This window comes from Marinomonas balearica, from assembly GCF_004362145.1.
GTDB classification, from domain to species: Bacteria; Pseudomonadota; Gammaproteobacteria; order Pseudomonadales; family Marinomonadaceae; genus Marinomonas; species Marinomonas balearica.
Map to the genome: position 1 here is coordinate 346,030 of NZ_SNXC01000009.1, position 57,204 is coordinate 403,233.

Here is a 57,204-nt window from a genome sequence, read left to right on the forward strand (position 1 = left end):
GTCAGAGCGATAGAGTCCTTTGTCGTTCTCAGTGTCTTTTGTGTTATGTTTTTGAGTGTATGTCTTCTTGTCTTGCGTTAACGAAGAAGTGCTTTTTGGTAATGTGGCGTTGCTTTGATACGCTTTAATCATATTTTTTTTTAGCATTGTTATTCCTCAATTTCAATTTCCGTTACTAAAAAGTGATCGTTTTTTGCTAGCCACTTCACATTGGAGTTCCACAATTTTACCCCATGTTGTCGATCTGTTGTGTTCGATAAATAGGACGGGCGTGGATCCTGTTCTATAACCTGCTCTATTAAAGGTAGCAGGTTTCTTTCAAATTTATTTTTGTAGGTAATTGCTTGTTGCTTAGCTTCTTCAGTAAATTTTACTGGGAAGGCTGGGGATTTTTCTGGAGCAAATCCACCACAAGCATCGGCTTGAATGTCCGCATAGGGTAAGTAAGGTTTGATGTCTATTACAGGGGTACCGTCTAATAAGTCGGCGCCATGCAGATCAATGAAAATTCTTTTGTTGTGCTTGTGTATCTTGCCTATTTTTATGACAGATAGACCGATTGGGTTGGGTCTATGGGTCGCTCTCGTTGCGAATACGCCCATTTTCGCTTTTCCGCCGAGTCGAGGGGGGCGGACTTTGGCTTTCCATTTTTCTTGGATGCATTGGTGAAAAATAAAATGGACCCAAATATGAGAGAAACCTTCTAAGCCATCTAGAGTATCTTCCCTATTGAAGGGAGGAAGAAGTTCTAATGTTGCGGTAGTCTCTTTGACGAGCCCTGGTTGCCGAGGTATTCCAAATTTTTCTGTATAGCAGGAGTGGATAATACCAATTTGATTGAATTCAAATGTAGTGGGAGAGGTCAACTTACGCTCCGGTCGTTTAATTTTGAGTTGCTTGGCAAGTTGAAAGTGGTCAAATTCTTTCCAGTGGCATTGATTCTGCTTTCGCTGTATTCACGGCGTTTTTCGATAACCAATAGAAAACTTTGTGTTAATATATTGGTTCTGGCGAGTACTCTGAATGCCGATTGCCAGTTTTAATTATGGCGCAAGCTATGTGGCAAAAGTGACCACATGTATAACGTATTTTAGGTGATTAAAAAGTTATGTCTATAGATGCTTACATGAAAGAGGTTGGGCAACACGCTCGATCTGCATCTCGCAAACTAGCGAGCGTATCAACGGAAGAAAAAAATCAAGCCTTGTTTGCTATGGCTGATGCGCTAGAGACATCACGACCCTTGCTGAAAGTTGAAAATGCAAAAGATGTTGAGAGTGGTAAAGAAAAAGGTTTAGATGCTGCATTATTGGATCGGCTGGAGCTGACGGATGCTCGTATAGACTCTATGATTGAAGGGCTAAAGCAAGTTGCCTCTCTTCCTGATCCTGTAGGCGAAATTACAGATATGGTGTATCGCCCTTCCGGTATTCATTTGGGTAAAATGCGTGTCCCGCTAGGTGTTGTGGGAATTATTTATGAGTCGCGCCCAAATGTAACAATAGACGCAGCAAGCTTGTGCCTAAAGTCGGGCAATGCCGCTATCCTTAGGGGTGGAAGTGAAGCTTATTATTCAAACCAGGCAATTGCGCATGCTGTTAAGCAAGGGCTAAAAGCTGTCGGCTTGCCTGAATATGCTGTTCAAGTGCTCAATACGACGGATCGAGATGCAGTGGGTAAATTAATCACTATGCCTGAGTTTGTTGACGTTATTGTGCCTCGTGGCGGTAAGGGGTTAATTGAACGTATCAGTAGCAGTGCCAAGGTTCCGGTTATTAAGCATTTAGATGGTAATTGTCATGTATATGTTGATGATCAGGCAGATCTAGAGAAGGCTTATGCGATTGCTTTAAATGCCAAGACTCGACGTTATGGTGTTTGTAATGCGATGGAGTCGTTATTGCTTCACAAAGACATTGCTGATGGTTTTTTGCCTAAGTTAGCGGCAGCATATGCTGAAAAAGGCGTTGAACTGGTTGGGTGTGCCGAGACTCAAAAAATTCTAACTTACATTGATTCTGCTACGGAAGAGGATTGGTATACAGAGTATCTAGCTCCGAAGCTTTCTATAAAAGTAGTGAGTGGTATTGATGAGGCAATTGATCATATTAATCAATATGGCTCTCATCATACTGACGCAATCGTGTCTCAGGATTATTCTAAAACTCGTTTGTTCATGACGGCTGTTGATTCTTCTTCGGTGATGATTAACGCTTCTACTGCATTTGCTGATGGATTTGAGTATGGTCTCGGCGCTGAAATAGGCATCTCTACGGATAAAATCCATGCTCGGGGGCCTGTGGGGCTGGTCGGGTTGACGAGTCAAAAATATGTTGTGATGGGTGACGGCCACATTCGTGATAATTGATTCTACGATGGAGTCTAATTCAAAAGGCTTAAGCAAAGGGGTCGTCATTATGGGCGGCACCTTTGATCCAATACATCATGGGCATTTGCGTAGCGCAATAGACCTTCTTGATAAACATTGTTTTAAAGAGTTAAGGTTGGTGCCATGTTATCAACCAGTACATAAAGACCGCCCCAATGTCAGTGCTTCTCAACGGCTGGATATGGTGCGCTTGTCTATAGAAAATGATCGGCGTTTATGTGTCGATGATAGAGAGATCGCCAGAGAAGGGCCGAGTTATACCATTGACACGCTCAAGGCGATACGCAAAGAAATAGGGCGCGAAGAGCCGTTGATCATGGTTCTAGGTATGGACAGTTTTCTTTCACTTCCTACGTGGGCGAATTGGAAGCAATTAACTGAAAATTGCCACATAGTTGTGGTTGCTCGTCCTGGCTGGGATTCAGAGTATATATCTGAATTAAATGCGTTTTACGAAAATCATCGAGCATTGTCTGCAATTGAGTTACAATCCGCGCCCGCAGGTAAAATTTGGCTGGAAACACTAACGCCACTGGGGATCTCGTCAAGTATGATACGAAACCTTTGTCGGCAATCATTGTCTATTGCCTATCTGTTGCCGAAAGCGGTACAAGAATACATTGAAAACAACCAACTATATAAATAGGTAATTTTGTTCTATGAGTCAAAACCAAATGCAAGCTGACGAAATTCTGTCTCATGCTGTTGAAGCACTAGAAGATGTGAAAGGTGATAAAATCACCGTTCTTGAAGTCGGCGAATTAACAGACATGATGGATTTTATGGTGATCTGTACCGGTACTTCGAAACGCCATGTTCAATCGCTGGGCCAAAATGTTGTTGAGCATTTGAAGTCAAAAGGACTTCAGCCACTAGGTAGTGAAGGTCGTGAAATGGGCAGTGAGTGGGTGTTGGTTGATTTACATGATGTTGTTGTTCATGTGATGACTGAAGAAGCTCGTTCTTTCTATGACCTTGAAAAGCTTTGGGACATAAAAACCAAAGAGCAATAGGCAAATAGATATGCGTATACGCTTGATCGCAGTGGGCACAAAAATGCCTAAATGGGTGACGCAAGGCTATGATGATTATGCTAAGCGCCTACCCAAAGACTTTGCGTTAGAACTCATAGAAATTCCGATGGCGCCACGAGGTAAGAATACGGACATTGCCAAAGCGAGAAAAAAGGAAGGGGATGCCATGCTCGATGCGATCCCCGCTGGCGATAAAGTGATTGCTCTGGAAGTGCTAGGAAAGAACTGGTCAACTGAAAACCTTGCAGAGCAAGCGCAGCAGTGGCGTATGGATGGCCATAATATTTCGCTCCTAGTCGGCGGTCCAGATGGTTTAGATCCGCGCTGTACTGCAATGGCGAATCAAGCGTGGTCTTTATCCGCGCTTACACTTCCTCACCCTATGGTTAGAGTTATTCTCGCTGAGCAGGTTTACAGGGCTTGGACGCTTATGAATAATCATCCTTATCATCGCTGAGGATGACCATTGGCTAATAAACACCATATTTTTCGAAATTATCGACAAGAGCAATCTCTTACACAGCGTAGGGTGATTTTTGCAGCCGTATTTGTGTTGCTTTTGTCATTAGTTTTGATGTCACGATTGTTTTTTTTACAAGTAGTTGAGCACGAACGGTATGTGACCAAAGCTGATGATAACCGAGTGATGTTGGTGACTGAGCCCCCACCACGGGGCCTCATCTATGATACAAATGGCGTTGTTTTGGCTGACAATCGTCCTATACACAGCTTAACGATCACCCCTGAGCGTGTTGCCGATTTTTCAAAACTCAAAAAAGAGCTGTCTGACATTCTAAATATCTCTGAAGATGAGTGGAGTGCTTACGATCAGCGCCGTAAAGAATATCGCCGTCCCTATCAATCCATTACGTTAAAATCTCAGTTAACGGATCAAGAGTGGGCACGCGTGTCCGTAGATCTCTATAAACTCGATGGTGTTCAGGTTGAAGCACAGCTGACTCGTTTTTATCCCTATGGTGAAGCATTCGCTCACGCGATAGGTTATGTTGGCCGCATTACACAAAAAGATTTACAACGAGTAGACAGTCAATCGTATCAGGGTGCGCAGTTTATTGGTAAAACTGGCATTGAAGGATTTTATGAAAGCAAGCTGTTTGGGCGCCCGGGAATATCGAAAGTTGAGGTCAATGCGCGTGGTAGGATAATGGAGGAGTTGGAGCGTCAGAATCCAGTCCCTGGGGAAAATCTGCACCTTTACCTTGATGCGCGTTTACAGCAATATGCCTACGATTTACTGGGTGACTACAAAGGCTCGGTTGTTGCATTAGATCCAAAAAATGGTGGGATACTTGCATTAGTATCAAAGCCTGGTTTTGATCCCAATTTATTTGTGCGCGGTATTTCTTCTAAGAACTATGCAGCATTAAGGGATTCGAAACGTTTACCTTTATTTAACCGTGCTCTTCGTGGAGGGTATCCTCCCGCTTCTACTATAAAACCCTTTATGGCTCTTGCCGGCCTTGAATATGGTTTTTCTTCTTGGAATGAGCGCTATTATGCAAAAGGGTACTATCAGATTAACCCAAATGGTCGGCGCTATCGTGATTGGAAGAGAGAAGGTCATGGATGGATCAACTTGGAGCGTTCCATCATCGAATCGGTTGATACGTATTATTATCAGCTAGCGCATAAAATGGGCATTACCCCTATTCATAATTTTCTCTCACAGTTTGGCTTTGGTGAACGAACCGTATTGGATCTTAATGGTGCAGGCAAAGGCCTTCTGCCGTCAAATGAGTGGAAAAAAGCCCGGTATAAAGAGTCTTGGTATCCTGGAGATTCGGTGAATGTGGGAATCGGTCAAGGGTTTATGGTGGCAACGCCGATTCAAATCGCGACAGCCGTCACTGCAATAGCTAACCGTGGGGATTATTACTCGCCCCGAATGGTTTCAACCATTGACAAGGATACGCCGGATTTTGGTCTCAAGGGTGAAGACCACAAAATTAAGATAAAGGACAGTCGGAACTGGGAGCATATGGTAAAGGCAATGCGCAGAGTGGTTACTGACTCCAAAGGAACGGCTCGCCGTTTGCAGGGAGCCTCATACTCTATTGCAGGAAAGACCGGAACCGGACAAGTCTTTAGCCTACAAGAAGACGAAGAATACGATGCGAAAAACCTAGAGAAGCGTCTCCATGATCATGCTCTTTTTATCGGTTTTGCTCCGTCTGAAAAGCCTGAGATTGTTGTTTTTGCAATCTTCGAAAATGGCGGGAGCAGTTCCAAGCCTGCGGATCTGACTAAGCAGCTGTTCGACGCCTATTTAAAGGACGATTATCCAAAGAAATATAATTATCTGAAAGGAGATCGCTCGTGAATTTGACTTGGTACGAGCGGCTCCTAAGCTTCACCAATGCGCGCCTTTGGCGCTTGACCCATGTTGATGTATTGCTTGCAGCATCTTTAGTGCTGCTTATGTCTGGTGGCTTAATTGTTCTGTATTCTGCATCCGGGCAAAATGTAGATATGGTCGAGCGGCAGATGGTGCGTTTGGCACTAGGTTTTGCAACTTGTTTGGTACTGGCTCAATTGCCGCCTAAATACATGTTAAGAGCATCCCCGCTTCTATTTGTCGGGATTGCTGGTTTGCTCATTGGTGTGCTGTTGTTTGGTGTCGGTGCGAAAGGGGCGCAGCGTTGGCTAGAAATTCCCGGCGGCCCAAGGTTTCAGCCGTCAGAAATCATGAAGATTGTCATGCCAATGATGATTGCTTGGTATTTTTCAGATCGGCCGTTGCCGCCATCATTTAAGCAGATATTTACGGTGTTGATCATCATCATCGTGCCAGTGCTTATGATAGCGAAGCAGCCTGACCTCGGCACTTCATTGCTGGTGGCAGTATCGGGGCTGTTTGTTCTATTTTTGGCCGGGTTACCATGGATGTACATACTTTCGGCAGGTGCGCTTGCTCCTGTTGCAGGCTATCTTTTGTGGCATGTGATGCATGATTACCAGCGCCAACGAGTTTTAACATTTTTGAATCCTGAAAGTGATCCGCTGGGTTCGGGTTGGAATATCATTCAATCTAAGACAGCGATCGGGTCTGGGGGAATATATGGGAAGGGGTGGCTCGAAGGTACGCAAGCTCAACTCAACTTTCTTCCAGAGAGCCATACCGATTTTATTATTGCTGTATTGGGTGAAGAGTTTGGAATGCTTGGCTGTGGCGTGTTGATATTAGCGTATCTGTTGGTTATTGCTCGTGGGTTATATATTTCAGCGACAGCTGAAGATAATTACGCTAGGCTGTTAGCGGGGAGTTTAACGCTTACCTTTTTTGTATATATGTTTGTTAATATTGGAATGGTGTCAGGGATCTTACCGGTTGTTGGAGTGCCTTTGCCTCTTGTGAGCTATGGTGGAACATCGATTATTACGATTATGGCAACGTTTGGTATATTAATGTCCATTCAAACTCACAAACGAGCTCGATAATGCAAAAAGCGGCATTTTGGATATTTTTTGTTTTTGTGATTGCGTCATGTTCGAGTGCACCGACAGATGCTTTGCAACAAAATGAGAACGAATCGAAAGAGCCTCGCTCTGAAAAAATCGTTAGTTTAGAAAAAACTAATTCCAATATTACCCATCATTACTACCTAAAAAGCGATGTTCAACGATTTGTTGAATATATGAGTGACAAGCACTCCTATGACCGAACCTTGCTTGTAAAGGCTTTCTCGTCGATTCAACAGCGCCCCCAAGTAATTAAAAAGTCGAACAATCAGCCAGAGGCAATTACGCCTTATTTTGAATACCGAAAGCGCTTTGTAAATCAAACGCGTGTTGACGGTGGTATTGCGTTTGCAAACAAATACAAACCATGGTTAATAGCAGCTCAACGAGAGTACGGTGTCGATTGGAGTATAATCGTCGCTCTTATTGGAGTGGAAACCGCATATGGTCGAATTACCGGCTCCCGTGATGTCTTTACGTCTTTGACGACGTTAGCGTTTGATTACCCAAGAAGAAGCAAGTATTTCAAAAGCGAGTTGGAAGCGTATCTCTTGCTCGCGCGTAAAGAAGGATGGGGGATTGGCAATACAAATGGCTCGTACAGTGGCGCCTTAGGCATGGTGCAATTCATGCCCAGTAATTATATGAAGTTGGCGGTAGACTTCGATAAAAACGGACATGTTGATTTATGGGGATCGCCTGCTGATGCAATTGGAAGTGCGGCAAATTACTTACGGTTTCATGGTTGGCGTCCGAATAAAGAGTGGGTGGTTGATGCAGATGTTATGAGTGTGAAAAGTGTTGCGTCGCTCGCGAATAAGGGTAGAAAGCCTGTTTACGCTCTCGAAAAATGGGAAACCTTAGGCGTGTATTCTAAGTCAATAAGTCCTGATAAAGCGGGGTTGATTAAATTGCGTTCGGGGCCGGATCAGGTTAGTTATTGGTTGGCGTTTGAGAACTTTTTTACAGTGATGGATTACAACCCAAGTAGGCGCTATGCCATGTCTGTAATTGAACTAGCGAATAGGTTAAAGGTAAATGGGCTGTAACAGATTACTTATCGTTGTAATTGCACTGCTGATGCTCAGTGGTTGTATGAGCAGTAAACACATTAACGGCAACAGTGCTTCGACAGTTGATCTTGATAAAGCATCGGGAGGTGGTAGGTATTCGATCCTTCAAGACCACGGTCCGTCATCGGATGTAAAAGTGGATCATCTTCCGGATTTGGTGCCGAAATGGGAACCCAAGAGTCGTGGTGGGAATAAAAGCCCCTATGTTGTTTGGGGGGAAAAGTATTATGTCATGAAAAGCGCTGAGGGTTATAAGGCGCAAGGTACCGCTTCATGGTATGGCAAAAAATTTCATGGTCATAAAACATCTAATGGCGAAACGTACGATATGTATGCGTTTTCCGCAGCCCATAAAAACTTACCATTACCGACGTATTTAAAGGTCACAAATATCGACAATGGCCGCTCAGTGATTGTTCGTGTAAACGACCGCGGCCCTTTCCATGGTGATCGTTTAATTGATTTGTCGTATGCCGCCGCAGTGCGTTTGGATTATCATAAGAAAGGGCTGGCTAGAGTAAAAGTTGAAGCGATTACTCCCAAGCAAGGTCAGTCTAGCAGTGTGAAATCAACCAAGAACGCAGCCGTTACTCAGCCTATTGTTAAGACAAATTTCTCTCATTTACAGTTGGGTGCGTTTAGCGCACAAGATTCTGCCGAATCTCTTAAAAATTCCCTTATTGAGCATTTTGATACACAGATTAGTGTTCAAGTTAGAGCAGACAGTTCTGGACTTTATAAAGTACTAGTAGGCCCTTATAATTCCTCGGATGCGCTCACAAAATGGCAAGCTAAATTAGAAAATGCGGGTTTTGCAAAAAGTGTAAAAGTTGCGTTATCTCCCTGAAGTACTAGAGCATGTTTAGTTGTTCAAGTATTATTTTCTTCACATATTAATTGTTAGGTAATGTTCTAGAATATGAAACGACTTATTGGAATTTTATTAGCGTTTGCCGGTCTTTTCTCCTTTGAGGCGAACGCTGCGCCTTCTTTGATCCCAGCGCCTCCACAATTGTCAGCCAGCAGCTATATTTTAATGGATGCGTATACGGGTGAAATTCTTGTGGAGCACAATGCACAAAAAGAGTTGCCCCCCGCGAGTTTGACTAAACTTATGACGGCCTATATTGCAGATTATGAAATGGCCCGAGGCAATATTTCAAATGACGATCAGGTTCGAGTGAGTGAAGCGGCTTGGCGTATGAAAGGTTCTCGTATGTTTATCCGTGAGGGAACGCGAGTACGCTTGGAAGATTTGATGCGCGGTATCATTATTCAATCAGGTAATGATGCGAGTGTAGCGGTTGCCGAACATATTGCAGGAGCGGAAGGTGCTTTTGTTGATTTGATGAATCAACATGCGCAATTGTTGGGAATGAAAAACACGCACTACCAAAACTCTACGGGTTTCCCTGCAGAAGGTCACTATTCAAGTGCGTATGACATCGCCTTGCTATCGCGTGCGAAGATTCTCCAGTTTCCAGAAAGCTATAAAATGTATTCTGAAAAGTACTTTACCTACAATGATATCCGCCAACCAAATCGAAATAAGCTACTTTGGCGTGATAAAACGGTAGATGGCCTAAAAACAGGGCACACTCAAGCTGCGGGTTATTGCCTTGCTGCATCCGCTATCCGTAATGGTACGCGTTTGATCAGTGTTGTTATGGGCACATCGTCTGATGAAGCACGAGCAACAGAATCACAAAAATTAATGAATTACGGTTTTCGCTACTATGAAACCCGCAAACTGTACAGTGCTGGGCAAGTCATCAATAAAGCGAGAGTATGGGGCGGTGCAACGGATTCTGTAAACGTTGGCTTTACGGAAGATGTACTGGTAACCATGCCGCGCCAGCAAGCGGACTCTATTCCTGCTACGCTAGATTTAGCGCCAGTTATTGAAGCGCCGATCAAAGCAGGCGACGTATTAGGTAAGGTGATAGTCGGTCAAGAAGGCAATGTTTTATTGGAACGAGATGTTGTTGCCCTTGAGTCTGTGGAAGAAGGTGGCTTCTTTAAGCGCTTATTTGATAAAATTAAGCTGTTCTTTATGAATCTGTTTTAATTGTTGCTACAAAGTGAAAAAGGAAACCGGTTTAGTGTTTCCGTTTCATCTTACCAATAGAGAAATATAAATGGCTTTGATTACAAAAAATGGGACGCCAGCTAGCTCAACGGAGGCGCCTAAAATTGAGTTTCCGTGTGCAAACTACTTAATAAAAGTAGTTGCTCTTGATATTGACGGAGGCTTTGAGCAATTGGTTAATTGCTTGAACGAACTGGTTCCAGACTTAGATTGCTCAACAATAACGAATAATCGTTCTAGTAAAGGACGTTTTATTAGCTATAGCTTTAGAATTAATGCCCAAAGTGAAGCGCATCTTGCTGAGCTGAACGTTGCTCTCAAGGCAATTGAATCGATCAAGATGGTTATGTAATGTCGAAAGAGCTGATTGTTCGAGATATTGGTCTAGTAGAGTATGAATCGACGTGGGAGGAAATGAAAAATTTCACCCAAACACGTACAAAAGACGATCCTGATCAGATCTGGTTGCTTGAGCATCCACCTTTATTTACGCAAGGCCAAGCAGGAAAAGAAGAACATCTTATTGAGACAGGTGATATACCGGTAGTTCAGGCTGATCGCGGTGGACAGGTTACCTATCATGGTCCTGGGCAACTTATAGCCTATGTTATGATCGATTTAAAACGTCTCGGGATTGGTGTCAGAGATTTGGTTTCAACACTTGAGAACTCTGTTGTTGCTGTCTTGAAAAAATACGGTATTGATGCCTACCCAAAACCGGATGCTCCGGGTGTTTATGTTAATGAAATGAAGGTGTCCTCGTTAGGGTTACGCGTTCGTAGAGGTTGTTCATTCCATGGGTTAGCACTTAATGTTGACATGGATTTGACACCTTTTTTGCGTATTAATCCTTGCGGTTATCAAGGGCTCCAAATGATTGATATGAAACGTCTCAATTCAACAGTCTCTATGGCGAATGTTAAAGAAGACATGGCGTCAGAGTTGGCTATACATCTCGGATACAGTACTCCGACGATACTGAAAGGGTAAATGAATAAATGAATACAGAACGCAAACGAGTTGTCCAAGGCGAGAAGCTTCGCGGCGCTGATAAAATGGCTCGTATCCCGGTCAAAGTTATTCCTACAGAAGAGATTCCGCGTAAGCCAGATTGGCTGCGCGTCAGAATTCCTGCTTCACCTGAGATTGCGCGAATAAAAAGTACATTACGTGAGCATAAACTGGCATCTGTATGTGAAGAGGCGAACTGCCCTAATTTAGGTGAATGTTTTAGTAACGGTACGGCGACTTTCATGATTATGGGCGACATTTGTACACGTCGTTGTCCTTTCTGTGACGTTGCTCATGGTAGACCAAATGCGTTGAACGAAGACGAGCCTAAAGAGCTTGCGGCTGCAATTCGGGATATGCGATTAAAGTACGTTGTGATTACGTCGGTAGATCGCGATGATCTTAGAGATGGTGGTGCACAACATTTTGTTAATTGTATTGATGAGACGCGCGCATTGTCGCCAAATATCGAAATAGAAACGCTCGTACCGGATTTTCGTGGTCGTATGGACGTTGCTATCGATGTTTTGACTCAGTCTCCTCCTGATGTGTTCAACCACAATTTAGAGTCTATTCCTCGTTTGTACCGTCAGGTACGTCCAGGATCAGATTATCAGTGGTCGTTGGATCTTTTGAAGAACTTCAAGGAACGTTGCCCAGATGTTCCCACTAAGTCAGGATTGATGGTGGGTATGGGTGAAACTTTTGAAGAGATTGTTGAGGTTATGAAGGATCTTCGTGCGCACAACGTCGAAATGTTGACCATCGGTCAATACTTGCAACCTTCTAAGCATCATTTCCCAATGGATCGCTTTGTTCCACCGGAAGAATTTGAGCGTTATGAAGAAGTCGCTAAAGAGCTTGGGTTTACCCACGCGGCTTGTGGTCCCTTGGTTCGATCGTCTTACCATGCGGATAAACAAGCTCACGGCGAGCGAGTTTCGTAGTTCAAATATACGACAAAAAAAGGAACGGGGTGATGGAAATAGAGCTTCCATCATGCCGTTTTTTTATGGAACAAAGATAAAAAAATACTTACTTTTTTAATTATGTGTTCAGCTGTGAAAAATAGTAAACAGTTGAATATACTTCCTAGGGGGAATGAATAATGGATAAGCGTACGCTTCGCGAGACACTGCACAAAGGTTATGGTCAAAGCTTCGATGTGGATCAAGTCTTCTTTGAGCTTGATACGGATCATCAACATTTGATTATTTTCGAGAATGAAACGTTTGGCCGAATCATGGCTCTTGATGGTGTTATTCAAACAACAGAGCGAGATGAGTTTGTATACCACGAAATGATGGCGCATGTGCCAATGTTTGCGCATGGAAATGCAAAACGAGTGTTGATCATTGGTGGAGGTGATGGCGGTATGCTTCGTGAGGTGTTACGTCACCCAGAAGTGGAGCATGTTACTCAAGTAGAAATTGACCAAGCAGTCATTGATATGTGTACTGAATATCTTCCAAACCACTCGGCCGGCGCTTATGATAATCCGAAAGCAAATGTCGTGATTGCTGATGGTGTGGATTTCGTAAACGAGACGACAGAAAAATACGATGTAATCATCTCTGATTGTACTGACCCTATCGGTCCGGGCGAAGTGCTGTTTAGCTCAAAATTCTACGAGGGCTGTAAGCGCTGCCTAAATGAAGGCGGTGTGTTCGTTGCTCAAAACGGCGTGAGCTTTATGCAAATTGATGAAGTATCAACAACAGCGAAAAGGCTGTCTCCGTACTTCACTGATGTTTCCTTCTATTCAGCGTCCGTTCCAACCTACGTTGGCGGTATCATGACCTTTGCATGGGGTACAGATCAAGAGTCGCTAAGGCAGTTAAATTCGGCTGTAATCAGAGAGCGTTTTGAGAATGCTGGATTCAAAACACGTTTTTATACCCCAGAATTGCATGCTGCTGCGTTTGCGTTACCACAATACGTAATGGACGCCATTTAAATCGTTATATTCTAAAAAGCCTCAATGTACTCGTAGCTGAACTAAAAAGTTTATATGCGTTGTTAGGCTTGGGAGCGGAATGTTGAGGCTTTTCATTCCGCTTTAATTATTTTATTCAGCTCAATGATTAAAGAGCGGAATCTGTGTGAGTTTATCTATGAATCAATGGTCTGTTAAAGATTCAATTGAGCTGTACAATGTTGATCATTGGAGCGGCGGTTTTTTTTCTATTAATGACAAGGGTCGTGTATCTGCTTTGCCTGATAGGCAGCAACAGGTGGATTTAACGGAGCTGGCTAAAGCTTTAAAAGACCAAAATATTTCTTATCCTTGTTTGGTTCGTTTTCCAGATATTCTTCACTCTCGAGTCGAGAGGATTTCGCAATCGTTTTGTGAGGCCATCGACCATTATAAGTACAACGCTGATTACGCAATTGTTTACCCGATAAAAGTAAACCAACAGCGTCGTGTGGTCGAGGAGATTACAAGTTGCCGCCCCGATAATTCCTCAAAAGTGGGCTTAGAGGCAGGAAGTAAGCCTGAATTGATGGCTGTGTTGGCGATGCATCAAAGTGCTGATGGCATTATTGTATGTAATGGCTACAAAGACAGACAGTTTATTCACCTTGCCCTAATGGCCGAAAAAATGGGACACCAAGTGTTCCTAGTAGTAGAAAAATTCCACGAACTGGAATGGATTATAGAAGAAGCTAAGCGGCTAGATGTGGTTCCAAGAATTGGTATCCGAATTCGTTTGGCATCTACGTGTTCAACACATTGGGGAAACAGTGGCGGCGAAAAGTCCAAATTTGGCTTAACAACCTCACAATTGTTGCGTTCTGTTCAATTGCTTAAAGAAGAGAACATGATCCAATGTCTTGAGTTAATCCATTTCCACTTAGGATCTCAGATAACCCGAATTAGGGACATTCAAAATAGTCTTAAGGAATGTGCTCGCTATTACTCCGAACTGCATCTAATGGGTGTGAATATCCAGTGGGTTGATGTAGGAGGTGGGCTCGGTGTTGATTACGAGGGAACTCGCAGTCAAAGTGCTTACAGTGCAAATTACAGTATCAGTGAATATGCGAACAACGTCGTTTTTGCGTTTCACAATATTTGTGAACAGTACGACCTGCCGCACCCTAATATCATTTCTGAATCGGGCAGAGCAGTGACGGCTCATCACGCGATGATTATTGCGGATGTGTTTTCTCACGGTGTGGAGCAGCTTCCTATTTCAACGCCTTCACCAAACAGCGAATTAGAAATTCAGCGTCTTTGGCAGTCTTATGAAGCATTAAAAGGGGAGTATTCAGATAAACGCTCGTTGGTTGAGATTTATCATGATCTAGTCGATGACTTCAATGATAGTCTTACTTTATATAACCATGGTCAACTAACACTAGAGCAGCGCGGACTTGCAGAAAACCTTTTCTTATCTGCATGTCGGTTATTATTGCCGAAGTTAAGCAGTCGAAATCGTGGTCATAGGCCGGTCATTGATGACCTAAATGAAAGGCTCGCAGAAAAGCTATTTGTAAATGTCTCGGTGTTTCAATCGATGCCTGATGCGTGGGGAATTGATCAAGTTTTCCCAGTGTTGCCTTTACAAGGTCTTGATCAAGCGCCGAGTTATAGAGGAAAAATACAAGACGTTACTTGTGATTCGGATGGTTGCTTATATCGCTATGTCGATGGTGAAGGGCTTGAGTCATCTCTTCCATTGCCACCGCCGCCTAAAGATGAAGATTACTTAATGGGCTTCTTTATGGTGGGCGCGTATCAGGAAACATTGGGAGATCTTCACAATTTATTTGGGGACACCTGTTCTGTTGATGTCTACTTAACAGAAAACTCTTTTAAAGTTGAGCATGTCCTTCATGGCGACAGTGTTCAGGATGTTCTAAAGTATGTAAGTTACAATGATCAAGAATTGTTAAAACGTTACGAAGATAAAGTAGCGCATAGCCTTTTGAACAATAATGAGAAGTTGGCGTTGCTTGATACATATAAAAAAGTACTGAAAGGATCAACGTATTTGACGTAAGGTTTTTCTATCGTATAAACAAGTGAGCATATATGGTCGAAATAGAAACAACGGTACGACTCCCAGCGGATTGGGAGTCTCATACTCGAAGCTGGATTATTTGGCCCTACCAAGAAGAATTTTCGGGCGAACAAATTTGTAAAATAAAGGCATGTCTAAAACAGCTAGTACAGACAATATTAAAGTACGAGCCTGTAACCGTTATTGTTCGACCAGAAGACGCAGATGAAATTCAAAATGTGTTTGATTTTTCATCTGAGATTGCTCCGGATATAGAGATACATTCTACCGAGCTCACATGGGCTAGAGATTTTATGCCTTTGTTTGTGGAAGATGGAAAAGGTGGGGTGACAGCAATCGGCTGGCACTTTAATGCGTGGAGTAAGAAATCTAAGTCTAACCATGAGCCTTATACCATGAGTGACTGGTTTTCTGAAGTGACTTGTGAAACGGTAAATACCTCTTCGATTAATGATATCGACAAACTTCATAGTCTAGGTTGTATTCAATCCGACGGTGAGGGAACGTTGCTTGTCACAAAGCAAAATATGCTCGAAGAGTATCAGGATGATGCTTTAACCGAAGCAGACATTGAATCGATTCTTAAGCGGGAATTGGGAGCGGAAAAGGTCATTTGGCTCGAAAATGGAATTTGGGGCGATAATCTAGCTCAGGGCCATGTAAGTGGCCTCGCTTCTTTTGCTTCGCCAGGCGTTGTGGTAACGATGTTTAGTGAGGATTCGGATCATCCAAATACAGATGCGTTCTCGCAGAACAAACAAATCCTTACTTCTTCTACTGATGCCAAAGGTCGATTGATCGAGGTGATCGAAATCCCTCAGCCTATGACCGTATTATGGGAAGATAAACCGCTACCATTATCATACGTTAATTTTTACCCTGTGAAGGGCGCGATCTTGGTTCCTGTTTTTGATGATCCGCATGATGAGAAGGCATTAGAAGTGTATAGAACTCTTTTTCCAAATTTGGACGTTGTGGCAATAGAGGCACTACCATTTTTCCGCAACGGAGGAGGTCTTCACTCGCTGCTAGCCCCTCAGCCCTCAATACAGTGAATTGCATTTTTCAGATTCGCAAGCTGAGTAGATTTGGGGGGTAAGCGTTACGGAGTGAGTGCAAAATTACGAGATGTACGTTCATTTTTAGCTGAAAAATGCAAAAAAAAGCCCACTTAATTAGTGGGCTGAAATTGCTGTCCTTTACGTCAAAGCCAAAGGGGAAGCGATGACGATTTAGCATAATTGGCACGACGATCTAAAAAAATGTACGATCAATGAAGACTGGAAGGCAAAGGTACTGCTCTTTCCAAAGGTTGGTTGACCAAACGCTTCCTTAACCAACTTGAATTAATTATAGCTTGTTTTGTGTTGTCTTGCGGGGCAATTTTGAACAGTTTCATTATCTTTGACGATTTAGCGAACAATTATGTCTAATTTTGCGTTACCCACACCGCCTTACTTTATGGTTATTTTATCTACATCCGAGTTATATGATGACTTGATGTTTAAGGTAATGTCAGAGAAAGTGTTAGAGCTTGCTGAGAAAATGGATGGTTTTTTGGGGCATCAATGGACTTGTCAAGAGGAGAGTGTTTCCATTACTTACTGGGACTCTGTTCTTGCTGCTCGCGATTGGATGCAACATCCAATGCACACAAAAACTATCAATATCGGTAATCAATTCTGGTTCTCCTCTTATTCTTTAAAATTAGCTGAGGTAAAGGAAGAAAGTAGGGTGGTAGGCAATTCAATTGAAGGGAATTCTAGCCGTTTTCCTCATATAGAAACGTCTAGAGGTATCTTAAAAGTGCTCTCACTAGAAAATGTTCACTTGTTATACGATTTTGTGAACAGGGAGCGTGAGCATTTGGCGAGGTGGGAGCCCACCCGAAATGAAGAATATTACACGTTAAAGACCTGTGAGCTTCGAATAAAGGAAATGCGTCGAGATTTTCTCGAAGATAAAGGCGTTGTATTGTGCTTACTGGACAAAACGGAATCAGAAATGATTGCTTACACAAATTTTTCTGCAATTTCTCGCGGTGTTTTTCAATCGTGTTGTTTAGGGTATAGCCTGTCTAAATCTTACGAAGGTCAAGGGTATATGACAGAGGCGCTAAGAGCGGGGATTGAGTTCATGAAATCGATCAGTATTGATCGTATTCAGGCGAGCCATATGCCAGTTAACAAGCGCAGCGCTGCGGTGTTAAATAGACTGGGGTTTGAAAAAGAGGGCGTCGCTAAAAATTACCTGAAAATAAACGGGGAGTGGGAAGATCACATAGTTACAGCGTTGTTAATGAGAGATTAATCGCTCTTCTTGAGTACGAATACTCGCCCGCTTTTTGGAGGAGGAGTGAATACGCGTAGAACGGGAATGGATGCATGTTTTACGTTAACAAAAGACAAGGATTCTTTTGTGTTTAAGAACAAGCCAAAATCTGGAATGTTCATTGGTTCGCTTTGACCGCCTATTAGTTCAATAGATTGTCTTCCTTGCCCTAAATTAAATAGATATTGAGCCGAGTTTTTAAAGTAATGGCGCGCAGATTTGTAATTTGGGGGAAAAAACAAAACCTCAAATCGGCTGAAGTCACTTTCAGACAGTGTCCAATGCAACAAACCGTCTTTATCTTTATGCTTCTGTGCTTGCCCATTAGCTACCTTAGTCATTTGTTTTTGAGAGTCTGTGAACTGTTTCTTTAGTTCAAATACTAAATACTTAGCGTTTTCGGAAAGCATGACTATTTGACAGGCGTTTTGATAGTAAAGCCAGCTTCCTTGATGAGCTTTTAGCGAATTTTCTTCGTCAGTCGTGCGCAGAAAGAGTTGGCCTTCTACAACAAAAATGAAGGCATCAGAAGGGTATATTGAAAACTGGCTTGGCGCGTCTTCCTGAAGGGTGTCTACCAAGCTAATTTTGATATTGCTTGTATTATGAAGAACGGTCTTGGTACTTTGGCTACCAATCAAATGCGTAACGTGAGTTGACGCGCTGACGACGCTCGACATGAGTTAGATCCTTTTGTTACCTGAAAGACAAAAAATGACTGTTTTATAATCTACTTTATACCTGATTATAGCCTCAATTGCGTATTCTTTTTATAGAAGGTTGCAGGAATAGAGGCGCATTAATTATAGTAGACCCCAAATATACCTATGTAATGAAACGCTTTTGCGAATCTAGCTACCTAGTGAAGGATACGACGTTTGAGTAATTTGTCGAACTTTGAGTCTAATGAGACTCTTTCTTTAAAAGAATATACAGAAAAAGCATACCTTAATTATTCCATGTATGTCATTTTGGACAGAGCGTTGCCACACATCGGCGACGGATTAAAACCTGTTCAAAGACGCATTGTGTATGCAATGAGTGAGTTGGGTCTAAAAGCCACTGCGAAATATAAAAAGTCTGCGAGAACGGTCGGTGACGTGCTGGGTAAATTCCACCCTCATGGTGACAGTGCGTGCTATGAAGCGATGGTTTTGATGGCTCAGCCTTTTTCATACCGATATCCATTAGTGGATGGACAAGGAAACTGGGGTGCGCCAGATGATCCGAAGTCCTTTGCCGCGATGCGCTACACGGAGTCTCGATTATCTAAGTATTCTGACGTGTTGTTGAGAGAAGTAAGTCAAGGAACAGTGGAGTGGGTTCCAAACTTTGATGGTACGTTGAAAGAGCCGTCTGTTCTGCCTGCTCGATTGCCTAATTTATTGCTAAACGGTACAACCGGTATCGCTGTTGGTATGGCGACCGATATTCCACCGCATAATCTTCGTGAAGTGGGCAATGCATGCATACACCTTTTGAATAATCCAAAAGCTGAGCTTGATGAATTGCTCGACTATGTGCAAGGACCTGATTTCCCAACAGGCGGTGAAATTATTACGTCGCGTGCAGATATTCGTAAGATGTATGAGCTTGGTAAAGGGCAGGTTAAGGCGCGAGCACGATACCGTATAGAAGAGGGAGAAATCGTTGTTTATGAATTACCTCATCAAGTATCGGGCAGTAAGGTGCTTGAACAGGTAGCTGCACAAATGCAGGCGAAAAAGCTACCTATGGTGGTTGATTTGAGAGACGAATCGGATCATGAAAATCCGACCCGATTTGTGATTGTTCCCAAATCAAATCGAGTAGACACCGAATCTGTTATGACGCATCTCTTCGCGACGACAGATTTGGAAAAATCCTATCGTGTGAATATGAATGTGATAGGGTTGAATGGTTTACCGCAAGTGAAAGGCTTGAAAGCCTTTATTACGGAATGGTTGAAATTTCGCATTGATGTCGTCCGTAAGCGTCTTCAGTTTAGGCTAGACAAAGTTCTAAATAGGCTGCATATACTGGAAGGTTTGCTGATCGCATACCTTAATATTGATGAAGTGATCGAAATTATTCGTCACGAAGACAAGCCGAAAGAAGAGTTGATCAAGCGGTTTGGGTTATCAGATATTCAAGCAGAAGCGATTTTAGAATTAAAACTTCGTCACTTAGCAAAGCTTGAAGAAATGCGAATCAAGTCCGAGCAAGACGAATTAAATAAAGAGCGTGAGCAGCTTGAAGCATTGCTAGCGTCAGATAGAAAGCTTAAAAAGTTAATTACTGAAGAGCTTAAAGAATCTATAGAAGACTTTGGTGACGAGCGAAGAACCCCGCTTATTGAACGCAAAGAGTCTCAGGCTTTCAGTGAAGAAGACTTGCTGTCTAATGATCCAGTGACCGTTATTTTGTCGAAACAAGGCTGGATTCGTGCTGCAAAAGGGCACGACATTGATGTATCAGGCTTAAGCTACAAGTCAGGCGATGAATATCTGTTAAGTGCAAAAGGGCGAACGAACCAAACGTTGGTGCTCATTGCCTCAAATGGTCGAACTTATTCCCTAAAAGCACACACCTTGCCGTCTGCTAGAGGACAAGGCGAGCCAATAACGGGGCGAATTTCTTTAGACAAAGGTGCTTCTATTGTTGCCGCTGTGCTTGACAGCGAAGACGCGCATTATTTGTTGGCAAGTGATGCAGGCTATGGTTTTGTCGCACAACTCAAAGACTTGTATGCGAAAAATAAGGCCGGCAAAGCAACGCTTACCTTGCCTTCAAACGCTGAAGTGATTTCGCCAGTCAAGGTTGAAAGTCCAGAAGATGATAAAGTGATCGTGGTCTCCAATGAAGGTCGAATGCTGGTATTCGGTGTTAAATCACTTCCCCAGATGGCGAAAGGTAAGGGCAATAAAATGCTGAGTATTCCATCTGCGCGTGCTACTGAGCGTGAAGAGCTCGTTATTGCAATGGCGACGATTCAATCCAATGACTTGCTTGTTGCTCATTCTGGTAAGCGTTTTCTATCGCTTATTGAGAAAGATCTTCAGGAATACTATGGTGAGCGTGGCCGAAGAGGCTTGAAACTCCCACGAGGTTTTCAGCGTATAGACAAGCTAGAAATTAAACGGGGTGAGGGTAAAGCGTCGAACAGCTAGCTCCAAATGTAAATGTTGAAAAATTACTCGCTTTGATAGTGACTTTTTAAATAGAGTGACTACAATCCGAGCGCTTATACGATAAGTTTTAAGTGTATAAGCGTTTTATTCAGTTAGGAGAACAATGTATGAAAGGCAGTAACAAAGTCATTGAGGCATTGAATGGCCTTCTTGCAAATGAATTGGCGGCAATTGATCAGTACTTTATTCATTCCAGAATGTATGACGATTGGGGATTACAAAAGCTTTATGAGCGTTTGAACCATGAAATGGAAGAAGAAAAAGACCATGCAGATTGGTTGATTAAGCGAGTTCTTTTTTTGGAAGGTATTCCATGTATGACAAAACGTCGTGATCTGCTTATCGGGTCTGATGTTAAATCTATGATGCAAAACGATCTTACTCTAGAGCTTGAAGTGGTTGACTGCGCTCGTAATGCCATTGCTGTGTGTGAGCAGGAAAACGATTATCAGACTCGCGAAGTGCTTGAAAAACTTTTGTTTGATACTGAAGAAGATCATGTATATTGGTTGGAAAAACAGCTCGGTTTGATGGATAAGATTGGGGCTCAAAACTACCACCAATCTCAGATGTAACAAGAGAGGATACAGGGTATGAAAGGTGATAGAGACGTGGTTTCTCATCTTAATAAAGTCTTGGCAAACGAGCTTGTAGGTATTAATCAGTACTTTTTACACGCGCGAATGTTTAAAGATTTTGGTTTTGAAAAGCTGGATAAAGCAGATTACAAAACATCCATTCACAAAATGAAGAACGCTGACCGTTTAATCGAGCGAGTGTTGTTTCTGGAAGGTCTGCCTAACTTACAAGATTTAGGTCGCTTACGTATTGGCGAAAACACAGAGGAAATGCTTCAAGCAAATATGGCGTTTGAAACAGAGTCTCTTAAAGCGCTTGTGGATGCGATTGCTGTTTGTGAACAAAAACAGGACTTTATAAGTCGCTCTGTATTAGAAGCGATTCAAGAAGAACAAGAAGAACAGATTGATTGGCTAGAAACACAGAAAGAGCTGATTAAGAATACTGGACTAGAAAACTATTTACAGTCTCAAGTTGAGAAATAGCTCATAGAGACGTAGTTTTTTTAAAAAGCCCGAATAAACCCTTAGATATAGGTAGTTTGTTCGGGCTTTTATGCAACTTTGACAGCAGATTCTGCTAGCTGGAGAAGTTCTTCGTTAAGAATGGATTTGACATACTTGCAACACTTCCCACACTGAGATCCTGCTTCGGTTTCTTGATAAAGCTCGCGCATGGTCGTAGCGCCATCCTGAACGGCAGATTGGATCTGCTTATCCGTCACCCCTTTACAAAGACAAACATACATGAATGTAAATCACTCTCAATAAAATTATCATGTAAAGATTGTAGTTTTAATGATAACTATTATCAATAATGAATTTTCAATTTATTTCGTGATATTAATAGATTTTATTGTTTGGACTGCGTGACGAAAGGGAAGTGGGTCAGATTTTTTGAGAGGTGGGGAAAACGAGCTGCGATTTAAACGATTTATCGCAGCTCATATGCATTATTCTAATTCTTCATTTTCGATAATGTCGTGCAGCGTTTTAAATAACGAGTCTGCAGTGTGTGCACCTTGGATCATAAACTTGTCATTTATCACATAGGTGGGGACAGAGTGTATATCTATTGTGCTTAAATGTTTCAATTTTTTCTCTGTAAGTACTTGGTCTTCAAGGCAGAACAAATTTTCTATTTCAGACTTCTCCATACCTGCATCTTCAGCAATTTTTATAAGGACAGATTTGTCACCAAGGTTTTTTCCATGGGTAAAATAGGCCTCGAATAATGCGAGAGCAATTGGCGTTCCGAGAACACTTGATTTGGCTCTTGTCATAAGCTGATGAGCTAGAAATGTATTGGGGACAATGTCTTCTTCAGAGAAATTGAATTCCAAGCCTTCTTGTATACCAATTTGTTGCAGTGCATGGCTTACTTCATTAAGTTTTTCTTGGCTGCCAAATTTTCTACTTAGATAGGCGTCACGCTCGACCCCTTCGGCAGGTATTTCAGGGTGCAGCTCAAATGGTTGCCACCGCAGATCGAACTTATAGTCATCACCTAGTTGCTCGATGGCCTGACTTAATCGTGTGTATCCTAAATAGCACCATGGGCATACATAGTCCGCAATGATATCGATGCGTATATCCGCCATCTTCTCTCCAATAAATGTATTATGTCGATTGATTGTTTTAGTTTGTTTAATAAAGTCTCAGGTTGACTCTTAACCTTATGAGGATCGGTTAACGCCAAAAGCGATGCACTGGCTTATTTGGCTGTAGGGTAAATTTGATTCCTCATGCCAGAAGTTAAATGCATCTTGTGCGGCAGCTAAAGCGGATTTCGTTTCTCTTCCCGTCTCTATAATACCATTAAGACGCAGATAGCCTTCTACATCTTTAGTGAGTAAAAAGGAGTCTTTCCCTAGGCTTCTGAGGGTGTAAGGTCCTGTATTTCCGCCGAGTCGGCTGCCGCTTTTTTTTAGTATCTGCCAGAGATCCGTTATCTTGTGGCTAGGCCAATCACTAACAAAGTTAGAAAAACTCCCATGTTCTTCAGCAATATCATGAATCATCGCTGCATTTTCCCTAATGGTAAGAACTTTTCCTAGGTGCCTGATTATTCGTTTATCCTTTGCTTTTTCTTCCCACATTTCATCGTGAATTAGTAGCATTTTCTCGATATTAAAGTGGAAAAAGACTTCTTCAAAGTTTGGCCATTTGTTGTGCACCACTTTCCAACTGATGCCGGATTGAAACACTTTTTGTGAGAAAGCCGATAACCATCGGTCGTCGGAAATTCGCTTGAGTTCCTCTGCGTTAAGTGGGTGAAATAGATGTTGCTTTAACTCTGCTTCGCTAGAAAATCTCGCTACGGCGCGTTCGTAGATGTCGCTAAACGATTCGTAATTCATTCTGGCTCCTGAAGGGTTAATGTCATGTTTGGCATATATTAACATTTTCGAAGGAGAGGCCGCGAATAAGTTCTGTTTGCTCTTGCGATTAGATCTCGTCGCTTATGAGTGTATTTTGGGTGTGCCTACCTCCGCCTTTAACATATAATTGGTTCTCATACCTGTTAGTGCGGAACGAGAGAATATATGACTCATTTGAGTGTGAATCTGAATAAAATTGGCCTATTACGCAACTCTCGCGGTAGGGATTACCCAAATATGGTCAGTATAGCGCGTAAAACTTTGGATCTAGGGGCATTTGGGATTACGATTCATCCACGCCCAGATCAGCGTCATGCAACCTACAAAGACGCACACGACCTAAAAAACCTATTAAAAGCTTATCCTGATAAGGAATTAAACATTGAAGGCTTTCCGGATAAAGCGTTTTTAGACGTTGTATTAGAAACGGTTCCTCATCAGTGCACACTTGTCCCAGATGATCCTAATCAGTTGACGTCGGACCATGGTTGGAATGTAGCCCGTGATCAAGATGCTCTTCGTCCTGTCATAGGTCAACTTAAAGCGAAAGGTATTCGCGTTGTACTGTTTATGGATCCTATTGCAGAGAACATGAAACTCGCTAAAGAAATTGGGGCGGATCGAGTTGAGCTTTATACCGAAGAATACGCGAGCGGTTATCATTCCGATGCAAAAGATGAAATTCTACAGAGCTATCAAGAAGCGGCACAAGCAGCGTTGGATGTAGGGTTAGGTGTAAATGCAGGGCACGACTTAGATTTAACAAACATCGCCGAGTTATGTGATGGTGGACGCATCACTGAAGTGTCTATTGGACATGCTTTAACTGTTGAGTCGTTGGACTTTGGCTGGGATAACGTAGTCAAAATGTACTTAGAAAAATTAAACTAACGGGTCAGCAATGCAGCGATCACAATGCGGTCAATGTGGCTTTGTTGAGCGTCAGTGCGTATGTCGGTTTATACAGCAAGCGCGAGTGCCTCAACGAGTGGTTATTATTCAGGACATTAAAGAGTCGAAGCATGCTAAGAATACCGTCGGTTTATTGCAACTGGCGGTTCCTCAAACTGAGGTGGTTGGTATTCATGTAGACGATGATGTGTCGCAATGCTTCGATGGTTTAACCGCGCAAAATACCGCATTGATTTATCCCTCAGCGTGCGCTGAAATGATAGAGCCTCTTGAAAATTCAGATAAATTCCAGATTGATAATTTGGTGTTGATCGATGCAACTTGGCGTCGAGCAAAGCGAATTTGGCTTTCGAACCCTAGCTTGCAACGGTTACCTGCTTTTACGTTTCGTGAGGCGCCCAAAAGCGTGTATGGCGTTCGTAAAGCGCCATCAATTGAAAGCTTGTCAACGTTTGAGGCGAGCATCTATGCTTTAGAGCAGCTTAATGGTATCAACTTGAGACATATTGTTGGTTTTATGGAGGCTTCATTGGCGTGGCAATGGCGAGATCAGCCCGCGGAGCATAAACGTGGCTAATTTTTGATGAATTTCGTTGTCAAAGTTGGGTTCTGAGGTTACGTTAAAAAAACGTGTAACAAAGGTATTAGTTAGATGGTAGATAAAACTGAAATTGAAGCCGCTGCATTTCGACGTCTTTTAGAACATCTTGACAGCCGTAAAGACGTTCAAAATATTGAGTTAATGAATTTGGCAGGGTTCTGCCGAAACTGTTTAAGCAAATGGTATTCATCCGCTGCGGCGGATTTAGGTGTGGAAATTGACTATGAAAGCGCTCGTGAACGAATATATGGTGAGCCGTATTCACAGTGGAAAGAAAAGTATCAAGCGAAAGCTACTCAAGAGCAGCTTGACGCGTTCAATAAAAAGTAGAGCAAAAAGATGGGCCATTTAAAACAGCCTATTTATTTTAACGATGGGAAGAGATTTATGAAATCTTTCCGCTTCGTTCTGTTTGTATGTTTTCTACTTGCGCCTAGTTACTTGCTCTACGCGCAAATATCAGATACCTATCGCGCTCTCGCCGCCAAAATTGGGGCTGAATATGGAGGACGCGCTGAAAAGCGAATTTTGGCTTGGCGTCAGGTTATAGACGAAAACCGTAACGCCAAAATTGTCGACAAACTCAATGCCATTAACAATTTCTTTAATCTTATGGATTTTGTGGATGACATTAATCACTGGGGAAAAAAGGATTATTGGGCTACGCCAGTCGAGTTCCTTGCTACCCGTGGTGGCGATTGTGAGGATTTCACAATTGCCAAATACTTTGCACTACGAGAGCTGGGCGTGCCAGATGAAAAGCTGCGCCTAGTGTATGTAAAAGCACTTAAATTAAATCAGCATCATATGGTGTTGGCCTATTATCATAAACCCACCTCTGTCCCCGTCATTCTGGATAACCTAGACAAAGTGTTAAAGCCTGCATCGAAGCGACGAGACTTGTTACCGATATATTCGTTTAACGCAGAAAATCTTTGGTTATCAAAAGAAAAGGGGAGAGGTGTGTTGGTAGGTGGTTCTTCAAGACTTAGCTTGTGGACTGATTTAAATAACCGACTTACGGAATTTGAAAAGTAGGAGACCCCGATGACACTTTTTCGGCAACTTATGTTGACCATATTTATACTCTTGTCGTTTGTCTTAATGGTGGTTATGGCCATCAATTTTAAGACAACAAAAGACTATTTGGTTGAACAGTTACGATCGACGACACAAGATACTGCTACATCATTAAGTATGCAGGTGTCTGACTTTATGGCGCTAGAAGATTATACGTCTGTTGAGAGTTCTCTGAATGCGGTATTCGATAGCGGCTATTTTGCTCAGGTTCGAGTGCATGTATACGATACGGATTCTGACATTCTCCGTGCTAATCAAACCGTTATTCAAGGTGTTCCAAGTTGGTTTATTGAAGCCATTGATTTCGAGGTTCCGACAGCTAAAGCCGTTGTATCTAATGGCTGGAACGAACTGGGTCAAATTTATGTGACAGGAAGCGCCGGATACGGGTACTTTCAGCTTTGGAATGCGACACGCGGGTTATTGCTTTCTTTTTTAGTTATCGGGCTAATTACCATCGCAGTGGGCTGGGTCATGATTCGATGGTTGTTTAAGCCTTTGGCTGAAGTAGAAAAACAAGCGGAAGCGATACAACAACGTAAATTTGTACGAATGGAAAAGCTTCCGAAAACGCGCGAGCTAAAATCGGTAGTACAGTCAATGAATCGCATGGCTGAAAAGTTAGAGAAAGAATTTGAATCTGAAGCTGAAACCGCACAATGGTTGCAGGCGAAGGCGTTTAAAGACCCCGTTAGTGGTCTAGGAAATCGAAACTTTTTTGACAGCCAAATAAAAGCGCACTTTTCTGATGCCGATCGAGTTGTCGACGGTTTGTTATTGATTAGTTTAACTGACTTGGGGCGTTTAAATAATGAACGGGGCTACGAGGCGACAGATTTATTCATTCGTTCATCTGCAGATATTATCCAAAGTCAGGTTAGTCTCTCCTCTGCCAATGCAGTTTTGGCTCGATTAGGCGGTGCAGACTTTATTGTGCTGCTGCCCAATATTGACTTGGATCGTCTTAAGCATTTTGTCGATGAGACGATTGGCGCACTGCATGAATTAGCCAGTTCTCGAATCAGTTATTCTGAAGCGGTGGCGAATATTGGTGCAGTGCTAATTGATCAGGCAGATGATCGCTCTGCTGCGATGGCGCAGGTTGATGCGGCGCTTCGAGCGGCTAAAACGGCGGGAGCAAATCAGGTTCGCGTATTTGACAGTGAAGCGGGTGATGATCTAGCCATCGGCCGAATGGCTTGGCGAGATATGCTCGAAACGGCCATTAAAACGAGTTCGTTTACCCTGCGCAAGCAAAAAGTGTCGGAACTAGAGAGTTTAGATAACGTATTCCACGAGGAAATTTTTGCGAGCCTTGAGCACGAAGGAAAACAATATCACGCTGGTTACTTTATCGGGCTGGCAGAGCAGTTCGATTTGGGCGACCAAGTGGATCAGGTGATTATTCAGCGTGTGCTAACGTATTTAGAAACTGAGCCAACCAGTGCGCCTCTTGCCGTGAACTTGTCTGCATCGGCTTATGCAAAACCTTCTTTTGTTGCATGGTTGGATGTGTTGCTCGAGGGCCTATCGCACGATATTAAGTCTAAGTTGGCCTTTGAAATATCAGAGCAAAGTGTGTTGTCGACGGAAGATCATTCGTTCCTACTTGTGCAAACATTGAAGCGGCATCAAGTGGTCTTTGGGATAGATAATGTTGGGAAGCAGTTTTCTGCCTTTCAGTATTTGCAAACCCTCATGCCTGATTATGTAAAAGTCGATCCTTCATATACCAAGATGGCGGTTGGTGAAGATGCTGAATCGTTCTTCATGCATACATTGTGTAAGATGTTTGGCAGCCTGAATATTCAGGTGATTGCGACAGGTGTCGAGACAACGAGTCAAATAGATCAGCTGAAGCGGTTTGATATTGTGAGTGTCCAAGGGTACGCAATTGGAAGACCGCAAGAAATGGTGATTCAGTAAAGTTCGGAAATGATGCAAGTGAGTCTGTAAGTTATTGACTCACTTGCAAAAAACACAAAAAAATACAAATAAATTTACAAAAAATTACTAGAAAAGCAGTTGCTAAATTAACGAATCATTTCCTTCTGGAGGCAATTCTTCGCTGATTAAAATTGCGTCATTTGAGCCGTTATGAACACCACGAACCCACTTCCTACTTAACAGTTTCTTCTGCGCTGCCATGGGTAACTCAGTAAATTGAATTAATCTTTTTTCAGCCAATAAGTCGATTAAATCCTCTAAAACACGCATCATGTCTTGGTCTGAGGTCGTTAGAAGCTCTTGAGTGTCACTATTGTCGAGCTTGGATTCAACAATGCCAGCAACAACAGGATCATCAGGAGCGACGAGCTTAGTGTATTCTTCGTTTTGCTGTGTTGCTACGTCTACAATTTCGCCCGCTTCATTTAGCTTGGCATATAACATATTTTGCTTCCTTTTTTAGCGTTCGACTCATTAGTTACCATGCTTCCCATAATAAGAAATAACCTCTATTCTAGTCTAGTATATACGAATTCAAGATTTGTGAGTGTCACGTTCCAAATCTGCTGGCAGTAAAGGAGCAATTGGTTAACATGTCTCAAAAAGGCTCATCTGATAATACTCAGAAAAACGGCGAAAATAACTCTGTTGATGTAAATGGCGCTGCTGAGAAATCCGCTCATGAACCTTCATCAAAAGAAAGTAGTGCTAGTAGTAACTTAGATGCTGCTAAGCGCAACACTGTTGAAAGCAATGCAATCTCTCGTAAGGCTAACGCATCTACAGGACAGTTAGACAGCACTAAAAAAAATGCAGGTGTTGAAGAGAATAAGACAGCTTTAGCTAAAGCCAATACGAGCGCATCTGAAGGTAAAAAAGACGACACTAAAAAAAATGCAGGTGTTGCAGAAAATAATGCGGCAGCTGTTAAAGAAAATGAAGGCGTTTCTACAAGCAAGGTGGCGAGCACTCACAAAAGTGTGGGAAACACAGAAAAGAGCGCAAAAAATAATGTAGATGACGCTAAAGCGAATGGCGATGCGCCTAAGATAGATCCAGCTGGTGGAGAAAAAAGCACCGTAGAAAGCAGTGTAAGTGGTGAGCAGGGTGACCCACCTGAGGAATCTTCTGAAAAGAAAGAGCAATGGAAGGTAGAAGCTTCTCATCTTGAGTACCCCAACCCGCTTCTCGACTGCTTGGTTATACTCAGCAAGTTCTTTGATAATCCTTATACTGCTGATGCCATAGCTGCTGGTTTGCCTATTACAGACAATGAAATGACCCCGGAGTTGTTTCAGCGCGCCTCGAAACGCATTGGGATAAGTTCTCGTTTTGTAAAGCGTGCATTAACTGACATTTCTTCAATGGTCATGCCTGTCGTACTTCTATTGGAAGATAAAGAGGCCTGTGTACTTCTTGAAGTGAACCATGAGCAACGTGTTGCTAAAATATTTCGACCAGAATCCGGAGAAGGAGAGGTTTTCGTTAAGCTTGATAAACTCGCGAAAGCTTATACAGGCTATGCCTTTTTCGTTAGACCCGTCTTTCGATTTGATAAACGATCTGAATCTAAAGCTGAGCGTTTTAAAAAAGGTCATTGGTTTTGGGGGACAATAGCGAGATCATGGAGAATCTACCGTGATGTCCTTGTCGCTTCATTGCTCATAAATCTTTTTGCGGTTGCCAGCCCTCTGTTTGTTATGAACGTCTACGATCGCGTAGTCCCTAACAATGCGTTTGATACGCTATGGGTTTTGGCCATCGGTGCAGCATCTGTCTATCTATTTGACTTTTTATTGCGGTCACTGCGAAGTTATTTCATAGACATTGCGGGGAAAAAATCTGATATTTTGCTGTCAGCCTCTATCTTTTCTCGAGTTAACAACATGAAAATGGAGGCGCGCCCTAAGTCGGTTGGAGCGTTTGCAAAGAACTTACAAGAGTTTGAAAGCATAAGGGAGTTTATAACTTCTGCAACGATTACAACACTCGTCGATTTGCCTTTTATGTTTATTATCATCGGTGTCATTTGGTTAATTGGTGGACCGATTAGTTTTATTCCCTTAGTAACCATCTTTTTGATCTTGTCGTACAGTGTCATTATTCAAGGGCCATTACGACGTTCTATTGAAGAGAGTCAAAAAACCTCTTCGCAAAAAAATGCTATTTTGATCGAAAGTTTGGTCAATGCTGAAAGTGTTAAATTGAATCGGGCCGAAGGTGTTTTGCAAAAGCAATGGGAGAGTTCTGTTGGAAACATTGCTGATTGGGGGATTAAAACTCGCCAACTTGCTCAATCAAGCTCTTCATTTGCGCAAGTGGCTCAACAACTGACAACGGTTGTTATGGTTATTGCAGGTGTGTATCAGATTTCGGAAGGCAATATGAGTATGGGAGCGTTAATCGCATCAGTGATGCTGACCGGTCGAGCGCTCGGGCCGATGGCGCAAATTGCTGGATTAGCAACACGATACAATCAAGCGAAAGGCGCTTTGACTTCCATTAACGAGATTATGTCAGCACCCGTCGAAAACCCTGAGGACGTTAAATATGTTCATCGCCCACTGTTCGAGGGGCGATTCCAATTCGACAATGTTGCATTTTCGTATCCTGAACAAGAGCAAACAGCAATCTCTAATGTTAGCTTTACCATTAAACCCGGTGAAAAAGTGGCGATTATTGGTCGAATAGGCTCTGGTAAATCTACGTTAGGTAAAATTATGACTGGGCTGTATGCTCCGACACAAGGTGCAATACGTGTTGACGGAGTAGATATGCGACAGATCAATCCAGCCGATTTACGTCGTAATATCGGAGCGGTATCTCAGGATGTGTCTTTGTTTTATGGTTCAATTCGAGACAATATCGTTATGGGGGTTCCGTATATTGAGGATGAGGCTGTGTTGAGAGCGGCTGACCTTTCTGGTGTGTCAGAATTTGCTAACCGGAGAGCTTCAGGGTTAGACAGCGATGTTGGTGAGCGAGGAGCGTTGCTTTCTGGGGGGCAGCGACAGAGTATAGCAATTGCCAGAGCGCTTCTCTTTGATCCGCCAATTTTGATTTTAGATGAGCCCACCGCTTCAATGGATAATACGACAGAAACTCGAATGAAAAGAAGGCTAATGGACGGTCTCAAAGATAAAACCCTGATAATGATTACTCATAAAGCGTCTATGTTGGATATGGTTGACCGGATTATTGTAATGGATAACGGAAGAATGGTTGCTGATGGGCCTAAGGCTCAAGTACATGAAGCGCTGCGTCAAGGCAAGTTGAAGGTGAGTTAACCATGTCTAACAAGAATGATATATCTCAAAAAGACCTCGGTTTTTTAAACGATCGTAATGCCGCCTTGATGCTCAAAGCACCGCGAGGCGGAAGGATCATTTTATGGGCGATTTTTTTGTTCATTTCTGCGGGAGCTGTTTGGGCGCACTATGCTGAGTTAGACGAAGTGACAGTTGGGGAAGGTACCGTGATTCCTTCGAGCCAAGTGCAGGTAGTGCAGAACCTTGAAGGCGGAATTCTAAAAGAAATTGCCACTCGAATCGGTCAGAAGGTTGAGAGTGGTCAGCTCCTTATGATTATCGAAAATACCGAAGCGCTTTCCTCATTACGAGAGCAGCAGGTTGAATCTTTTAACTTGGAGGCAAGGGCGCAAAGGCTTGCTGCTGAAGCTTCGGGAAATGATCCTGTATTTTCGGCAGAAATTAAGGATCAATTTCCTAATATTATTGACCGGGAAGACGCGCTTTACAAAAATCGATTGGCTTCTTTACGGGCTAATCAACAGGTGTTTACTCAGCAAGTGGATCAAAAGCGACAGGAAGTTGTCGAGCAAGAGGCAAAGCTGGTTAACTTAAGAGACAGCTATGAGTTGGCTCAAGAGGAGTTGACGCTTACTGAGCCTGCGTTTGAGCAAGGTGCGGTGTCTCGTGTTGAGCTACTTCAGTTGCGTCGACAAGTGAATACGCTTCGAGGTGATATGGAAGCGACGGAGCTTTCTATTCCCCGGGCTAGGTCGTCTTTGAAAGAGGCTGAGAACAAGCTGAAAGAAGTTGATGCAAAATTCAGAGCAGAAGCGCAGGAGGATTTGACCAAAATAAAAGGAAAGCTTGATCAGATCCGCGAGTCCTCGGTTTCATTGGAAGATAAGGTCTCCCGTACCCAAGTGCGTTCTCCAGTGAAAGGAATTGTAAAGCAGATACAAATCAATACAGTAGGCGGTGTTATTAAGCCGGGAATGAACTTGGTTGAGATTGTCCCCTTGGAAGACTCTTTATTGATTGAGGCAAAGGTAAGGCCTGAAGATATTGGTTTCATAAAACCTGGTTTACCGGCGGTTGTGAAATTAACAGCGTACGATTTTGCCGTGTTTGGTGGTTTGCAGGCGGAAGTTACAACAATTTCGGCAGATACTATCTTGGATGAAGAGGGGAACAGTTTCTACGCAGTGAGAGTGCGTACAGATAAGAGTTACTTAGGAACTGAGGATCGTCCATTGCCGATTATTCCGGGAATGCAAGCTGGCGTAGATGTGATTACTGGTAAGAAATCTCTCTTAGATTACCTATTAAAACCGATCTTAAAGGCACAGCAAAACGCACTAAGAGAAAGGTAGTTACATTTATACTATGGATTGTATCGTTTGGTTTACAAATGTTAACTCTAAATTATTGAAATATGAGTAGAATTTCCTTCACTCAATAGCGAAGTTTATGAGGTTGTTTTGAAGATATTGTGCTGGAACTCGGATGACACGATATGGCAGCATTGGCTAAAGATAATGCCTTCACAGAGTGATGTGGTCCGTGTAGTGAGTCGAGAGCATGCGATGGCGGAGCTTAGTCGTCAAGCTTCTGCGTTTAATTACTGTTTTGTTTTTTTGGACGATGAAAACTTCTCTGAAATGGTAGAGAGTGTTGTAGAGATTAAAGCTCAATTTAGTGATCTAAAGTTGGTTGCGTTTCCTAATCGATCGAGCCAAGCTGCTGCGCTTAGAATGCTGTCTAATGGAATTAATGGGCAATGTAATCCCTATATTGCGCAGGAGCAATTGTTGCTAGTGTTATCAGTGATTGATTCTGGTGAGATCTGGGGGGGGAAAGTTTTCATACAGCAGCTTATTAAGCAAACTGCGAAGCGGGATCATGCTTTTACGGATAATACTGCTTTGGAAGTGTTGTCTGATAGAGAGAAAGATGTTGCGCTTTTTGTTGCTAAAGGCTTTACAAATAAGCAGATCGCGTTTGAAATGGACATAGTGGAGCGTACTGTTAAGGCGCATTTAACTGCAATATTTAAGAAGTTGCATGTCAAAGACCGACTGGCCCTCGCCTTGCTTGTTCAGGGTTAGTTTTGTTAGAGTTTTTCTAAAGTTATATTTTAGCTGAGTGGTGGGTAATGTTTTGCGAAAAATATTTATCCACGTTCATTGAGTTTTTCTAAATCCAACTTATAAGATTCGCCGTCTTCTTTATGTTCCATCTTTACAAGTAAATAATTTAAAGAAGGGGCGAACCAAAAATAAGTACTCTTTTCTTTTGAAAGATTATCCGTTCTAACGACTTTCAGTGCGTTTAAGCGCCCGATTTTTGTATCAATCGTTTCTGTTCCTCTTCTTGCGAAGCTCCAATGTTTGATGTGTCCGCCGTCAGCCACTTTATATGAAAGATCCTTTTTGTGGTTCAATAAATCATTTCGGATCTGGAGTTGAATGCCTAATTTATCAATTGTTCCGTGCTCAACCTTCATGTTCCAAGGTTTGTTTTTGATATCATTTCTTACGGTATTTTTGTTCCAGTCAAACGTCAAAGTGGCTTTGCGTTTTTTGCCTAAAACCTGACTTTTGTAGACATAACGTAATGGAACAAGTGTTTGCCCGTTTTTTCTGAAGGATACTTCTTCGTGTAAGGAGGCAATGAGAGTGCTTGCTTCAAACTTGAAGTTCCAAGTCTCATTGTCTGTTTTGGAGAGGGTTTGTGTGCCTTCGACTTTTAGACTGATGCCCTTTTTCCATACCGTGCTGTATGTTGCGCTGTATGGAGAGAAGAAGGGCTCTGAGTTCGAGTTGGATGATTCGTTTGAGGACGCTAGTGTGGGCAAAATAGCCAATAGGCCTGCCGCAAAGATAATACGTATTTTAGATCCCATACTAGCTCCTTTTACATCGTTATTTTAGATCTGTATGGTAAGTTACACCTGTTTCAGGTAGCTCGATATTGTCTAGAAATGCTTTTCCAGCGTTATACGTTATGCGCTTTTGTGCAAACCAACTAACACTTAATGGGTATATTTTGTGTTCTAGAGCATGTACCTTTTTCGCGAGTGATTCTGGAGTGTCATGCGTTTCAACGTTTGTTCTAGCTTGAATGATGACAGCGCCTGCGTCAAGTTCAGCGCTTACAAAATGGACAGATACACCGTGTTCACTTTCTCCTGCTTCAATGGCGCGCTTGTGTGTGTCTAGGCCTTTGAATTTCGGTAGAAGTGACGGGTGAATGTTGAGCATTTTTCCTTCATAAGAGCGCGTAAACTCTTCCGTTAGAATTCTCATAAAGCCAGCCAATACCACCAGATTTGGGGTGTACTGCTCAATCAAAAATTTGAGTGCGCCGTCAAAGCTTTCACGGGAATCAAAATCTTTGTGGCTAATAAAGTGAGTTGGAATTCCGGCATTTTTGGCTCGTTCTAAGCCATATGCATCGGCTTTATTGCTGATAACGGCTTTGATCTCAATGTCGAGAGCGCCACACAGGCTCTGATCAATCAGAGCCTGTAAGTTGCTGCCGCTTCCCGAAATCAGAACGACAACAGCGGGTTTCATGCATTTTCCTCAAGATCAGAAATGATGACCTCTTTGGATTGTAGAGATTGGATTTCACCAATAACCCAAGCGTCTTCGCCTGCATCTTGCAATTTTGTCAATGCAGCTTGAGCATTGTCTTTTGACACCGCGATAACCATACCAACACCACAGTTAAGTACGCGGTACATTTCTTCTTGTTCAACATTGCCTTTCTCTTGTAACCAATCAAAGACAGCAGGACGAGTCCAGCTTGATGCGTCAATGTAGGCTGCGGTACCTTCAGGTAACACGCGTGGAATGTTTTCAAGTAAGCCGCCGCCCGTGATATGAGCAAGTGCATGAACGTCGATCTCTTCCATTAGCGAAAGCAATGATTTTACATAAATACGTGTCGGTGCCATCAAAGCGTCTTTCAATGCAACGCCATCAACCGTTTCATTTAGGTCTGTGTTGTTGACTTCTAGAATTTTTCGAATAAGCGAATAGCCATTCGAGTGAGGTCCAGATGAGCCAAGTGCAAGTAAGACATCGCCTTCACTAACTTTGGTTCCATCAATGGCTTCGTTTTCTTCAACAACACCAACGCAGAAGCCTGCTAGGTCGTAGTCGCCATCGTGATACATGCCTGGCATTTCTGCTGTCTCACCGCCTACAAGGGCACACCCAGCTTGAAGACAGCCTTCACCAATGCCTGTGACAACATTTGCGGCTACATCGATGTCCAGCTTGCCTGTTGCGTAATAATCTAAAAAGAGTAGTGGTTCAGCACCTGCTACTACTAAATCATTGACGCACATAGCAACTAAATCAATACCGATTGTATCGTGTTTATTCAAATCCATGGCAAGACGTAATTTTGTGCCAACACCGTCGGTGCCAGAAACAAGGACGGGGTTTTTGTATTTAGTTGGTAGTCGAGTTAACGCGCCGAAACCACCTAAACCGCCTAGCACTTCTGGTCTGCGGGTTTTTTTACTTACGCCTTTGATGCGCTCAACTAATTCATTACCTGCGTTGATGTCTACGCCCGCGTCTTTATAACTAATCGACTGTTTTTCCGATTGGGTCATTGCCTATGCCTTTTCATGGATCAGAGAGAAAGTGCGCATTCTAACATAGTCGTGTCGTAGGGCTATGCTTCTTTCTAGTTTAGCAAGTAGAATAGTGCTAATTATTTAAGGTGACGTCATGTTTTTAAAGTTGATATTGAGTTTTTTTGTGCTATTCAACATTGGGTATGCTTTTGCTGCCCCTATTGCCAACCTCTATAAAGAAGAAGTTGTGTTGCCCTCGTCATTGTCGGAAGAGATGCTTTTAAGTGCCGCATTTTCAAAATCAATAGAAAAAGTGTTAGTGAGAGTGTCTGGGCGAGCGGATCGTATCGAAGGAGATCTTTTAGTGCGCGCTCAAAAAGAAGCGCCTGCTTGGGTGTCTCAGCATTCGATTGTAGATTTGACAGAGTTGAAGTCTTTTGGCGAGGAGATGCTTCCCGCCAAACAGGTTTCTGTTACTTATTATCCTCAGTCGATTGATCGCTTTTTATCGGATCATGCATTGCCAGTTTGGGGAGACAATAGACCTACAGTGCTGCTTTGGCTTGTGGAAGACCATGCGGGAGCGAGGTCTATGTCGGGAGCTAGCTCGCCGAGTGCCTTATTGCAATCGATTTCAACGCTTGGAAAGGAGGTGGGGTTATCAATATATGCTCCTCTTTTGGATGATATTGATAACGGGGCTCTATCTGCTGGCGATGCTTGGGGGTTCTTCGAAGATACGATACGCTCGGCCAGTCTACGCTACGAAACAGACACAGTGTTAGTTGTACGAATGAGCGAATACTCTGGAGCTGTATCAGCACAGGCGAATTTGTTGTTTCCTAGTGAGCAATTAGAAGAGCTTCCCATATCTGCGAAGCGCGAAAGTGAGGTCGCTTCTGATGTGGTTTTGAACTTGGCTCGTGCATTTTCAAATAGGTATGCTTCTATTCAGGGAGTGGATGCGGATAACGTCACGCTATTGAGCGTTGATGGGGTGAAAACATTTGATGCGATTAAGCAAATTGAGCGATATTTAAACTCAATTGGTGTGGTGAATGGGGCTCAGGTGGACGCGATTGATGGCACTAATGTGTCGTTCAAAGTAACGGTGAATGGAAGTAAGCAAAAGCTACGAGACAGTATAGCTTTAGAGAATATTATCTCTCGTGTCAGTGTGGGAGCGCTGGAACCGGGGGCAAATACAATCGAATTTTATAAATTTAATGGTGCAGGTTAATGTTTAAAGAACAAGGTGATAGTGAGTCCAATATTATCGAACATGATTTTTTTCGACGTCCAGAAGATGAGCAAAAAGATTTTCTTCTTCAGACATGGTGTAACCAATGCATGGAGGTGGATTTGGGGATGAAGAATCCAAAAGAGTTTGAATCGGCTGAGAAGATCTGGATCGAAGGTGAGTGTGTTAAGTGCGGTGCTCAAGTGGTAACCGAGATTGTGTACGAAGACGAGTAATATTGTTTTTTTAACCGTAAGCGTAGGGAATATTATTGCGCTGAACTTGCTTAATAAATTACAAAAAAAAAGCGGCTTTAGCCGCTTTTTTTTGTTTCTTCTTACGGTGATTTACTTCTCAGTAGGGAAATCACGCTCTGTTTCACCAACATAAAGTTGACGAGGGCGGCCGATTTTATACGGGCTGCTGATCATTTCATTCCAGTGAGATATCCAACCGATTGTGCGAGACATCGCGAAAATAACAGTGAACATGCTTGTTGGGATGCCAATGGCTTTCATGATGATGCCGGAGTAGAAATCGACATTCGGGTAAAGCTTGCGTTCTACGAAGTAAGGATCTTCGAGTGCGATTTGCTCTAAGCGCTTCGCAATTTTCAGCAGAGGGTCGTTAGCTTGGCCTAATTCTGCGAGAACTTGATCACAGGTTTCTCGCATAACTTTGGCGCGAGGGTCAAAGTTTTTATACACTCGGTGTCCGAATCCCATTAGTCGGAACGGGTCGTTTTTATCTTTCGCTTTTTCAATAAATTCGTCGATTCGAGATACATCACCAATTTCTTCAAGCATTGTTAAAACAGCTTCGTTTGCACCGCCGTGAGCAGGCCCCCAAAGTGTTGTAATGCCAGCAGAAATGCAGGCAAATGGGTTGGCGCCAGAAGAGCCCGCTAGGCGGACAGTGGAGGTAGATGCGTTTTGTTCGTGATCTGCATGTAAGACAAAAATTTTGTCCATTGCATTAGCAAAAACTGGGTTAACTTTGTATTCTTCACAAGGTGTTGCGAACATCATGTACAAGAAGTTCTCGGCATACGAAAGGTCGTTGCGAGGGTACATGGTAGGCTGACCTTTCGAATATTTGTAACACATCGAAGCCAGTGTTGGCATTTTTGAAATGAGTCGGAAAGCGGCTATTTCTCGATGCTCAGGGTCATTGATGTCCATATGATCCTGATAGAATGCAGACAACGCACTAACAAGGCCAACCATGATTGCCATAGGGTGTGCGTCGTTGCGGAAACCTTCCAAAAATTTCTGCATGGATTCAGAAACCATCGTATGGTTTTTAACGGTTTTGATGAATTCAGCTTTTTGTTCCGCGTTAGGTAGCTCTCCGTATAGAAGCAAGTAACATGTTTCTAGGTAATCAGAGTGTTCTGCCAATTGTGCGATAGGGTAGCCGCGATGTAATAATACGCCCGCGTCCCCGTCGATATAAGTGATTGCTGATTCACACGAACCGGTAGCCATGAAGCCAGGGTCATAGGTGAATACGCCGTGAGAGCCGAGAGAGCGGACGTCGATAACATCTGCTCCAGCTGTGCCGGTAAGCACCGGTAATTCGATGGGTTGTTCGATACCGTCTACTATAAGTCGAGCTTTTTTATTAGCCATTTATTATCTCCTTCGTATTCTGATCCGGGGCTTCGAGTCGTAAAAAAGACGTCCCTAGCCCAGAAGTTGCGGAAAAAATACTTTCTTAGGCCAGTAAAAGTCAATGTTACTTATTTTAATGCTAGCCTAAATATAAATAATTTAACTGTAATAAAGTTACATAAATATGAAGAGTGTGATTTGTTGGCTGGATCTGTTTTTTATTTAAGTGTTTGATATATAACTAAAATTCATTTGTTTTGCTGGCTTTTGGTAGTTGAAAATTTATACCACTATTGGTTATATTTATGTCTACATTCATTCGGTGAATGATGACCATTGTTAAGCTCATGTTTAGTCTATTTGTCTTCGCTTTTTACGCTGGTCTATAATTGCGCTCCGATGATTTCATTGATTTGCCGACGTTATTTTGAAAGAAAGAGTCGCTTTCAATATGTAAGGTGTGCAAATCGATGGGATTTTCACTTCAGGCCTATGTCATCTCGCTCAGTGCAGTGGGTCTGACTAGAACTAAGGTCGTGATTGACCATTCAATCAACAAAAGTGGTGTAAAGAGTCGTGAACAAAAAAAGACCAGTCAATCTTGATATTTCTACAATATCAATGCCCGTAACCGCAATTGTTTCTATCCTTCATCGTATTACAGGGATAATCCTATTTATTGGATTAGTCTTTTTGTTTTACGCGTTTGATCTTTCTCTTGAATCTCAAGAGGGATTTGACAAAGTCGTAGAAACACTGCAAACAAATTTCCTAGCTAAGTTCATTATTTGGGGCGTCGTATCAGCTTTGATGTACCATCTCGTAGCAGGTGTTAAACATTTATTTATGGATTTGGGGCACTTCGAAGAGCTAGAGAGTGGACGTAAGGCAGCGCAAATAAACCTTGTTATCGCTGCTATCCTAATTGTCGTTGCAGGGGTGTGGGTATGGTAACTCAAATTACAAGTTTTGGTCGCTCAGGACTATATGATTGGATGATGCAGAGAATCTCTGCAATCGTTTTGGCGTTATACAGCGTATTTATTATTGGTTATTTGGTTTTAAACCCTGACCTAACATACGAACAGTGGAGTGGTCTATTTGAAACAACGTGGATGCGTATTTTTAGTTTGATGGCGCTTCTTTCTGTTGGTATTCACTCTTGGATTGGCTTGTGGTCTGTTTCTACAGATTATATTAAAGCTACGGGTGTTCGTTTTCTTTTCCAAGCGGTATGTGGCTTAGCTATGTTTGTCTACATCGTTTGGGGTATTCAGGTTCTTTGGGGGCTGTAAATAATGGCTAATATTCGTACTATTTCATTTGATGCTATCGTAGTTGGTGGTGGTGGCGCTGGTATGCGCGCCGCACTGCAGCTAACGGAATCAGGTTTAAATACTGCATGTGTGACGAAAGTATTTCCAACTCGATCTCACACAGTATCAGCACAAGGTGGTATCACTTGTGCAATTGCTAGTGAAGATCCAAATGACGATTGGCGCTGGCACATGTATGACACTGTAAAAGGGTCAGACTACATTGGTGATCAGGACGCAATTGAATACATGTGTTCTGTCGGTCCTCAAGCGGTATTTGAGCTTGAACATATGGGTTTGCCTTTCTCTCGTAAAGAGAATGGCCGTATCTATCAACGTCCTTTCGGTGGTCAATCAAAAGACTTCGGTAAGGGTGGTCAAGCGGCACGTACTTGTGCAGCAGCTGACCGTACAGGTCATGCACTTTTGCACACGCTTTACCAAGCAAACCTAAAAGGTGGTACAACATTCTTTAACGAATGGTACGCCGTTGATTTGGTTAAAAACGAAGAGAATGCGGTTGTCGGTGTTGTCGCTATTTGCATCGAAACAGGCGAAACCGTTTACTTGAAAGCTAAAGCGACCGTGATTGCAACGGGCGGTGCTGGACGCATTTTCCAATCTACGACCAATGCTCATATCAATACGGGTGATGGCGCGGGTATGGCTTTGCGTGCTGGCTATCCTTTGCAAGATATGGAAATGTGGCAATTCCACCCAACCGGTATTTACGGTGCGGGTACGTTGGTTACAGAAGGTTGTCGCGGTGAAGGCGGTTACTTGATCAACAAAGATGGCGAACGTTTCATGGAGCGTTATGCTCCAAACGCGAAAGATCTTGCCGGTCGAGACGTTGTTGCACGTTCTATGATTCTTGAAATTCTAGAAGGCCGTGGTTGCGGTCCTGAAGCAGATCACGTGTTACTAAAATTGGATCACCTAGGTGAAGAGACTCTTAATAAGCGTCTTCCTGGTATTCTTGAATTGTCTCGTACATTTGCCCACGTTGATCCAGTTAAAGAACCTATTCCAGTTATCCCAACATGTCACTACATGATGGGTGGTATTCCAACAAACGTTGGTGGACAGGCTATTACATCCAACGAAGCGGGTGAAGACACTGTTATCGACGGACTATATGCCGCGGGCGAAGCAGCATGTGTTTCTGTCCACGGCGCTAACCGCTTGGGTGGTAACTCACTGCTTGATTTGGTTGTGTTTGGACGTGCTGTTGGTCTTCAGGTTAAGAAATCTCTAGATGAAGGTTTCGATTCTCTTGATGCAAAAGATACTGATATCGAGCAGGCAATGTCTCGTTTGAATCGCCTAAATAATTCTACTGGTGGCGAAAGCGTTGCAGAGGTTCGTGCAGAACTTCAAAAAGTAATGCAGCTGTATTTCGGTGTGTTCCGTGAAGGTCCAGCGATGCAAACTGGTTTGGAAGAATTGGCGAAAATTCGTGCCCGTATCGAAAACTTGTACCTAGAAGACAAGAGCCAAGCGTTCAATACAGCTCGAATTGAAGCTCTTGAGCTTGAAAACTTGCTTGAAGTCGCCGAAGCTACAGCAATACCTGCTGAATTTCGTAAAGAGAGTCGTGGCGCACACGCCCGTAACGACTACACTGAACGTGACGATGAAAACTGGCTGAAGCACTCTTTGTACCACCCAGCCGATAAGAAAGTGACCAAGCGCGACGTAAACTTTGCGCCTAAAACTATGGAAGCTTTCCCACCTAAAGCTCGTACATACTAAGGAGTAGCTAACATGTTAGTAAGTATTTATCGTTACAATCCTGAAGTGGACGACGCACCTTACATGCAGGATTACAATATCGACCTGCCTGCGGGTAAGGACTTGATGGTTTTAGATGTATTGAACATCATCAAGGCGCAAGATCCTGCTGTTTCATATCGCCGTTCTTGTCGTGAAGGTGTATGTGGATCAGACGGTATGAATATGTCTGGTAAAAACGGTTTGGCGTGTATTACGCCCGTTTCTGAAGCTGCAAAAAATGGTAAGCTTGTTCTTCGTCCACTTCCTGGTCTGCCTGTTGTGCGTGATTTGGTTGTCGATATGGGGCAGTTCTACAAGCAGTATGAAAAAATTAAGCCGTTCTTGATTAATGATGCGCCAGCGCCAGCAATCGAACGTCTTCAGAGTCCTGAAGAGCGTGAGAAGCTAGACGGGTTGTACGAATGTATCTTGTGTGCGTGTTGTTCGACTGCGTGTCCTTCTTTCTGGTGGAACCCGGATAAGTTTGTTGGGCCATCTGGCCTGCTTCAAGCTTATCGCTTCCTAGCAGACAGCCGTGATACTGCGACTCAAGATCGTTTGTCAGAATTGGATGATCCATTCAGTGTGTTCCGTTGCCACGGTATCATGAACTGTGTGAATGTGTGTCCTAAGGGTCTTAACCCTACGAAAGCAATTGGTAGCATTCGCAGCATGTTGTTGCAGAGAGCGACCTGATCCGCTTTTAGCGTTGCATTGTGTGAAGGCAATGTGATGGCGAAATGGGCGGCTTGAGATTTCAAAGCCGCCGTTTTTGCACCCTCTGGCTGAACTTTAAGTAGAGATTCAGTAGAGTAAAAATAATTTTTAATTCGACCTATGTGAGCATGGATGTGCGAAGAGAAATTACTTATTAAATGAATATCCAGGCAGGGTGCTTGTTTAACAACAAGTTAAGTAATTTGGTATTAAACACATTAGGGCGGAAGTTAGCTGAAAGAGAAAAAAGATCGACGCTTGATTAGGTCGAAAGAACTGTGAAAGCATCAGATCATACAAAAAATGAGTGCCGGTTAAGCCGGTCGCTGGCTCGAACATAAGGGTGATCGAGAATGCACGAAAGTTTAATGGAGTTGCTATGGAGCACTTCTCACTTTTCGGGGGGTAACCTGGAATATGTTGAGGGGTTGTTTGAAAGCTACCTGGTTGATCCAAATTCAGTATCAGAGGAATGGCGTAAGTGCTTTGACCAACTGCCTCGTGTAAGTGAGGCGCAGTCAACAGACCTTCCCCATTCTGTAATTCAACAGCAGTTCCTAGAGATTGGAAAAAACAAATTCCGCTCTATGCCAGTTTCTTCTGGCGCTACCACTACGGTCGGTTCCGACCATGAACAGAAACAAATCAATGTTCTTCAGTTAATCAATGCTTATCGTGTTCGTGGTCATCAGCACGCTAATATTGATCCTCTCGGTCTGTTAAAACGCGATAAAGTGGCTGATCTTGATATTGGCTATCACCAATTAACAGGTGCAGATCTTGATATCGCGTTCAACTCTGGCTCACTCTTTTTTAACAAAGAGAGTATGACGCTTAGCGAAATCGTTGCAGAATTAGAGAAAACTTACTGTAGCAGTGTCGGCTATGAGTTTATGCATATTGTCGATACGCAAGAGAGAGCTTGGTTGCAGCAACGCGTTGAATCAGTGCGTTCTAAACCAGATTATTCTGCTGAAACTCGTAAGTCTTTGTTAGAGCGCTTAACCGCAGCGGAAGGTCTAGAAAAGTATCTAGCGAGCCGTTATCCAGGTGCTAAACGTTTCGGTCTTGAGGGTGGTGAAAGTCTCATTCCAATGGTGAATGAACTGATACAACGTTCTGGGGCATTAGGTGCTAAAGAAGTTGTAATTGGTATGGCTCACCGTGGACGCCTAAACGTATTGGTTAATACGCTAGGTAAAAATCCAAAAGACTTATTTGATGAGTTCGAAGGTAAGAAGCTAGTTAACACCTCCGGCGACGTTAAATATCACCAAGGCTTTTCATCGAATGTGATGACGTCTGGAGGAGAGGTTCATATCGCGTTGGCATTTAACCCATCGCACCTTGAAATTGTTTCTCCTGTGGTTGAAGGCTCTGTTCGAGCTCGCCAAGACCGCCGTAATGATAAAGTGGGTAAAACGGTTGTTCCTATCTCCATTCATGGAGATGCTGCGTTTGCAGGTCAAGGCGTGGTCATGGAGACATTCCAGATGTCTCAGACGCGCGGCTTCAAAACGGGCGGAACCGTTCACATCGTTATAAATAACCAAGTTGGCTTTACAACGAACCGCCAAGAAGATTCTCGTTCTACTGAATATGCAACGGATGTTGCTAAAATGATTCAGGCACCAATCTTCCACGTTAACGGTGATGATCCAGAGGCTGTTTTATTTGTAACGCAGCTTGCGCTTGATTACCGTTATGAGTTCGGACGTGATGTTGTGATCGATATGGTATGTTACCGCCGTAGAGGTCACAACGAGACTGATGAGCCATCTGGCACTCAGCCATTGATGTATCAGATCATCAGTAAGCAGAAAACGACTCGAACGCTTTACGCTAATTATCTTGTTCAGCAAAATGTACTGGCTCAGCAAGAAGCAGATGCAATGGCTAACGAGAATCGCGAAGACCTCGATAACGGTCGCCATGTTGCAAAAAGCCTTGTGTTGGAACCGAAGTCAGAATTGTTTGTGGATTGGACTCCTTATTTGGGTGTCGAATGGACAGACAAAGGCGATACGACGTATCCGATATCCAAGCTTCAGGAGCTGGCTAAGAAGACCACGACTGTGCCTGATGGCGTTGTTGTACAGCGTCAAGTGCAAAAAATTTATCAAGATCGCGATAAAATGACTGCAGGTGCAATGCCTATCAACTGGGGTTATGCAGAAACGCTTGCTCTTGGTACGTTGTTAGAGCAGGGCTACCCAATTCGTTTTACCGGGCAGGATTCAGGTCGTGGTACGTTCTCCCATCGACATGCGGTTATACACAGTCAAAAAGACGGCAGTACGTTCATCCCGTTAAAGCATTTGTCTGAAGAGCAGCCACCACTGGATTTATTTGATTCCTACTTGTCAGAAGAAGCGGTATTGGCATTCGAATACGGTTACTCGACAACCTCTCCAAAAGGGATGGTGATTTGGGAAGCTCAGTTCGGTGATTTTGCTAACGGTGCGCAAGTCGTAATTGACCAGTTCATAACAAGTGGTGAGCATAAGTGGGGCCGTTTATGTGGTTTAACCATGCTGTTGCCTCATGGTTATGAAGGTCAAGGGCCTGAGCACTCTTCGGCACGCTTAGAGCGCTTTATGCAGCTTTGTGCTGAATTCAATATTCAGGTTTGTGTTCCAACGACTCCTTCTCAGATTTACCATATTCTGCGTCGTCAAGCGATTCGTCCTATGCGTCGTCCGCTTATTATTATGTCTCCTAAGAGTTTGTTGCGACACAAGCAAGCAATCTCCACGTTGGAAGAATTGTCAGAAGGCAGCTTTAAAACTGTGTTACCAGAAGCTTCTGAGACAATCGCTCCTGAGAAGGTTAAACGAGTGGTTATGTGTAGTGGTAAAGTCTACTACGATCTAATTAACCGTCGTGCGGAACTGGAAAAAGAAGATGTCGCTGTAATTCGTTTAGAGCAACTGTATCCGTTCCCATATGCAGACTTTGAAAAAGTCTTAGAGCCTTACAAAAACGTAGAGAGTTTGGTTTGGTGTCAAGAAGAGCCTAAGAACCAAGGTGCATGGCATGCTAACCGTCACCGTATGAATCGAGTATTGGAAAAATTGTATCCAAGTCTGAAGATGCGTTTTGCAGGACGAATTTCGTCTGCAGCACCTGCAGCCGGTTACATGTCTATCCATGTTGAAGAACAAGAAGCGCTAGTTAATGACGCCATTGTTGGCTAGCACCATAGCCTGTCAGAGAGATAAGGGTATAAAATGAGCATCGAAATTAAAGCACCTACTTTTCCAGAATCTGTAGCAGACGGCACGGTCGCTACTTGGCACAAGCAACCAGGTGAAGCCTGCGTGCGCGACGAGCACATCGTTGATATTGAAACGGACAAAGTAGTTTTGGAAGTTGTGGCACCAGAAGATGGCGTCATTGTAGAAGTATTAAAAGGCGAGGGCGACATTGTATTGAGCGATGAAGTTCTTGCGAAATTTGAAGCAGGATCTGGTGCAGCAGCACCTTCAACTCCAGCGGCGGAAGCTCCTGCAGCTTCGGCGTCAGCGGCGAAAGAAACGGTACAAATTAAAGCGCCAACTTTCCCAGAATCTGTTGCTGATGGAACGGTTGCCGCTTGGCATAAGCAACCAGGTGAAGCATGTGCACGTGATGAGCACATTGTTGATATCGAAACCGATAAAGTCGTGTTAGAAGTGGTTGCTCCTGCTGATGGCGTTATCGGTGATATTGCTAAAAATGAAGGCGATACAGTACTGAGTGATGAAGTGTTAGCGAGCTTCTTGGTTGGTGCTTCAGGTGGCGCGGCGCCAGTAGCTGAAGCGGCACCAGTAGCTGAAGCGGCTGGTGATGACGATGCGGTAGCAGGGCCTGCGGCACGTAAAGCATTGGCTGAAGCGGGTTTAACTGCATCCGATGTCAAGGGTACGGGTAAAGGTGGTCGTATTACAAAAGAAGATGTTGAGACAGCTTCTAAAGCGAAAGCGGCAGCACCTGCTGCCCCTGTGGCTAAACCAGCTGCAGCGCCTGCAACAATGCCTGCATTAGGTGCAGATGGGCGTGTAGAGAAACGTGTTCCTATGACTCGTTTACGTGCGACTATTGCGAAACGCCTAGTTGAAGCGCAACAAACAGCTGCCATGTTAACAACGTACAACGAAGTTAACATGGGTCCAGTAATGGAGCTGCGTAAGAAGTACAAAGACTTATTCCAAAAAACACACAATGGAACTAAGTTAGGCTTTATGTCTTTCTTTGTTAAAGCAGCAACAGAAGCGCTAAAACGCTATCCAGCAGTTAATGCTTCTATCGACGGTAACGATATGGTTTACCATGGTTACCAAGACATCGGTGTTGCTGTTTCTACAAACCGTGGTTTGATGGTACCTGTATTACGTAATACAGAGGCGATGGGCTTGGCAGATATTGAATCTGGTATCATGGACTTCGCTGTACGTGGCCGAGATGGCAAGCTGGGCATGGATGACATGCAAGGCGGTACATTTACTATCACAAACGGTGGTATCTTTGGTTCTCTTATGTCTACTCCAATCCTTAATCCGCCACAAACGGCTATTTTGGGTATGCATAAAATTCAAGAGCGCCCAATGGCGGTTGATGGACAAGTTGTTATCCAACCGATGATGTACCTAGCATTGTCATATGATCACCGAATGATCGATGGTAAAGAAGCGGTACAGTTCTTGGTAACAATTAAAGATTTACTTGAAGATCCGTCACGTCTGCTTCTTGAAATCTAAGAGAAAGCACCAATTATTTAGCTTAAAGAAATAACGGTGTATGATTCAACGCAATCGAGGGTTACCTCCCTCGATTGTTCGACTGACTAAATGGAAAATCCTATGTCTGATAAATTTGATGTAATCGTAATCGGCGGTGGCCCGGGTGGTTACGTAGCTGCAATTCGTGCGGCGCAATTGGGTCTAAAAACAGCATGTATCGAAAAATGGCTTGATAAAGAAGACAAGCCACGTTTAGGTGGTACATGTTTGAACGTAGGTTGTATTCCATCTAAAGCATTATTGGACTCTTCTCACAAGTATCATGATGCAAAAGAAGAGTATGGCGTTCACGGTATCTCTGTAGGCGATGTGGCTATGGATGTGGACGCAATGATCAATCGTAAAGATAAGATCGTTGATCAACTAACCGGCGGTATCGCGGGTCTATTCAAAGCAAATGGTGTAACCAGCTTTGAAGGCTTTGGTAAACTACTTGCTAACAAAAAAGTTGAGTTTACTGCGCACGATGGAACAGTTAAAACACTTGATGCAGAGAATGTGATTCTTGCAACAGGTTCTATCCCTGTAAATATTCCACCTGCGCCTCGCACTGGCGATATCATCGTTGATAACGAAGGTGCATTGGAATTCCGTTCTGTACCTAAGCGTTTGGGTGTAATTGGTGCTGGTGTTATCGGTCTTGAGCTAGGTTCTGTTTGGGCTCGTCTTGGTTCTGAGGTTGTTGTTCTTGAAGCTCAAGAGCAGTTCCTAAGCGTATGCGACCAGGATGTGTCTAAAGAAGCGGCTAAAATTTTCAAGAAGCAACATCTTGATATCCGCTTAGGCGCGCGTGTAACGGGCAGCCAAATTAATGGTGAAGAAGTAGAAGTAACGTATCTTGATGCGAAAGGCGAAGAGCAAAAAGCGACTTTTGATAAGTTGATCGTTGCTGTAGGCCGTAAGCCATTTACTGACGGTTGTTTGGCAGGTGATGCTGGCGTTAATTTGGACGAGCGTGGCTTCGTATTTGTTGATGAGCAGTGCCGCACTTCTGTACCGGGTGTATTTGCAATTGGTGATATCGTTCGCGGTCCAATGTTGGCTCATAAGGCATCTGAAGAAGGTGTGATGGTTGCTGATATTATTGCTGGCCATAAGGCTCAAATGAACTACGATTGCATTCCATCTGTTATCTATACTCACCCAGAACTTGCTTGGGTTGGTAAGACTGAACAAGAGCTTAAAGCGGACGGTGTTAAGTATAAAGTGGGTAAATTCCCATTTGCTGCATCGGGTCGTGCGATGGCTGCAAACGATACAGATGGTTTTGTTAAGATCATTGCTTGTGAAGACACAGATCGTATCCTAGGCTGTCACATTGTGGGTGGTCAAGCAGCGGATCTAATTGCACAAGCTGTTATCGCTATGGAATTCGGTTCAACAGCAGAAGACATTGCTCTTACTGTGTTCGCTCACCCAACAGTGAGTGAAGCTGTACACGAAGCTGCATTGGCGGTTGACGGTCACGCAATTCACGTTGCTAACCGTAAAAAGCGTAAATAATTCAATTTGCCGGCCAAGAGTCGGTAATTTCTGTATTGGAAGGCTGTCAACATGAGTTTGGCAGTCGCCAATGCCGAGCGTATATCAATCATTATAAGATGAGCGGAAGAATCAAATGAACCTACATGAATATCAAGCTAAGCAGCTTTTTGCTGATTATGGCTTGCCAGTGTCAAAAGGGTACGCAGTAGATACGCCAGAAGAGGCGGTTGAAGCTGCAAAGAAAATCGGTGGTGACAAGTGGGTTGTTAAAGCTCAAGTACACGCTGGTGGACGTGGTAAAGCAGGCGGTGTAAAACTTGTTGATTCTTACGAAGAAGTATCAGCATTTGCTGCTAACTGGTTAGGTAAGAACCTTGTTACATACCAAACTGACGAAAATGGTCAGCCAGTAGCCAAAATTCTTGTTGAGTCTTGCACAGACATCGCAAACGAACTGTACCTAGGTGCTGTAGTCGACCGTTCAACTCGTAAAGTTGTATTCATGGCGTCTACTGAAGGTGGTGTAGAGATCGAGAAAGTTGCAGAAGAAACTCCTGAGTTGATTCATAAAGCAATCATCGATCCGCTAGTAGGTGCACAACCTTACCAAGCACGTGAAATGGCATTTAAAATGGGTCTTAGCCCAGAGCAAACTAAACAGTTCACTAAGGTTTTCTTAGGTTTGTCTCAAATGTTCCATGACTATGATTTCGCACTATTGGAAATCAACCCTCTTGTAATCACTGATGAAGGTAACCTTCATTGTTTGGATGGTAAGATCAATATCGACAGCAACGCTGTTTACCGTCAGAAGAAAATGCAAGAGTTCCACGATCCTTCTCAAGAAGATGAGCGTGAAGCACATGCAGCTCAGTGGGAATTGAACTACGTAGCATTAGACGGTAACGTTGGCTGCATGGTTAACGGTGCCGGCCTTGCAATGGGTACAATGGACATCGTAAACCTACATGGCGGCAAGCCAGCTAACTTCCTAGACGTTGGTGGCGGTGCAACTAAAGAGCGTGTAGCTGAAGCATTCAAAATCATCTTGTCTGACGACAATGTAAAAGCCGTTCTTGTTAACATCTTCGGTGGTATCGTACGTTGTGACATGATTGCTGAAGGTATCATCGGTGCAGTTGAGCAGGTTGGCGTAAACGTTCCTGTTGTTGTTCGCCTAGAAGGTACAAACGCTGAGAAAGGTCGTGAAGTTTTAGCGAACTCTGATCTTGATATCATCGCTGCAACAAGTTTGAAAGACGCAGCTGAGCAAGTTGTTAAAGCTGCGGAGGGCAAATAATAATGTCTATTCTAATCAACAAAGACACTAAAGTTATCTGTCAGGGTTTCACTGGTGGTCAAGGTACTTTCCACTCTGAGCAAGCAATTGCTTACGGAACTCAAATGGTGGGTGGTGTTACTCCTGGTAAAGGTGGTCAAACTCACCTAGGCCTTCCAGTATTCAACACAGTAAAAGAAGCTGTAGAAGAAACAGGCGCTGAAGCATCTGTAATCTACGTTCCAGCTCCTTTCTGTAAAGATTCTATCTTGGAAGCTGCAAATGCGGGGATCAAACTAATCGTTTGTATCACTGAAGGCATTCCAACGCTTGATATGCTTGACTGTAAAGTTAAGTGTGACGAGCTAGGTGTTCGCCTAATCGGCCCTAACTGCCCAGGTGTTATTACTCCTGGAGAGAGCAAAATCGGTATCATGCCTGGTCATATCCATATGCCTGGTAAAGTAGGTATCGTATCTCGTTCTGGTACGTTGACTTATGAAGCTGTTAAGCAAACTACTGATGCTGGTTTTGGTCAATCTACTTGTGTAGGTATCGGTGGTGATCCAATCCCAGGTTCTAACTTCATCGATATTTTGGAAATGTTCCAAAACGATCCACAAACTGAAGCGATTGTAATGATCGGTGAAATTGGTGGTACTGCTGAAGAAGAAGCGGCTGCTTACATTAAAGCGAACGTAACTAAGCCTGTAGTTTCTTACATTGCTGGTGTTACTGCGCCTGCTGGTAAGCGTATGGGTCACGCTGGTGCGATCATCTCTGGTGGTAAAGGTACAGCTGCTGAGAAATTTGCTGCACTAGAAGACGCGGGTGTTAAGACTGTTCGCTCTCTTGCTGATATCGGTGCAGGCCTTAAAGAACTTACTGGTTGGTAAGATCGAATTAATTTAAACCTCAAAAAGGTTTGATTCTAAAAATCCCCGCAATTGCGGGGATTTTTTTTGTTATAAAGTTGATTCATGTTGAGCGAGCCATTTTCTAAGTAATGAGTTTAATTGCTCCTCTTCTTCTTTTGAAAACACCTCTAGTAAGCGCTTTTCATTTGCTAGGTGAGCTTCAATTACTGCATCGATCAATTGTTTCCCTTCCTCGGTAAGCTCTACAACACAGCTTCTTCTATCTTCTTTTCGAGCTAATCGAACGACGAGATTTCTTTGTTCTAGAGCATCCAATCGAGTCGACATTGCGCCAGAGGAGAGCATGGTGTCTTTATATAGCTGGGTGGGCGTCAAAGCGGATTCAGCCCGTCTAAGGGTGGCTAGAATATCAAATTCAAGGCGCGAGATTCCAAAAGAGGTTATGCAATCATCTATTTGTGATCCTAAAAACTTGGATATACGGTGTAACCTCCCAATTGCACCCATCGGGCTGCAATCTAATTCTGGTCTGGCTTTTTTCCACTGATGCAAAATAAAGTCTACGTGATCGCTCATATAATTCCTTTGTGCAAAAACAATGTCTTTTTGAAAAGATACTTGATGAAAAGGTCTGAATGCAATATCTTTCAAAAAAGAATCTTTTATAAAAGATAAATGGCGCTTTGAGTATATATGAAGCGTTTTTTATTAAAAATACTGACTAGGTAAAATATGAACGTAATTTTAGGATTGTTGCCCCCGATATTATGGGGAAGTACGTACGCAGCAATCGGCCTTTATTTGACTGATATTCCTCCTATATGGCTTGCTTTTTGGCGTGCTTTGCCAGCGGGCCTCATTTTGCTATCAATGATAAGAAGGTTGCCGCGGCTTTCTTTTAAGCGAGTTGCAACCCTTGGCTTTATTAATATTTCTCTATTTTTTACGTTTTTATTGATTGGGGCCTATCGATTACCGGGTGGAGTGGCAGGTACATTAGGAGCGACCTTACCGCTTCAGTTGATCTTAATTCAATGGTTGGTTTTTAAGAAAAAGCCGGCAATTAAAGCATTAATGGCATCGATACTTGGGTTGATTGGCGTTGCTTTGATATTAAACCCAAGTGCAGACCTTGATCCTGTTGGGGTTGCTGCAGCACTGTTTGCAACGTCCCTTGTAGCCGTTGCGTCTATCTTAATGTATCGCTGGAAATCTGACGACATTATGGGAGTGGCCGCTTGGCAGCTTATATGGGGTGGTATCTTCCTCTTTCCGATTGCTTGGATCGTATCGGGTCCCATTGTTGTTCCTAATGTTGAACAACTACCGGGGTTGGTATGGTTAGTTGGCCTTAATACAGCGATAGGTTATGTTGTTATGATTCGAGCGTTAAATATCTTTGGCGCGACGACATTTGGTATCTTCTCATTACTGAACCCGGTCACAGCCGTGACATTAGGTGTATTGTTTATCGGGGAAAGTTTAGGAGAAGCACAATGGATTGGTATTGCCATTGTTCTTGCCTCATTATTGCTTAATCAAGTGCGTTGGCAAAAATTGAGATTTAAGCAGAATGAGCTAAAAGAGCGAGTTGCCTAATTGTGACCCGTTCAATTCGGGGAAGTTAGCTGACTGCGTGTCTAAGTAGGTTGATTGCATTTTATAGCGTGTAAAAATGCATTAATAGCACCACCTGCGTTGTCTTTGCGCCATACGAGATATGTCGTGGCAATGGCTAATTCGCTTTCTATTGTTCGCTCAATAAATTCCCCCTTAAAATGATGAAGTGCCAGAACGGATTTTGGCACAATACCGACGCCCATTCCTGCTATTACGCAGCTTATCATCGTGTAATGGCTTGGTATCTCAATGACGCGATCACATATGTGGCCGTTGCGCTTAAACCAGTTTTCTAATCTCGCTCTATAAGAGCAGCCACGATTGTAGCCCACCATGGTTAGCCTTTCTGGCAAAGGTAAGTGCGCATACTCCAATGGAAGAATCATTATGAGTTCTTCATCGAAGCAAGGTGCTTTTTCCAATCGGGCATCTGTAGGAGGGTCTGATACAAATGCAATATCTAGTACTCCCGACAGCACCATTTCGACAAGTTGTCCCGATGCACCCGTTTTAATCTCCATTTCAACTCGATCATATTGCTTATGGAAATCAGAAAGAATGTAGGGTAATCGAGACGCTGCGTTATTTTCCATTGAGCCGAGTCTTAAAAGCCCCGATGGCTCTTGATCTGTGAGGTCCTGAAAAGCGTGATGCTGAAGTTTTAATATTTGTTTAGCATGCCCCAGTAATTTTAAACCCGCATTATTGGGCTTTAATCGGTTTTTCTCTCTGAAAAATAAGCTCTGTCCGAGCTCTTCTTCCAGCTTTTGAATACGCGCTGTAATGTTAGATGGAACACGGTGTAGGTATTTTGCCGCAGGTGTAATGCCATTTTGTTCAACAACTGCAACGAAAACGGATAAATCATTAATATCCATAGAGCTAACCTTCTCATATTTAGAAAGAATCTTTCACTTTTATTCATTATTGTTGAAAAGGTTAATTTTGTACACTGACTGTAAGAGATATGACTAAGGCAGTATTACAGGGGAAGAAGATGGAAACACAAAATACATCGAATAGAGGTTACCTTTACGGAATGGTTGCGGTCATTATCTGGGTGGGTTTTATATTAGTATCACGAGCGGGTTCATTAAGTGCGTTAGGCGCAGTAGACATGATAACAATCCGTTTTGGAACCGCTTTTATTTTGCTTTTTCCGTTTATTGTTAAGTATCGAGCCCGATTATTTACGCCAAAAATGTTTGTCTTAGGAGGAACGGGCGGGGTCGCCTACGGCCTGAGTGCTTTCTCTGGCTTTGAATATGCGCCAGCTACGCATGCCGCGTTGCTGTTGCCCGGCCTTATGCCAATCGTCATTGCTGTTATGGCGTATTTGTTAGCGGGTGAAAGGCATTCCCATCAAGTTAAGCTGGGAATCCTGCTCAGTAGTATCGGGATAGGTGTATTATTGATTGAGACTTTTATCAGCAGTACGGCCACACTTAAAGGCGATATGTGCTTTGTGCTTGCATGTTTTTTTTGGGGGCTAATGACAGTGCTTCTAAAGCGTTGGAAAGTGCCTGCATTCGAAATGATGCTCGCTATCGCAGCAACGACCTGTGTCATGTATGTTCCTGTTTATATACTGTTTTTGCCGAAAGCGTTAGATCAGGTTTCAACTTCGATGTTGCTCTTTCAAGCCGTCTATCAAGGGGTGTTAGCCATGGCCATTCAAATGGTGTGCTTTGGCAAAGCTGTTCAAATGATCGGCGCAACTAAAATGGGCGCGTTGATGGCTTTGGTGCCTGTTTTTGCCAGCATTTTAGCCATTCCATTGTTTGGAGAAAGTATAACGGTTGGCTTGATCATTGCTTTGGTCAGCATTTTATTAGGCACCTTAATCGGCAACCTTCCTAGAAGACGAGTATCCAAGATCGAAGCGGTTGCTTAAGGAAATACCTTATCGTTTAGATGTAATTGTTTAACCAGAATCCTGGGTTAACTTGCTTGTTATAGCATTTAGGTGTTTCTTCAAGGTATCGTCTTTATTCAATGACACTAAAGAGGCTTTAGTGTCATTAATTTCTTTTAGCAAAGGGGCTGAAAAAAAAGGGGGAGTCTGATCGAAGGTAATAACGGCATCGACGTCATAGCGATAAATTAAAGCCGATATGTCGCTTGGGTAGTGTAATGTCGCTCCCAAAAGCTCCGTTTTATTAGACCAAGGCTCTTCATCAATGAAGGCGATAATATCGTAGTCGCCCGATCTTTGCAGTTCAGAGGCGAGGTTGAAAGAAGGGTAATCAACGCCATTTACAATGATCTTTTTGGATGAATGAGTATGAGCCATCTTGGTTTTGGTTATCACGTATTTTACAAACCGAAAGATGCTCATTTGTCTCAGTCTCGTTATTAGACCGTTTGCCTAATAGTTTCTTTTGTAATGCTGTTTTGGGCGGCCGCCCGTGTTGTAGTCGAGATTCATTTCCACGATACCTTGCTCTTCTAAATACTCAAGATAGCGACGAGCAGTGATTCTGCTTAGTTCGACAGCGTCTCCAGCTTGCTGGGCTGTAAAACTTGTATCTCCGGTGTTGTTAATGTATTCCATTAACGTGCCAAGTGTATTTTCATCAATGCCTTTTGGCGTGCGTCGACTTTTACTCGCCGTATTCTTTCTAAACAAATGATCGATTTCTACTTGATCCACTTTTTTCATTTTATGGATCGTTTCTTTAAACGCAATAAAATCGTCGAGCGCCTGATGTATTCTAGAGACTCGTAAAGGTTTGACAAGGTAGTCCATTACGCCAAGCTGGATTGCTTCCGAAACAACGGAGGATTCGCGCTCCGCAGTCGTCATAATGTAAGATGCATTAAGGTCGGATTGTTTGAGGCGACTGATTAAGTCTAAGCCGCTTCCATCGGGAAGCGTAATGTCCACCATAATCAAATCAGGCTTGTGGTTCATTGCATCGGCTAGGGATTCTGAAATACGCTCACTTGCGGCAATAACTTTAAATCGATTATGTTGATTAATTGCATTTTCCAATGCGTAGGATGCACGAGGGTCATCCTCAACGATCATAACGGTAAGAAGGCTCATAGAAGTTCAAAAGTTCTTTTGTCTAAATATACACTAAACACAGTCGTTTCATTGTCACTGCGTTCCCAGTCCAGGCTTCCTTGAAACTGTCGCACTATTTGGTTAACCAAATACAATCCGACACCTGTCTGCTCATTGCTTACTTTACTGGAAACACCAAAATCATACATGGTGCCAGCAAATGCTTCCGGAATACCTCGACCTGAATCTTCCACTTCAATGACAAAGTGTTTGCTTCTGTCACTGATATACAGCGTTACTTCAGGCGTTTTACTCTGGCCATTTTCCCAAGCGGCCATCGTAGCGTTATTGAGCAAATTAGCCACTACGGTAGAAATTGGGTCGGAAATCTTGCTTGGATACTCCGCCAGTTGACTGTCATCATCCACGAAGAATGACACATCGTATTCGGCTGCCTTGTTGTATTGCGCCAATAATACACCGGCGACGGAGCAGTTTTCGATGGTTTTGACTAATTGTCCTAAGATTTGTTGATGTGCATCGCTTTCTTGTTGCAGTAATTCTATTGCATCATTCACTTTGCCTGCTTGCAGTAACCCTGAAAGAACATTTAATTTATTGGTGTGTTCATGGGTCTTGGCTCTTAAGTGGTTTGCGTAGTTTGTTTTTGCTTGCAATGCTTCTTCGAGCTTTGTTTCATCATGATCCGGTTGGAATACCAACACATACCCCATAGTTTGCTCGTTATTCGTCACTGGATAAGTGCGAATAGCGTGACTTTGACTGCTTATTTGGGTTGTGGTTCTTAGTTCCTTGCCGTTTGCTTCAAATACAATGTTTGAGAGTGTTCGAGAAAGGCGCTCCAACGGCTCACCGATACAGGCTTCTTGTCGGCTGGTATCATTTTTGTCTAATGTAGGAACAAGACATTCATAGGCTGCTTCGTTAATGGCTGTGATTCGCTGATGTTGATCAACCGCAACGATCCGATCACGGATGCTGTTGAGAATAAGCTCTCGTTCGCGAAATCGTTGTACAATTTTTTCGGGTTCCATTTGTAAAAATGTTCGTTTCAATTTAAACACTGAGATTGAAATGACGCTGATGACGAACAAATAAATGATCACGACCCAAATGATAAAATTCTTAATATGTTCTTGGACAAGCTCACTTGTAGTGCGAGTTAAGTACCCGATGGACACGGCGCCAATAATGTTGCCATCTAAAACGATGGGAGCAAAGTTTCGGATCGCTTTACCCAATGAGCCTACTGCAACATTAGAATATCTTTTCCCTTCTTTTAATGTAGGAGCGAGATCTTCACCGATAAACCGTTTACCGATTCTAGATGGGATAGGGTGACTTAGCCTTATACCGTTTTTGTTTGTTATTACTATAAATGATGCGTCTGTGTGTGTACGGATCGATTCAGCATAGGCTTGAATATCGACGCTGCTGCCCGAATTAGAGAGTTTAACGCTGTTAATAATGGACGGGTCAATTGAGAGAGTATTAGCAAGCTCTAAGCCTTTACTACTCAAAT

General features: G+C 43.1%; 56 protein-coding genes (2 of these 56 cut by a window edge). 40 read left to right on the forward strand and 16 right to left on the reverse strand.

Translation table 11 applies throughout. The features are described 5' to 3' along the window. Together DFP79_RS03175 and tsaA are read right to left on the reverse strand one after the other, a co-directional pair. Positions 1 to 147, reverse strand: the start of a protein-coding gene (locus DFP79_RS03175; RefSeq protein WP_133502502.1) for a hypothetical protein. Its footprint begins 150 nt before the window's first position; 147 of the gene's 297 nt are visible here — the first part of the coding sequence; its start codon is at positions 145 to 147; the stop codon falls past the left edge of the window. Positions 148 to 149: 2 nt separating this feature from the next. After that, entirely contained in the window at positions 150 to 866 is a 717-nt protein-coding gene (gene tsaA / locus DFP79_RS03180; protein ID WP_133502503.1) for a tRNA (N6-threonylcarbamoyladenosine(37)-N6)-methyltransferase TrmO, read from the reverse strand. 242 nt (positions 867 to 1,108) lie between these two features. Here tsaA and DFP79_RS03185 point away from each other — a divergent pair, with 242 nt between their 5' ends. The 16 genes from DFP79_RS03185 (at position 1,109) to DFP79_RS03260 (ending at position 17,414) form a co-directional block, all read left to right on the forward strand. Next, complete coding sequence (locus tag DFP79_RS03185) at positions 1,109 to 2,368, forward strand: glutamate-5-semialdehyde dehydrogenase (RefSeq protein ID WP_133502504.1); 1,260 nt, start codon at positions 1,109 to 1,111, stop codon at positions 2,366 to 2,368. Then, complete coding sequence (gene nadD / locus DFP79_RS03190; RefSeq protein ID WP_133502505.1) at positions 2,358 to 3,035, forward strand: nicotinate-nucleotide adenylyltransferase; 678 nt, start codon at positions 2,358 to 2,360, stop codon at positions 3,033 to 3,035. The genes DFP79_RS03185 and nadD overlap by 11 nt, the downstream gene beginning before the upstream one ends. Positions 3,036 to 3,048: 13 nt before the next feature. Then, positions 3,049 to 3,402: a ribosome silencing factor gene (gene rsfS, locus DFP79_RS03195; RefSeq protein ID WP_133502506.1), complete on the forward strand. Its 354-nt coding sequence runs from the start codon at positions 3,049 to 3,051 to the stop codon at positions 3,400 to 3,402. 10 nt (positions 3,403 to 3,412) lie between these two features. Further along, positions 3,413 to 3,880, forward strand: a complete 468-nt coding sequence (gene rlmH, locus DFP79_RS03200) for a 23S rRNA (pseudouridine(1915)-N(3))-methyltransferase RlmH (protein WP_133502507.1) — start codon at positions 3,413 to 3,415, stop codon at positions 3,878 to 3,880. A 9-nt stretch (positions 3,881 to 3,889) separates the two neighbouring features. Further along, positions 3,890 to 5,764: a penicillin-binding protein 2 gene (mrdA, locus tag DFP79_RS03205; RefSeq protein ID WP_133502508.1), complete on the forward strand. Its 1,875-nt coding sequence runs from the start codon at positions 3,890 to 3,892 to the stop codon at positions 5,762 to 5,764. After that, positions 5,761 to 6,882 (forward strand): rod shape-determining protein RodA, encoded by a 1,122-nt coding sequence (gene rodA, locus DFP79_RS03210; RefSeq protein ID WP_208111385.1) that lies wholly within the window; start codon positions 5,761 to 5,763, stop codon positions 6,880 to 6,882. Before mrdA ends, rodA begins: the two co-directional genes overlap by 4 nt. Next, complete coding sequence (gene mltB, locus DFP79_RS03215; protein ID WP_133502509.1) at positions 6,882 to 7,952, forward strand: lytic murein transglycosylase B; 1,071 nt, start codon at positions 6,882 to 6,884, stop codon at positions 7,950 to 7,952. The genes rodA and mltB overlap by 1 nt, the downstream gene beginning before the upstream one ends. Continuing rightward, complete coding sequence (locus DFP79_RS03220) at positions 7,942 to 8,823, forward strand: septal ring lytic transglycosylase RlpA family protein (protein WP_133502510.1); 882 nt, start codon at positions 7,942 to 7,944, stop codon at positions 8,821 to 8,823. The genes mltB and DFP79_RS03220 overlap by 11 nt, the downstream gene beginning before the upstream one ends. Positions 8,824 to 8,895: 72 nt before the next feature. Beyond that, positions 8,896 to 10,044 carry a D-alanyl-D-alanine carboxypeptidase family protein gene (locus DFP79_RS03225; RefSeq protein ID WP_133502511.1) on the forward strand — a complete coding sequence of 383 codons (1,149 nt, stop codon included), beginning with the start codon at positions 8,896 to 8,898 and terminating at the stop codon, positions 10,042 to 10,044. Between the two features lie 70 nt (positions 10,045 to 10,114). Further along, positions 10,115 to 10,417 carry a YbeD family protein gene (locus tag DFP79_RS03230; protein WP_133502512.1) on the forward strand — a complete coding sequence of 101 codons (303 nt, stop codon included), beginning with the start codon at positions 10,115 to 10,117 and terminating at the stop codon, positions 10,415 to 10,417. Continuing rightward, a complete protein-coding gene (lipB, locus tag DFP79_RS03235; protein WP_133502513.1) occupies positions 10,417 to 11,055 on the forward strand; it encodes a lipoyl(octanoyl) transferase LipB in 639 nt (212 codons plus the stop codon). The genes DFP79_RS03230 and lipB overlap by 1 nt, the downstream gene beginning before the upstream one ends. A gap of 8 nt (positions 11,056 to 11,063) precedes the next feature. Next, a complete protein-coding gene (gene lipA / locus DFP79_RS03240) occupies positions 11,064 to 12,023 on the forward strand; it encodes a lipoyl synthase (RefSeq protein ID WP_133502514.1) in 960 nt (319 codons plus the stop codon). Positions 12,024 to 12,184: 161 nt separating this feature from the next. Next, entirely contained in the window at positions 12,185 to 13,033 is an 849-nt protein-coding gene (speE, locus tag DFP79_RS03245; RefSeq protein WP_133502515.1) for a polyamine aminopropyltransferase, read from the forward strand. Positions 13,034 to 13,190: 157 nt separating this feature from the next. Beyond that, positions 13,191 to 15,083: a biosynthetic arginine decarboxylase gene (speA, locus tag DFP79_RS03250; protein WP_133502516.1), complete on the forward strand. Its 1,893-nt coding sequence runs from the start codon at positions 13,191 to 13,193 to the stop codon at positions 15,081 to 15,083. 32 nt (positions 15,084 to 15,115) lie between these two features. Continuing rightward, the gene (locus DFP79_RS03255) at positions 15,116 to 16,159 is read left to right on the forward strand and encodes an agmatine deiminase family protein (RefSeq protein WP_133502517.1); all 1,044 of its coding nucleotides are present in this window, start codon (positions 15,116 to 15,118) and stop codon (positions 16,157 to 16,159) included. A 370-nt stretch (positions 16,160 to 16,529) separates the two neighbouring features. After that, positions 16,530 to 17,414 carry a GNAT family N-acetyltransferase gene (locus tag DFP79_RS03260; protein WP_133502518.1) on the forward strand — a complete coding sequence of 295 codons (885 nt, stop codon included), beginning with the start codon at positions 16,530 to 16,532 and terminating at the stop codon, positions 17,412 to 17,414. Here DFP79_RS03260 and DFP79_RS03265 read toward each other — a convergent pair. Next, entirely contained in the window at positions 17,411 to 18,115 is a 705-nt protein-coding gene (locus DFP79_RS03265; RefSeq protein ID WP_133502519.1) for a hypothetical protein, read from the reverse strand. The genes DFP79_RS03260 and DFP79_RS03265 overlap by 4 nt on opposite strands. 198 nt (positions 18,116 to 18,313) lie before the next feature. Here DFP79_RS03265 and parC point away from each other — a divergent pair, with 198 nt between their 5' ends. The 3 genes from parC (at position 18,314) to bfr (DFP79_RS03280) (ending at position 21,669) form a co-directional block, all read left to right on the forward strand. Continuing rightward, complete coding sequence (parC, locus tag DFP79_RS03270; protein WP_133502520.1) at positions 18,314 to 20,584, forward strand: DNA topoisomerase IV subunit A; 2,271 nt, start codon at positions 18,314 to 18,316, stop codon at positions 20,582 to 20,584. A 128-nt stretch (positions 20,585 to 20,712) separates the two neighbouring features. Next, the gene (gene bfr / locus DFP79_RS03275; RefSeq protein ID WP_133502521.1) at positions 20,713 to 21,180 is read left to right on the forward strand and encodes a bacterioferritin; all 468 of its coding nucleotides are present in this window, start codon (positions 20,713 to 20,715) and stop codon (positions 21,178 to 21,180) included. An 18-nt stretch (positions 21,181 to 21,198) separates the two neighbouring features. Further along, positions 21,199 to 21,669: a bacterioferritin gene (gene bfr, locus DFP79_RS03280; RefSeq protein ID WP_133502522.1), complete on the forward strand. Its 471-nt coding sequence runs from the start codon at positions 21,199 to 21,201 to the stop codon at positions 21,667 to 21,669. 68 nt (positions 21,670 to 21,737) lie between these two features. Here the strand turns inward: bfr (DFP79_RS03280) and DFP79_RS03285 are convergent, their stop codons facing one another. The 3 genes from DFP79_RS03285 to DFP79_RS03295 form a co-directional block, all read right to left on the reverse strand. Then, positions 21,738 to 21,932 (reverse strand): bacterioferritin-associated ferredoxin, encoded by a 195-nt coding sequence (locus DFP79_RS03285; RefSeq protein WP_133502523.1) that lies wholly within the window; start codon positions 21,930 to 21,932, stop codon positions 21,738 to 21,740. Between the two features lie 204 nt (positions 21,933 to 22,136). After that, positions 22,137 to 22,784 carry a DsbA family oxidoreductase gene (locus DFP79_RS03290; protein WP_133502524.1) on the reverse strand — a complete coding sequence of 216 codons (648 nt, stop codon included), beginning with the start codon at positions 22,782 to 22,784 and terminating at the stop codon, positions 22,137 to 22,139. A 75-nt stretch (positions 22,785 to 22,859) separates the two neighbouring features. Next, positions 22,860 to 23,543, reverse strand: coding sequence for a DNA-3-methyladenine glycosylase I (locus DFP79_RS03295; protein WP_133502525.1), 684 nt, complete (start codon positions 23,541 to 23,543; stop codon positions 22,860 to 22,862). A gap of 186 nt (positions 23,544 to 23,729) precedes the next feature. On the opposite strand from DFP79_RS03295, the gene DFP79_RS03300 reads away from it, so the two are divergent. The 5 genes from DFP79_RS03300 to DFP79_RS03320 all read left to right on the forward strand — a co-directional run bounded on the left by DFP79_RS03300 (position 23,730) and on the right by DFP79_RS03320 (position 28,083). Beyond that, positions 23,730 to 24,455: a pyridoxine 5'-phosphate synthase gene (locus DFP79_RS03300; RefSeq protein WP_133502526.1), complete on the forward strand. Its 726-nt coding sequence runs from the start codon at positions 23,730 to 23,732 to the stop codon at positions 24,453 to 24,455. A gap of 10 nt (positions 24,456 to 24,465) precedes the next feature. After that, complete coding sequence (locus DFP79_RS03305; RefSeq protein WP_133502527.1) at positions 24,466 to 25,053, forward strand: tRNA-uridine aminocarboxypropyltransferase; 588 nt, start codon at positions 24,466 to 24,468, stop codon at positions 25,051 to 25,053. A 75-nt stretch (positions 25,054 to 25,128) separates the two neighbouring features. Then, a complete protein-coding gene (locus DFP79_RS03310; RefSeq protein ID WP_133502528.1) occupies positions 25,129 to 25,407 on the forward strand; it encodes a DUF1244 domain-containing protein in 279 nt (92 codons plus the stop codon). 57 nt (positions 25,408 to 25,464) lie between these two features. Then, positions 25,465 to 26,115, forward strand: coding sequence for a transglutaminase-like cysteine peptidase (locus tag DFP79_RS03315; RefSeq protein WP_133502529.1), 651 nt, complete (start codon positions 25,465 to 25,467; stop codon positions 26,113 to 26,115). Between the two features lie 9 nt (positions 26,116 to 26,124). Continuing rightward, the gene (locus tag DFP79_RS03320; protein ID WP_133502530.1) at positions 26,125 to 28,083 is read left to right on the forward strand and encodes a bifunctional diguanylate cyclase/phosphodiesterase; all 1,959 of its coding nucleotides are present in this window, start codon (positions 26,125 to 26,127) and stop codon (positions 28,081 to 28,083) included. Between the two features lie 102 nt (positions 28,084 to 28,185). Here the strand turns inward: DFP79_RS03320 and DFP79_RS03325 are convergent, their stop codons facing one another. Beyond that, positions 28,186 to 28,548, reverse strand: a complete 363-nt coding sequence (locus tag DFP79_RS03325) for a hypothetical protein (RefSeq protein WP_133502531.1) — start codon at positions 28,546 to 28,548, stop codon at positions 28,186 to 28,188. A 149-nt stretch (positions 28,549 to 28,697) separates the two neighbouring features. Between DFP79_RS03325 and DFP79_RS03330 the strand changes: the two genes are divergently transcribed. The 3 genes from DFP79_RS03330 (at position 28,698) to DFP79_RS03340 (ending at position 33,460) form a co-directional block, all read left to right on the forward strand. Beyond that, entirely contained in the window at positions 28,698 to 31,391 is a 2,694-nt protein-coding gene (locus tag DFP79_RS03330) for a type I secretion system permease/ATPase (protein ID WP_279526490.1), read from the forward strand. 2 nt (positions 31,392 to 31,393) lie between these two features. Beyond that, positions 31,394 to 32,725, forward strand: a complete 1,332-nt coding sequence (locus DFP79_RS03335) for an HlyD family type I secretion periplasmic adaptor subunit (RefSeq protein WP_133502532.1) — start codon at positions 31,394 to 31,396, stop codon at positions 32,723 to 32,725. Between the two features lie 165 nt (positions 32,726 to 32,890). Beyond that, the gene (locus DFP79_RS03340; RefSeq protein WP_208111386.1) at positions 32,891 to 33,460 is read left to right on the forward strand and encodes a helix-turn-helix transcriptional regulator; all 570 of its coding nucleotides are present in this window, start codon (positions 32,891 to 32,893) and stop codon (positions 33,458 to 33,460) included. Between the two features lie 65 nt (positions 33,461 to 33,525). On the opposite strand, the gene DFP79_RS03345 is transcribed toward DFP79_RS03340, so the two are convergent. Genes DFP79_RS03345 through purM form a run of 3 tightly spaced genes read right to left on the reverse strand, consistent with a single transcriptional unit; the run spans position 33,526 to position 35,982 of the window. Further along, a complete protein-coding gene (locus DFP79_RS03345; RefSeq protein ID WP_133502534.1) occupies positions 33,526 to 34,257 on the reverse strand; it encodes a DUF3108 domain-containing protein in 732 nt (243 codons plus the stop codon). A 19-nt stretch (positions 34,258 to 34,276) separates the two neighbouring features. Beyond that, positions 34,277 to 34,930, reverse strand: coding sequence for a phosphoribosylglycinamide formyltransferase (gene purN, locus DFP79_RS03350; RefSeq protein ID WP_133502535.1), 654 nt, complete (start codon positions 34,928 to 34,930; stop codon positions 34,277 to 34,279). Next, entirely contained in the window at positions 34,927 to 35,982 is a 1,056-nt protein-coding gene (gene purM / locus DFP79_RS03355) for a phosphoribosylformylglycinamidine cyclo-ligase (RefSeq protein WP_133502536.1), read from the reverse strand. The genes purN and purM overlap by 4 nt, the downstream gene beginning before the upstream one ends. 118 nt (positions 35,983 to 36,100) lie before the next feature. Between purM and DFP79_RS03360 the strand changes: the two genes are divergently transcribed. Together DFP79_RS03360 and DFP79_RS03365 are read left to right on the forward strand one after the other, a co-directional pair. Continuing rightward, a complete protein-coding gene (locus tag DFP79_RS03360; protein ID WP_133502537.1) occupies positions 36,101 to 37,186 on the forward strand; it encodes a DUF2066 domain-containing protein in 1,086 nt (361 codons plus the stop codon). Then, entirely contained in the window at positions 37,186 to 37,422 is a 237-nt protein-coding gene (locus DFP79_RS03365) for a hypothetical protein (RefSeq protein WP_133502538.1), read from the forward strand. Before DFP79_RS03360 ends, DFP79_RS03365 begins: the two co-directional genes overlap by 1 nt. Positions 37,423 to 37,533: 111 nt before the next feature. Here DFP79_RS03365 and gltA read toward each other — a convergent pair whose 3' ends face one another. Further along, complete coding sequence (gene gltA, locus DFP79_RS03370; RefSeq protein ID WP_133502539.1) at positions 37,534 to 38,817, reverse strand: citrate synthase; 1,284 nt, start codon at positions 38,815 to 38,817, stop codon at positions 37,534 to 37,536. A 558-nt stretch (positions 38,818 to 39,375) separates the two neighbouring features. Here gltA and sdhC point away from each other — a divergent pair. The 9 genes from sdhC to sucD all read left to right on the forward strand — a co-directional run bounded on the left by sdhC (position 39,376) and on the right by sucD (position 51,049). After that, entirely contained in the window at positions 39,376 to 39,753 is a 378-nt protein-coding gene (gene sdhC, locus DFP79_RS03375) for a succinate dehydrogenase, cytochrome b556 subunit (protein WP_133502540.1), read from the forward strand. Further along, positions 39,747 to 40,094 carry a succinate dehydrogenase, hydrophobic membrane anchor protein gene (gene sdhD, locus DFP79_RS03380; protein ID WP_133502541.1) on the forward strand — a complete coding sequence of 116 codons (348 nt, stop codon included), beginning with the start codon at positions 39,747 to 39,749 and terminating at the stop codon, positions 40,092 to 40,094. Before sdhC ends, sdhD begins: the two co-directional genes overlap by 7 nt. Before the next feature lie 3 nt (positions 40,095 to 40,097). Further along, entirely contained in the window at positions 40,098 to 41,870 is a 1,773-nt protein-coding gene (gene sdhA, locus DFP79_RS03385; protein ID WP_133502542.1) for a succinate dehydrogenase flavoprotein subunit, read from the forward strand. A gap of 12 nt (positions 41,871 to 41,882) precedes the next feature. Beyond that, complete coding sequence (locus DFP79_RS03390) at positions 41,883 to 42,587, forward strand: succinate dehydrogenase iron-sulfur subunit (protein WP_133502543.1); 705 nt, start codon at positions 41,883 to 41,885, stop codon at positions 42,585 to 42,587. 374 nt (positions 42,588 to 42,961) lie between these two features. Then, positions 42,962 to 45,805: a 2-oxoglutarate dehydrogenase E1 component gene (locus tag DFP79_RS03395; protein ID WP_133502544.1), complete on the forward strand. Its 2,844-nt coding sequence runs from the start codon at positions 42,962 to 42,964 to the stop codon at positions 45,803 to 45,805. Between the two features lie 33 nt (positions 45,806 to 45,838). Continuing rightward, the gene (gene odhB, locus DFP79_RS03400) at positions 45,839 to 47,347 is read left to right on the forward strand and encodes a 2-oxoglutarate dehydrogenase complex dihydrolipoyllysine-residue succinyltransferase (protein ID WP_133502545.1); all 1,509 of its coding nucleotides are present in this window, start codon (positions 45,839 to 45,841) and stop codon (positions 47,345 to 47,347) included. 102 nt (positions 47,348 to 47,449) lie between these two features. Next, the gene (lpdA, locus tag DFP79_RS03405) at positions 47,450 to 48,892 is read left to right on the forward strand and encodes a dihydrolipoyl dehydrogenase (RefSeq protein WP_133502546.1); all 1,443 of its coding nucleotides are present in this window, start codon (positions 47,450 to 47,452) and stop codon (positions 48,890 to 48,892) included. 115 nt (positions 48,893 to 49,007) lie between these two features. Further along, positions 49,008 to 50,174, forward strand: coding sequence for an ADP-forming succinate--CoA ligase subunit beta (gene sucC, locus DFP79_RS03410; protein WP_133502547.1), 1,167 nt, complete (start codon positions 49,008 to 49,010; stop codon positions 50,172 to 50,174). Positions 50,175 to 50,176: 2 nt separating this feature from the next. Continuing rightward, complete coding sequence (sucD, locus tag DFP79_RS03415) at positions 50,177 to 51,049, forward strand: succinate--CoA ligase subunit alpha (RefSeq protein ID WP_133502548.1); 873 nt, start codon at positions 50,177 to 50,179, stop codon at positions 51,047 to 51,049. Positions 51,050 to 51,118: 69 nt separating this feature from the next. On the opposite strand, the gene DFP79_RS03420 is transcribed toward sucD, so the two are convergent. After that, positions 51,119 to 51,607: a MarR family winged helix-turn-helix transcriptional regulator gene (locus tag DFP79_RS03420; protein ID WP_133502549.1), complete on the reverse strand. Its 489-nt coding sequence runs from the start codon at positions 51,605 to 51,607 to the stop codon at positions 51,119 to 51,121. Between the two features lie 156 nt (positions 51,608 to 51,763). Between DFP79_RS03420 and DFP79_RS03425 the strand changes: the two genes are divergently transcribed. Next, a complete protein-coding gene (locus tag DFP79_RS03425; RefSeq protein ID WP_133502550.1) occupies positions 51,764 to 52,630 on the forward strand; it encodes a DMT family transporter in 867 nt (288 codons plus the stop codon). Positions 52,631 to 52,671: 41 nt separating this feature from the next. On the opposite strand, the gene DFP79_RS03430 is transcribed toward DFP79_RS03425, so the two are convergent. After that, on the reverse strand, positions 52,672 to 53,529 hold the full coding sequence (locus DFP79_RS03430; protein ID WP_133502551.1) for a LysR substrate-binding domain-containing protein: 858 nt from the start codon (positions 53,527 to 53,529) through the stop codon (positions 52,672 to 52,674). Between the two features lie 119 nt (positions 53,530 to 53,648). Between DFP79_RS03430 and DFP79_RS03435 the strand changes: the two genes are divergently transcribed. Then, a complete protein-coding gene (locus DFP79_RS03435) occupies positions 53,649 to 54,545 on the forward strand; it encodes a DMT family transporter (RefSeq protein ID WP_133502552.1) in 897 nt (298 codons plus the stop codon). A gap of 30 nt (positions 54,546 to 54,575) precedes the next feature. Here the strand turns inward: DFP79_RS03435 and DFP79_RS03440 are convergent, their stop codons facing one another. The 3 genes in view from DFP79_RS03440 to DFP79_RS03450 are tightly spaced (at most 30 nt apart) and all read right to left on the reverse strand, a layout consistent with a single transcriptional unit that may run on beyond the window. Continuing rightward, positions 54,576 to 54,989: a nucleoside-diphosphate sugar epimerase/dehydratase gene (locus DFP79_RS03440; RefSeq protein WP_133502553.1), complete on the reverse strand. Its 414-nt coding sequence runs from the start codon at positions 54,987 to 54,989 to the stop codon at positions 54,576 to 54,578. A 30-nt stretch (positions 54,990 to 55,019) separates the two neighbouring features. Continuing rightward, a complete protein-coding gene (locus DFP79_RS03445) occupies positions 55,020 to 55,700 on the reverse strand; it encodes a response regulator (protein WP_133502554.1) in 681 nt (226 codons plus the stop codon). Continuing rightward, positions 55,697 to 57,204, reverse strand: partial view of an ATP-binding protein gene (locus tag DFP79_RS03450; RefSeq protein WP_133502555.1) — the 3' portion only. 139 nt of this gene lie beyond the right edge of the window; only the last 1,508 of its 1,647 coding nucleotides appear in the window; its start codon lies off the right edge, out of view; the stop codon is at positions 55,697 to 55,699. The genes DFP79_RS03445 and DFP79_RS03450 overlap by 4 nt, the downstream gene beginning before the upstream one ends.

Excerpts from the sequence above, each read along its gene's own strand:
- DFP79_RS03185 (WP_133502504.1), top strand. The coding sequence starts at position 1,109 with ATGTCTATAGATGCTTACATGAAAGAGGTTGGGCAACACGCTCGATCT.
- rsfS (WP_133502506.1), top strand. The coding sequence starts at position 3,049 with ATGAGTCAAAACCAAATGCAAGCTGACGAAATTCTGTCTCATGCTGTT.
- rlmH (WP_133502507.1), top strand. The coding sequence starts at position 3,413 with ATGCGTATACGCTTGATCGCAGTGGGCACAAAAATGCCTAAATGGGTG.
- mltB (WP_133502509.1), top strand. The coding sequence starts at position 6,882 with ATGCAAAAAGCGGCATTTTGGATATTTTTTGTTTTTGTGATTGCGTCA.
- DFP79_RS03220 (WP_133502510.1), top strand. The coding sequence starts at position 7,942 with ATGGGCTGTAACAGATTACTTATCGTTGTAATTGCACTGCTGATGCTC.
- DFP79_RS03225 (WP_133502511.1), top strand. The coding sequence starts at position 8,896 with ATGAAACGACTTATTGGAATTTTATTAGCGTTTGCCGGTCTTTTCTCC.
- DFP79_RS03230 (WP_133502512.1), top strand. The coding sequence starts at position 10,115 with ATGGCTTTGATTACAAAAAATGGGACGCCAGCTAGCTCAACGGAGGCG.
- lipB (WP_133502513.1), top strand. The coding sequence starts at position 10,417 with ATGTCGAAAGAGCTGATTGTTCGAGATATTGGTCTAGTAGAGTATGAA.
- lipA (WP_133502514.1), top strand. The coding sequence starts at position 11,064 with ATGAATACAGAACGCAAACGAGTTGTCCAAGGCGAGAAGCTTCGCGGC.
- speE (WP_133502515.1), top strand. The coding sequence starts at position 12,185 with ATGGATAAGCGTACGCTTCGCGAGACACTGCACAAAGGTTATGGTCAA.
- speA (WP_133502516.1), top strand. The coding sequence starts at position 13,191 with ATGAATCAATGGTCTGTTAAAGATTCAATTGAGCTGTACAATGTTGAT.
- DFP79_RS03255 (WP_133502517.1), top strand. The coding sequence starts at position 15,116 with ATGGTCGAAATAGAAACAACGGTACGACTCCCAGCGGATTGGGAGTCT.
- DFP79_RS03260 (WP_133502518.1), top strand. The coding sequence starts at position 16,530 with ATGTCTAATTTTGCGTTACCCACACCGCCTTACTTTATGGTTATTTTA.
- DFP79_RS03265 (WP_133502519.1), bottom strand. The coding sequence starts at position 18,115 with ATGTCGAGCGTCGTCAGCGCGTCAACTCACGTTACGCATTTGATTGGT.
- bfr (WP_133502521.1), top strand. The coding sequence starts at position 20,713 with ATGAAAGGCAGTAACAAAGTCATTGAGGCATTGAATGGCCTTCTTGCA.
- bfr (WP_133502522.1), top strand. The coding sequence starts at position 21,199 with ATGAAAGGTGATAGAGACGTGGTTTCTCATCTTAATAAAGTCTTGGCA.
- DFP79_RS03285 (WP_133502523.1), bottom strand. The coding sequence starts at position 21,932 with ATGTATGTTTGTCTTTGTAAAGGGGTGACGGATAAGCAGATCCAATCT.
- DFP79_RS03290 (WP_133502524.1), bottom strand. The coding sequence starts at position 22,784 with ATGGCGGATATACGCATCGATATCATTGCGGACTATGTATGCCCATGG.
- DFP79_RS03295 (WP_133502525.1), bottom strand. The coding sequence starts at position 23,543 with ATGAATTACGAATCGTTTAGCGACATCTACGAACGCGCCGTAGCGAGA.
- DFP79_RS03300 (WP_133502526.1), top strand. The coding sequence starts at position 23,730 with ATGACTCATTTGAGTGTGAATCTGAATAAAATTGGCCTATTACGCAAC.
- DFP79_RS03305 (WP_133502527.1), top strand. The coding sequence starts at position 24,466 with ATGCAGCGATCACAATGCGGTCAATGTGGCTTTGTTGAGCGTCAGTGC.
- DFP79_RS03310 (WP_133502528.1), top strand. The coding sequence starts at position 25,129 with ATGGTAGATAAAACTGAAATTGAAGCCGCTGCATTTCGACGTCTTTTA.
- DFP79_RS03315 (WP_133502529.1), top strand. The coding sequence starts at position 25,465 with ATGAAATCTTTCCGCTTCGTTCTGTTTGTATGTTTTCTACTTGCGCCT.
- DFP79_RS03320 (WP_133502530.1), top strand. The coding sequence starts at position 26,125 with ATGACACTTTTTCGGCAACTTATGTTGACCATATTTATACTCTTGTCG.
- DFP79_RS03325 (WP_133502531.1), bottom strand. The coding sequence starts at position 28,548 with ATGTTATATGCCAAGCTAAATGAAGCGGGCGAAATTGTAGACGTAGCA.
- DFP79_RS03330 (WP_279526490.1), top strand. The coding sequence starts at position 28,698 with ATGTCTCAAAAAGGCTCATCTGATAATACTCAGAAAAACGGCGAAAAT.
- DFP79_RS03335 (WP_133502532.1), top strand. The coding sequence starts at position 31,394 with ATGTCTAACAAGAATGATATATCTCAAAAAGACCTCGGTTTTTTAAAC.
- DFP79_RS03340 (WP_208111386.1), top strand. The coding sequence starts at position 32,891 with ATGCCTTCACAGAGTGATGTGGTCCGTGTAGTGAGTCGAGAGCATGCG.
- DFP79_RS03345 (WP_133502534.1), bottom strand. The coding sequence starts at position 34,257 with ATGGGATCTAAAATACGTATTATCTTTGCGGCAGGCCTATTGGCTATT.
- purN (WP_133502535.1), bottom strand. The coding sequence starts at position 34,930 with ATGAAACCCGCTGTTGTCGTTCTGATTTCGGGAAGCGGCAGCAACTTA.
- purM (WP_133502536.1), bottom strand. The coding sequence starts at position 35,982 with ATGACCCAATCGGAAAAACAGTCGATTAGTTATAAAGACGCGGGCGTA.
- DFP79_RS03360 (WP_133502537.1), top strand. The coding sequence starts at position 36,101 with ATGTTTTTAAAGTTGATATTGAGTTTTTTTGTGCTATTCAACATTGGG.
- DFP79_RS03365 (WP_133502538.1), top strand. The coding sequence starts at position 37,186 with ATGTTTAAAGAACAAGGTGATAGTGAGTCCAATATTATCGAACATGAT.
- gltA (WP_133502539.1), bottom strand. The coding sequence starts at position 38,817 with ATGGCTAATAAAAAAGCTCGACTTATAGTAGACGGTATCGAACAACCC.
- sdhD (WP_133502541.1), top strand. The coding sequence starts at position 39,747 with ATGGTAACTCAAATTACAAGTTTTGGTCGCTCAGGACTATATGATTGG.
- sdhA (WP_133502542.1), top strand. The coding sequence starts at position 40,098 with ATGGCTAATATTCGTACTATTTCATTTGATGCTATCGTAGTTGGTGGT.
- DFP79_RS03390 (WP_133502543.1), top strand. The coding sequence starts at position 41,883 with ATGTTAGTAAGTATTTATCGTTACAATCCTGAAGTGGACGACGCACCT.
- DFP79_RS03395 (WP_133502544.1), top strand. The coding sequence starts at position 42,962 with ATGCACGAAAGTTTAATGGAGTTGCTATGGAGCACTTCTCACTTTTCG.
- odhB (WP_133502545.1), top strand. The coding sequence starts at position 45,839 with ATGAGCATCGAAATTAAAGCACCTACTTTTCCAGAATCTGTAGCAGAC.
- lpdA (WP_133502546.1), top strand. The coding sequence starts at position 47,450 with ATGTCTGATAAATTTGATGTAATCGTAATCGGCGGTGGCCCGGGTGGT.
- sucC (WP_133502547.1), top strand. The coding sequence starts at position 49,008 with ATGAACCTACATGAATATCAAGCTAAGCAGCTTTTTGCTGATTATGGC.
- sucD (WP_133502548.1), top strand. The coding sequence starts at position 50,177 with ATGTCTATTCTAATCAACAAAGACACTAAAGTTATCTGTCAGGGTTTC.
- DFP79_RS03420 (WP_133502549.1), bottom strand. The coding sequence starts at position 51,607 with ATGAGCGATCACGTAGACTTTATTTTGCATCAGTGGAAAAAAGCCAGA.
- DFP79_RS03425 (WP_133502550.1), top strand. The coding sequence starts at position 51,764 with ATGAACGTAATTTTAGGATTGTTGCCCCCGATATTATGGGGAAGTACG.
- DFP79_RS03430 (WP_133502551.1), bottom strand. The coding sequence starts at position 53,529 with ATGGATATTAATGATTTATCCGTTTTCGTTGCAGTTGTTGAACAAAAT.
- DFP79_RS03435 (WP_133502552.1), top strand. The coding sequence starts at position 53,649 with ATGGAAACACAAAATACATCGAATAGAGGTTACCTTTACGGAATGGTT.
- DFP79_RS03440 (WP_133502553.1), bottom strand. The coding sequence starts at position 54,989 with ATGAGCATCTTTCGGTTTGTAAAATACGTGATAACCAAAACCAAGATG.
- DFP79_RS03445 (WP_133502554.1), bottom strand. The coding sequence starts at position 55,700 with ATGAGCCTTCTTACCGTTATGATCGTTGAGGATGACCCTCGTGCATCC.